The sequence below is a fragment of the Chryseobacterium sp. SG20098 genome (assembly GCF_031844745.1).
GTDB lineage: Bacteria > Bacteroidota > Bacteroidia > Flavobacteriales > Weeksellaceae > Chryseobacterium > Chryseobacterium cucumeris.
Genome location: NZ_CP134622.1, coordinates 4,476,716 through 4,534,386, shown reverse-complemented (window position 1 = coordinate 4,534,386; position 57,671 = coordinate 4,476,716). Strand labels below are relative to the sequence as shown.

The following is a 57,671-nucleotide window of genomic DNA, read 5'->3' as shown; positions in this document are numbered from 1 at the left end:
CGGGGAGGATATTATCATGGATCAGTCTGTTCCGGTTGAACGTTTAGGACAGGAGTTTGTTCTCATTAAAGGAATGGGAAATCTCCTTCCTGAAATTGAAGGAGCCATTATTGTTGCGACAGAGAACAATACAGAAATTAGGCTTAACAACAACCCTACACCTGTAATAACACTCAATGAAGGGCAATATTACAGAGTAAGTGCAATGAATTATGTACTCAATGGGCCTTCTCATCATAATATGTATATCAAAGCATCAAAGAATGTTTATGTCTATCAATTATTATCAGGTATTGCAGACAATGATGCTACGGAAGGTTTTAATTATATACCGCCTCTTAACTGTTTTCTGCCTACTGTTATTGATGAAATAGGAAAAATAGGAGAACTTCCTTATTATACCACATTCAATCCGCCTCTTTCTGTAAAGCTTAATATTCTTACCCAAACCGGGGCCGGAGTCGCAGTAAACGGCGTAACTCCCACCGCAGCAGAAGGGCCATTTCCTGTCACCGGAACTCCAAACTGGGTTTCATACTCAATTCCCAATATCACTGGAAATATAACAGTAACTTCTACCAAAGCCGTTACAGCCGGGATTATCGGAGGTAGTGGAAATCTTGGCTACGGAGGATATTTTGCAGGTTTCAATTCCATTCCGGTAATCAGCAAATCCGCCGGAGAATGTATTCCGGGAATTGTGTTAGAAGTGGAAAGCGGTTTTGACCATTATCAATGGAATCTTAACGGCACTCCTATTCAGGGTGCGAACAATAATACCTATACTCCTACCCAAGCAGGAAATTATACCGTATCAATTACTAAAAGCACCTGTAATCCTCTCACAACATATCCTTACAAAGTATACACCTGCCTTGTCAATACTGTAAAATCAATGAATGTCTGCAGCGCCGGGACTCCTACCGCCATCACTCCTGCATTCTCCAACTCTACACAGACTCCGGTCCCGGGAACAGTACAGATCATTGCTGCTCCGGTGAACGGGACTTTAACAGTAAATCCTGCAACAGGAATTCTTACTTATACAGCCAATACTGGAACAAGCACCGATACTTTCACTTATAAATTCTGTGGAAACGACCCGAATTTTACAGATTGTGAACAGGTAAAAGTCAATATAACAGTACAGCCTCTGATTTTAACGGATACGACTGTAAAAACCTGCGAGACCAACGGAACAGGTATTTTCAATCTTACTACAGCTGCTGTAGGAGGACCAACCAATGCCATCCGAAAATATTATCCTACCATGGCTGACTTAAATGCAGGAACCAATGAAATTATTCCTGCCAATGCATATCCATCAGTCGCTCCTGCGACAGTATTCGTAAAAGTAACTACAGTGGAAGGCTGTACGGCCAATGCTAAAATTACCCTTCAGTTTTATCCTGCTCCTAATGTGCAGAATGCAACCCTCAACGGATGCTTTGTTCCAGGCAATCCTAATACTGGAACTTTCGATTTAACCACAGCCCTTGTTACAAGCACTGCTCCTGTGACAAAAAAGTATTATCCTACTTTAACGGATGCCACAAACGGGACGAATGAAATAACTACTCCTACCGCTTATATTTCTTCAAATACAACAGTATATGTAAAGGTAATTACTGGCAATGGTTGTTTTGATTTTGCCCAAATTACTTTAACTGTGATTCCTCCCAAGCCTTCTGCTCTTCTGGTGGATCAGTACATATGTCCGGATGCACGCGTTACATTGGATGCCGGGCCGGGCTATACCTCTTATTTATGGAACACAGGAGCAACTACTCCATCTATCACCGCTTCCATAGGTAATTATTGGGTAATCCTGACTTCCAATGGATGTGAAACGAAACAGTTTGTAAAAGTACTATCTGTTCCTGTTCCAAAAATTAAAAAGATAGAAACTACAGGAAATACAGTTACCCTTACTGTGGAAGGCGGTACACCGCCTTATCAATATTCAAGGGATGGAATGATATGGCAGGATTCTAATATATTTACAGGTCTTCCGAGAGGTAAAAATATTTTCTACGTAAAAGATTACAATAATTGCCGTCCTGTGGAGACTCAGATCCTGGTTCCAAATCTCATCAATGCAATTACACCAAACAGTGACGGCATCAATGATAGTCTGGATTATTCAGAGCTTGGATTTTTGAAAGATCTGAAGTTTGGTATTTTCAACCGATACGGACAGCTTATTCATTCATCCGATAAAAATAATAACTTAAAATGGGATGGCACCATCGGTGGTACTCCAGTGAGCAGTGGTACTTATTGGTATGAAATAAATTGGACAGATCCGGATACCCAAAAGCTCATTTCCTATACCGGATGGATCATGGTCAAAAATAGGAATTAATTCAAATACAAAGCCTAATCAGGATTGTAATACTTTTTGTTTAAAGAAACTGTCTCATTTTTTTGAGACAGTTTCTGTTTTTCTTCTATCCTTAGGTATATACTGGCGTTTAATTATTAACGCCCTCTCCTATCTTCAAGCTTCCGTCAGAATATTATGCAACTCCTTTTATTTTTGTACCGTTCTTTGCCGCTTCGATTTTCTTATTATTTCTAAGCTCACGTTTCATTTTACGGTAGTCCCAGGGAGCAAGAGCATTACTATCCTGCCAAAGTCCCATTTTTTTAAGCTTTGCAGTTTCCTGAATTTTGCCCAGAGACGCATCTTTTGAGTAGGAAAAATACCACCATCCTAATCCTGCTTTGATAAGCTCTTTGGAAAGATATTTCCCGTCATCATAATATACTTTCGCAATGGATCTTCCATAACGATCTGTAGTTGTTTCAACAAAGTTTACCGTTTTCCCAAATACCTGAGCAGAAGTAAACTGTTTCGCATTTTTTCCAAATGCCTGCCCGCTTTCCGGACAATCAACTTCGGCAAGTCTAATTTTCTTTTGTTGATTTCCTTTTAAGAGTAATGTAATGGTATCTCCATCTGAAATTTTGATCACTTTTCCGGTAGTCTGTGAGAATAGAAATAAAGGGAAAAGTACGTACAGCAGCATTAGTCGTTTCATGGAGCAAATATAGGGATTAGAAAGTCTTTTTTAATTACAAAAACCTCGCGTTTTGCGAGGTTTTTTATATTGAATTAAGTTATTTCATTTTTTTTGCCTCAAAGTCGGGAGACTTTGCGGAGCGAACTATTCAACATCCAATACTTTATGAACATCGTTAAAATTATACCAGCGTTCTTTTTTACCGGGATAATAGTAGTACAATTCATCCAAGTATGTATCTTCTTTAAGAAAGGTAGTCCCTTTATTTAGCGGTAATATATAATTGTCTAAATTGTTAATGAAACTAATGTATTGACTGTAATTATATTTAGTTTGTGAAGAAATGGTTTCGCATAGTATATCTTTATTATCAATTCTATTACCATCATCGCTGATACGTCCACTACTTGAAACATATTCATCAATCAGTTTATTACTAAAAAAAGAGGCTATTTTTTGAGCATCAATTGCTACGAAGAATAAATATCCTCCATTTTTTAAAACTTGAAATAATTCATTTAAGTCTTTAGTAGAATGATTAGTTTTTTTTACAGCCCTACGCTCATTAAGAGTCAAAAAATTCTCTCTGCAAAAACATTTTTTAGCCATTAAAAACTGTTGAAATGCCAAACTATCTTTTTTTAAAAATGTCTTTAACTTTTCATATTTGGTATTTCCGACAGGAGTTTGTCCCCAAATGATCACATTAAATAGCAAAAAAACTATAACAATGAATATTTTTTTCATCACTTACTTTGTTTATTATTTTTATCTGCAACGTACAAGTAAACTGCTTGAGCATACTTTAGATACACATGGTTGTTTCCCTTATTGTTTTTCTCAAAGAGGGAAAACTACTATAATTGAAGCAATTAATCCTGAAAGACTAAATGATCTATGTAAATATTAAGACCTGTTCTTTTTAAGAGCTCCAAAGATGTTGCAAAATAATTAACTCCTAAGGCATCTTCTATGGCTTGTGCAGAATTGATATATAGATGAAAATCTTTCATATTATTATTCTTACTTACGTCTATAGTATGATCATGAAGTGAATCCAACCCACTTCCCATAAAACCTTTTTTTCCAAAGAACAATTCACCTAAATAACAGAAAAAATCTTTGTTGTCTTTAACAAGATCTCCCTCCATTTTCATGATGTTATTCTCTTTACTCATTGTATAAAGACCGTTATTCCAAATAAAACAAGCCTGGAGATAAGAGTTTTTAAGTTCACTGTTCTCAGTCTTCCGCCAGTTAAATTCTGAATGATTGAACCAATCGTAAAAAATTTTCATGAGATATTGATCATATCCACTTCCCGTAATACTCATTTTATTAATCATAGTTCCATAAAGAACAATTCCATCTGGCTCATTATAGTCTTCTTCAGTTAAAACATAGTCTATGATAAATCGGGTTTTATATAATATTCCTTTTTTACCTGCTTTATTGTAAATTTTTACAGTTAGTTTGATTTCAGGCTTTTCTAATTCATCTAAAATAATGGATTTAGCTTCAGGCTTAACTTTCAGTAATAATTTATCATTAACAATTTTCTCATCTCTAGTAAGATCTAGATAATCTATTTTAATATTATTTAAGAATATCTCCATTTTTATTAAATTATTCTATTCATAAACAGACTTTACTTCTATGATCTTATCCGGCAAAGTCTGTAAGTTTGTATAAGTTTTTTGATATTAGCTAAAACCAAATATATTAAGTTATTGCCCCTCTAAACCAAATTGATTTTCATAATCCAGTTTTTCAATTTTATCAGAATTTTTTATAATCACTTCTAAAGATCCTTTTGGTTTTATTATCGAGTCTCCAACCACAACTTTATCCCACCAATCTCTGTAAACTACAATACTATCTTGATGGCCATACACCAGAAATGGTATATTGTGATTATCATGATTCATATACTTTTTTCTAACTATTGATTTTATATCCTTTTCTCTAATTTCATCAATAAAACTGCCTTCATTTTTTGAAGAAAATATCCGTTTGTATAGGAATACTATAGCAATAATAACCAACAGGATTACAAAACTCTTATTTCTATTCATTTTTCCTAATTAAAAAAACAATTAAAATTCAAAAAAAACAATCATAAGGTTAAAAGCAATATCAAAAATACCATCATCAGCAGAATTGTAGTTTTACCAATTAAATGGCATCGCCACATAGGTGTTTTCAAAAATAGGTAAGGACAATACTTCCTTTGTTTTTAAGCCGGTTTCTCCCTTCTTCACAATGCAAACTTTAAGTAATTCTCCCCGATGATGGTAACCATTTAAGATGAGCGCCTGAATACCATCAGTATCCAGAATCCTGATCAACGCTCGAAATTTATCTGCTGTATCTGTTACTTCCAGAAAACTTAAATCAATATCAGTAAAGGAGATATTTTCATCGGCTACAATCTGAACAAAACGTTGTCCGATATCATATGCAGTCAGGTCTTTAAATTTTCCATCTGCCGTTACAAGACTGGTTTCCAGGCAATCCAGATATACTTTTCGCTCTTGTGACAAATAGTTTCGGATATGCAACTTAGCTTCTTGCACTATCTCAATAGCATTTCTTCTGAAAGCTCTTTTCCACTCATCAATTTTTATTAAAATATCTGTATCCGCATACTCCCACAAAAAAGAATAAACCTTCTGATCAGGAAAAAAAGTTTCCATTTGAATTCCGTCTTCATAGTTATAAAACAACCACAAGCTATCATAGTTCAATTCACTGTGTTTAAAAAAATTGGAAAGGTAATAATGATGGGTATCTCTATATTTCTTCATAAAACACTAATGCTTTTTTGGAGATATTTCAGTTTTCGCCGGAATAATTATAATTTCCAACAGCCAATATTGACAGGTAGAGAAGAATAATTTTCAATAAAAAAATCATGATCAAAACGATAAAAATAAAAATCTTCTATATCAATCTCAATTTTCTGGATCGTAATTTCCAGGTGTAAAAAAAATTCAACAAATTCTTTCACAAAATCATTGATATTAATTATTATATTCTCATCAGTATATAATCCTCCATTGATCTGATTATCAGAACAGCCACCACCCCAATATACTGAACAACCTTCAATAAAAGCAATGAAACGGTCTACCAGATTCTCCGGCATATCTTCATGAATTACAATTTTAAATTCAAATATATCTTTCATTAATTCTTGTTTTAGTCAGTAACTGCCTGCTTTCTACAAATCTCTATCCTGACAAGTATATAGTGTTGAAATATCAACAGGAAGCATAATCGTTCTGATATCTGAATTTCTCACTTTACTAAAAGTAATATCCAAACCCACGGATAATGATAATGTTCTCAATAAAAATACATTATCACTTTTGTTATTCTCTTCAAAAATACGATTTATGGTACTCCAATCCCTTTTAGTAAAAGTCTTTTTCCCTATGATATCCTGCATCTCTTTAGATGATTTTTCGTCTGTTTTTACACCATAATATATTTTCTCTCCATCTGTAAAATCCTTCTGAACACAAGTAAAAATATAGGAATCATTTTCCAATGAAACCCATGATGTTATAATGTCATCATACCAGTCAAGTATATGTAATTGAATAATGGTCACTTCTATTTTATTTATTTTTCGTCAAAATTAATGGTAAACCGGGCTGATCAATTTTCATGATTTTATCAAATCCAACCTTCATGTACTATCTCTGGTGGGTAATATAATTGGTAAAAAAATTCATCACGATAGTAAACTTTGCATATTGGGTATTTACGGATTGAATTTAATAGTTTTAAAAACTTTTAAAAATAATTCTTTATTCTCTTCACTTAAATCATTGATAATTATTGCCATTTTATTTTGATGAATATCTACACTGTCAAAATGAATCCCAATAAGTCCTTTATCCATTTTTTTCGGCATCATAATCTGAGCTCTGTGCTTATTGATTGTATCGTAGTAATAATAATTAACATTATAAATTCCGTTTCTGTAATCTCTATCAGAATTATCAGAAAAATAAGCTTGTAACTCTCTGTTTTTATATTTTCCATATAATTCTTTATCATCTGTAATGAAAAAAGAATTTTCCTCAAAAGGTTTATAATCACCATAGTAAATATAGCCAACATGCCTATTTCCAGCATTAATGCTGTATATCTGAGAATCTTCGGCCCTTTCTTTTTTAATCCTCATTGATTTGGGTAAACTCAGTGATGCATTAGCAATAGTGCAATTAACAAATCCCTGATCCTTACAGCAAGAATACATCATCATCAAAAAACAGAACAGAAGAAAACGAACTTCTGTTTTCAAGGTTATTTTTCTATATTTTGGGGTAAGAATGTTTAATGTGAACAAAAAAAAAGAAAATTCTTTCATCATTTTTAAGCGGGCTAAATCAATGGTTATTAATAGGGTAAAGGTAATAAAAAAGAGTTCATAAAAAATTAATTAAAAATTATACCTCATTTTCTTTTTTTATTCCAAAAAGAATTGCAACTTTGCAGCCCTAAAAACGATGTAAAATTCGTTATCGATGATCCTTCGGGGCGTAGCGTAGTCCGGTCATCGCGCCTGGTTTGGGACCAGGAGGTCGCAGGTTCGAATCCTGCCGCCCCGACTTATAAATTTAGGGTGCGTAGCTCAGCTGGATAGAGCATCTGCCTTCTAAGCAGACGGTCAAAGGTTCGAATCCTTTCGCGCTCACTTAAAGACTTACTGGAAACAGTGAGTCTTTTTTGTTTTTGCTCAGATCCTGATAAAAGTTCTCCATTTTAGTGAGGAATAATAAAAATAATATAAGAATATGATTATTAAACAGGTACAACGAATCAAAGAGCGTTCACGAAAAAATAATTAAAAATTATCTCTAATTTTATTTTTTTATTCCAAAAAGTATTGTACCTTTGCAACCGCAAAAACAAAGTAAAAATCGTTACTGATGACACCTCGGGGCGTAGCGTAGTCCGGTCATCGCGCCTGGTTTGGGACCAGGAGGTCGCAGGTTCGAATCCTGCCGCCCCGACTTATAAATTTAGGGTGCGTAGCTCAGCTGGATAGAGCATCTGCCTTCTAAGCAGACGGTCAAAGGTTCGAATCCTTTCGCGCTCACTTAAAGACTTACTGGAAACAGTGAGTCTTTTTTGTTATATTCAGAATCTTTGGAACTCATACTCGTAGTCACTCATTCTGGCATCCTGCTGAAGAAGTTATTATTCTTAGTATTAAATATCACTAGGAAAACCCGTATCTGCTACTTAGATATTTCTACATCATAATTAAGAAACTCCCATTTAACAGTATAAAATACGATAAGATACTGAAGCTTTTATTTTCATTCGTATGCCGATTTACATCTAATAGATTGGAAAAATATTGGTAAAGAAAAAGACATACCGAACATTAAAATTATTTTTTCTTTTCTTTTTTTAAACTTCATGCAAAGTAAGCATAAACACAACATCCATTACAAAACCACTATACAATGTATGCACGCAATGAACCTACACCATACATACAACCTAATAACAACCCTTACAGATAAAGTAAAACAACATGATGTACCTATGATGTATTCTATAATTTTCTTATTTCCTTTCTTTTCTTGAAATTGCAGCAAATTATCGATTCTAAAACACAAAATTGATCAAAAAACCTTTATGATGCCTAACGGGTGGGGTTAATAATCCCACCTGTTTTTTGTGGATATTAGTCATAATTACAAGAGTTAATAAACAGTAGTTTATATTAATAATGAATTCACTTTTATCTTGCATTATATTTAATTTTTGTATTATTCTCAATATAGTATTTATTCTATGATGATGAAATCTTTGAAAAATTTTAATAGAATAATCTATTGTCTTGTTTTTACATGCGGTTGTTCAAAACTATTTCCACAACACTATAGTATACAGCAAATAGATACTTTACTCATAAAAACAAATGAAGAACTCAGAACCCAAATATCTAACAAGGATCTGATCATTTGGAATCAAAAAATTATAAAAGAAGCGCAGCAAAATAATTACCCTAAAGGAGAAGCCTGGGGGTATGCCAATATTGCGAATCGTCTATGGCTTACAGGAGAATTTAAAAAGGCCATAGAATATCTGAATGATGCTGAGGAAAAATCAAAAGATATCAATGATGATTTTCTTGCCGGTAAAATCAATCAGGAATATTCACAGGTCTACAACAGGATGAATCTCCCTAAAATGGCTTTAGGTTATAATTCAAAGGCCATGAAATTTGCTTTAAGATTGAAAAAAGATAATCAGGACTGCCGATTTTTTTTACGGTATGTTTATTCAACCCGGGCATCGTATTTCGACGGAGTTGAACAGTCTGATTCATCACTCGTCTACCTTCATAAAGCAATGAAAATAGATCTGAATCCTTTAGATATAGCACTTATAGCATATCATTATACAAAGTATGATCGAAATTTAGATTCAGCCAATTATTATTTTAAAAAAAGCCTTGACCTGATAGAAACCAAAAGGTTTAAACATAATAAATACCAGAGAGCGGTTATTTTATATAATTATGGCTTTTTTCTGTATGTTCAGAAAAAAAATAATGAGGCTATTGATATCTATCAACAATCCCTTGAACTGGCAAAGGAAGTAAACAGACCTTATCTGGTCTTAGATAATTACAGATGGCTGGCCACAGTTTATAAAGACCTTAAAGAATCTGAGAAAGAATCTGAATATTTAAGCAAGGCCACTTCACTGAAAGACAGCTTAGACAATGACCAAAGCAAAGCTATCACATTAGCTTTTAATAAAATTTCAAAGAAAGAAGAAGAAAAACAAAAAAACAAATTCCTGTCATTTTTCTGGTATGGAGGGGTTCTGTTTGTACTTATTTTTTTACTATCTCTTTATTTTTATCTACAGTTTAAAAGAAAGAAAAAAAGGCTTATTGAAAGTAAAACAATTATTCTTCGGCAGGAAGAAGAAGCAAAAATTCTAAAAAGAAAGCTCAATGAAAATCATGAGCAGATCATTCAACTGGCCCAAAAAAACGATGTTGGCTTTTTAGCATTATTTCAGGAAACATATCCTGAGGTCTGCCAGCAACTTTTAAAAATCAACGCTAATCTTTCCCCCTCTGACTTATCTTTCTGTGCTATGATATGGCTGGGGTTCTCTTCAAAAGAAATGGCACAGTATTCTTCTATGGAGCACAGATCTGTACAAACGAAGAAATACCGATTACGCAAAAAACTACACCTTGAAGCACAGACTGATCTCTATCAATTTATAAGATCAATATCTGAGGTTAAATAATCTTCACGAACATAAAACATAATGAATATGATGGTTATTATCCTCAAAAGTAATAAGAGTTTACCCCTGACACTATATATAAAATCCCTCATTCTTAAGTGAGGGATTTTTAATTTTCGTCAATACTGATTTTATTTCAGTTTGTAAGTATTTCCATTCCAAAGGTAAGTTCTGAAAGAATGTTTTTTCTTCTCTCTATCTCTTTCATCTACTTCCATATCTTCCACTTTTAAGATAAATGCATTGGGAATTCCTCCTTTATCATTGGGAAAAATAAATTCTTCGCTATGATAAAAAACACCGGCATCCCCTACGTTTGTCAATTGCGGAAGGGCAATTAACTTTTTACCTTTAAAAAGAACATACTGATCATAACTTGCTATTCCACAAGCTTCTCCCGAAACCATTGCTTTTAAGGTGAATTCAACATTTTGCAGTTTATGATTGCTTTCTATATTGAATGCTGCTGAACTCAACTCCTCTGCTCTTCCGGTATCAAAATACACCTCATCAATAAGTGTATTTCCTTCCAGTACTTTTATTCCTGCAATATTCTGCTTTTCAATCTCATTGATTTCTTTATTCTTCCGGTCAATTGTTTTGGAAAGCCCAAAGAGGAAGTCATACCCATTCTTATTACGGTAGCCTACACAAATATTGCCACCCCAGATATATCCTTCCAATGTATTCTCTCCTTTCTGATAAGAGATTTTATACCAGTTAGCATTTCTTTCTCCCAGTTTCAGGACTGCATTTTCTTTTTTAAGAATCATTACCTGTTGGTTCACCTGCAATGAATCTACAATCTGAGCATTCACTCCGGGATCTAATCTCACACGCGTCCAATCTGTAAAGATTTTTTGAGTTTTATTTTCTTCAAAGCTAAAGATACCATCTGCATACACTTCATTTTCCTGTGCTGTAAAAAACTGCAGCATCAGTAAAAATAAAGCTGTCCATAAAGTTTTCATATTCGTATTTTGTTTTTGGTGTGTTATTTTTCAAGCAGAAGGCTTACCCACTCTTCACGCTGTAATTTCTTTTTAAGCTCCAGACCACTTTCTTTGCATACTTCCAGAATATCATCTACATCAAAGAAGCAAAGGCCTGAAAGTAATAATTTTCCACCGTCATTCAATACTGAAACATAGGTTGGGATATCTGAAATCAGGATATTTCTGTTGATATTGGCTAAAATGATATCGTAATTCTCTTTCCCTAAGTTTTCTGCAGTTCCCTGTTCAATATCCAGTTCTACATTATTTCTTACTGCATTTTCTTTTGAATTTTCTACTGACCATTCATCAATATCGATAGCTTTGGTATCTCCTGCGCCCTGCTGTTTTGCATAAATAGCTAATACAGAAGTTCCGCATCCCATATCCAATACTTTTTTACCACTGAAATCAATATCCATCATTTGCTGGATCATTAAATGGGTTGTAGGGTGATGACCTGTTCCAAAAGACATTTTAGGCTGAATGATAATTTCATGCATTCCCGGTACAGATTCATGGAATTCTGCCCTGATCAATACTTTATCATCGATATTGATAGGAGAAAAATTCTTTTCCCATTCTTCGTTCCAGTTGATGTTCGGCATTTCTTCGAAAGAATATTCGATTTTTACGTTTTCGTTTTCAAAGATCGGAAGTCCTTTCAACTGATCTTCGTGAAACAAATCTGTCTGAATATATCCTAAAATTCCGTCAATTTCTTCTGTAAAGCTGTCAAAACCTATTTCTATAAGCTCTGCCATTAATATCTCATTCCAGGGTTGTAATGGAGAAATCTTGAAATTGAATTCTAAATAATTTTGCATGTGAATAATTTCTGCAAAAATACTAATGTTATTACGGTAAAAAAAATGATGGAGTTAATTTTGGCTGAAACCGGGGAGTTTTATGTTTTTTTTAATTGTGGATGTGGTAAAAAAGTTTATTTGTGAATTTTTTCTCCCACAAATTATACGGATGACACAGATGGTTGCGTATCGTATTTTCAATAGAGGCGGGCTTTACCCCGTCTTCAAATTATGACAAATTTCCGTTGGCTTCAGCCAAAACTTATTTTTTCTATCCTAAAGGCTATGTAGATTTTTTAAAATGCGAAAGATTGTAAGTTTGGGCTAAAGCCTAAGAAACATACAAAATAAAGCGGGCTAAAGCCCGCTCCTATTGAATTTTATCATTCAAGTTAGATTAAAATGTCCTTTGCCGAAAGCTTTAAACATTAAACTCTCAACCTTGAACTTTAAATTTTAAAACCTTATTAAGGATTTGTAGAGAATATAGAACCGTTTGCAATCAGCGCTCTTCTGTTCATTTTCAGGATATCTCTTACCCATTCTGCAAAATCTTCCGGCTGTAATACTTTGTCAGGATTTCCGTCTGTAAGACCGCCCTGGATGCTCATATCAGAAGCAATAGTACTTGGAGTCAGCGTAATGACACGGATATTTTGTTTTCTCCATTCTGCCATCATGGATTGAGAAAGAGATACTACTGCTGCTTTTGAAGCGGCGTATGCAGACATATTCGGTCCCCCTTTCAGCCCTGCAGTAGAAGCTACGTTAACAATATCACCTTCTCCTTTAGCTTTCATAAATGGATAAGCTGCCTTAGCTGCATAATACACCCCGAAAAGATTGGTTTTTATAACCTGCTCCCAAGTTTCAGAAGGCATTTCTTCGATAGAACCAAAGTCTCCGATTCCTGCATTATTGATCAGAATATCAATTCCTCCCAATTGTTCTGCTAAAGATTCTATTCCAGCTTTTACCTGAATTTCATTGTCTACAGAAAATACTGCGTAGGCTGAGTGTACTCCTAATTTTTTGATTTCTTCAACCGTCATTTTAAGGTTCTCTTCGTTTCTTCCTGTAATGGCAACGTTTACTCCTTCATTGGCTAAAGCTAACGCTACAGCTTTTCCTAGTCCTCTTCCACCACCTGTTACAATGGCATTTTTTCCGTTTATATTCATAGTAATGATACTTTTCTTGATACAAAGTTACGAAAGAACATTTTTATGAGGCCGCGAAAACACAGATTTAACTTATATTTTATACAACCACAAAAATCACAAAAGATGATTACTACAGATAATATTTAAAAGTTACAATCATCCCGTATAAAAGTTAACATAAGATGAAAACTTAGATTTTTATAAAACTTAAGTGCGCTTCTTATATCCAAAGTATAGCTTAAAAACTTTTGTGACTTTTGTCGTTTATCTAAACCTCGATAACAATTAAAACCGGCTCATAAGAACCGGTTTCAAAATCTAAAAAAGGTATAGTAAAAAAATAAAAGCTTAAGGAATCTGGATGGCGTTCTGAACTTCAAATTCTTCTGAAGCGGAGAATTCATTTCCATACATGTCAACAGCTTTCACCTCAACTTTATGTTTTCCTAATGATAATTTCTTAGGAAAATCCGCTTCCCAGATATGCTTTGACATTTCAGGGTTGGAAGGTCTTCTGCCCGGAAGAATTTTCTCTGTAGAATCCCATTTGAAAACAGAAAGAGCAAAATTCGGGTCGATGGTTTCATCGTACTTCATTTCTTCCCATTTTCCACCGTCTATTCTGTATTCTACCTTGTCTTTTTTGCTTCCCATGAAGAAGTTAGCCAGTACTTTGGCAGAGGTTCTTGACGAAGAAATCACTTTCGGAACATATAATTTGATCTGATAGTCTTCCGGTTTTCCGGCTGTTCTGTACTTAACTTTATACTGATTGTCTGTAAAACTGATGAAAGAGTAACCTTTCGCAGTCCCGTCTCTCATGGTTGAGGTAGGAAGTCCGGCTTCATCCGGTGTTCCTGAATACCAGTCGCCACAAGTAGTTCCTACGTTATATTCGTGTAATTCTTTGATTCCGTTCCAGCCTGCTTTTTTGCCGTAGAAAATCTGCTGCTGGATATGAGTATGTGCTGACAAAAGCAATACATTCTGGAAAGGATTCAGAAAATCAAATAATTTCTGACGGTCCGCATTTCTGAAGTTGTCTTCATTATTATGTTCCAATGGAATATGGAAAGAAATGACGATCAGTTTATTTTTATCAACCAGTTTCAGATCATTTTCGATAAACTGAAGCTGGTCATCACGGAATCCGCCCCAATACCCTTTGCCGTCTCTCGGGTCCGGATAAAGAATATCATCTAAAATGATGAAGTGTACATTACCGTAGTTGAACGAGTAATTGGCAGGACCAAAATTAGATTCAAATGTTTCATCGGAAAGCCTGTCTTCCGTTGCATCATAGTTCATGTCATGATTTCCCATCACATTATACCAGGGTAGTCCGACTTCTTTCATCACATCAGCGTAAGGTTTCTGAAGACTTAGGTTGTCTCCTACCAGATCTCCCAGACTGATACCCAATACTGCATTTTTCTTTGTATTCTTTACTTCGTTTACGATTCCTCTTTTGAAGTAATCCAGTTCTTTTTCTGTGTAAGGCTGTGGATCACCGAAAACAAGGATGTCAAAATTTTTGTTTTCGTTTTGCTTATAAAGCGGGAAGTTCAGTTCTTTGGGAAGGTCTCCTGTGGGAGCTACTCCTTTGTATTTAAAATCTGCAGGAGATCCATTAGGTTTATGATTATAATAGAACTGTGGAAGATTGTTTGCATTTAAAGCAGTCTGATACCCTGAAGGCTTGATCACAAAAATAGTTTGATCTTCCTGAACCGGAAGACTGTATCTACCGTTTTTATCCGTAAGAACTACCTGCACTCCATTAGAGACAGCTACGCCTTCAATTCCTTTTTCACGGTTTTCTTTCTTTTGATTTTTGTTGAGGTCTTCGAATACATATCCTGAGACAGAATTCTGTGCGAGCGCCATCGCTGAAACCAGCATACAAGGCATGATATATTTTATATTGATAGTCATAATTTTTAAAATCTTTAAATTATTTTTTAATCTTTCAATAGACACTTTTATTTATTCCACCACATTTTCACATTGATATTGTCTCCTCCCATCGATTGTACGGCTGCGTTATAATTATCTGTATTCATCACTTTTGTAGCCGTAGGATACATGAATCTTACAGGCATTTGCCCTCCGTTCTGAAGCCCTCCGTTATTAGGGAGTACAGGAAGTTTTGTACGCCTGTATTCATACCATTGCTGATGGTCAATAAAAAACAGGGATATGTATTTCTGAAGCATAATTTTCTCCAGAGAGCCGTCATACGCCACTTTAGGATTACTGAAGTAATTGGCAGGAACTGTTGCTCCCCATTGTTCGATTATAGATTTCACCCCGGTTTCGTAATAGGTCTGCTGATTTCCTGCAATAATTCCTTTATTAACCAATTCTGCCAGGATAAACTGTACTTCAGAATAGGTCATGATTAAAATCTTTAAAGGTGCTTTCGCCAGATTCTGATTAAGGTTGGAAGGCTGATAGTTGAAAGATGTTCCCAAAGCGTATCCTGAAGGAGCTCCTTTATAACCAAGATCTTCTCCTGTTCCTGCTTTCGCTTTTGTGAAAAATAGGCTCAGTCTTGGGTCATTATTATCTTTCATGGCATTCACAAAGAATTCACCTGCAGCCCTGGAAGCGGTAAAATCCTGTGGGCGGGCTATTGGCGGCAGGTAGGGAGATATTCCGGAAAGCGGCAGCACTGCACTGTCTGTATTATTCTGAAAAATGGGATATTGAGCCGGATTATTGATAATTTCCTGAATTCTTTCATAGACATTTACTTCTCCGTTTCGGCTTAGAATTCTGGTTAATAATCTTAATGAAAGAGAATTACAGAATTTTTTCCATCCTAAAATTCCGGTCTGGCTGTTGGTATTGGCATTATAAAACAGATCGGTTTCCGTTAATACCTGATTGGTATTGAATAACGAGTTGGCTGTTTTCAGATCATTTAACAGCTGAATGTAGATATCTTTCTGCTTATCATATTTTGGTCTTAAAATATTTTCTTCAACTTTAAGCGCTTCAGATAAAGGTATATCTCCGAAAGCATCAGTAAGGTTGGAGGCAATCCATGCATTCAGGACCATTGAAATAGCAAGGTAATTATTATTCTGTTCTTTGTCTGCATATTTTCTGAGATCATTTACCTGCTTAAGCCATCTGTAAGAAGTATTCCAGTATCCGTTACCACTTTTTTCATCCATATAATATCTGCTGTAGGAATTTCCTTCATTGGGAAAGTCTAAAGCAATCTGCATCATATCAAAAGTGAAATCATCTGCTCTGTTATAGCCGTAACTCGCCATTTCATACTGAATGGGAGCAAGAAGGCTTCCAACGGAAGGGTCTTTAATCCTGCTGGTATCTGTATTGAACTCCTCGAAAGTTCTGTCACAGGATTGAAGCATGAAAACCGAAACTGCCAATGTCAGATTTATAATTATTTTTTTCATTTTTAAAATTTAGAATTTAAGATTTAACTGAAAACCAACTGTTCTTGCTGCCGGGAGTTGTCCCATTTCCACTCCGGGAGTAATGGTTGCATTATCCAACGTAGCCACTTCGGGGTCAAACATTGGAAATTTGGTCCACATCCACAGGTTCTTTCCGAAAATGGCAATGGTAAGATCATCCAGACCTATTGATTGTATGGTTTCTTTCGGGAATGAATAGGCAATTCTTGCGTCTCTCAGCTTAACAAAGTCTGTGCTGAAGCTGTTGGTTTCCACATTGGCCCTTCTATAATAATCTCCGTAATAAGAAGATACCAGTACTCCTTTTGTATTCGTACTGAACGATCCGTCAGGATTTTGGACAACACCGTCTCCTACAATCATTCCGCCAGGATTATCTCTTCCCGGAAGGGTAGATTTCAGCTTACCCTGTTCAGACATTTTATGATGTGACTGAGAATAAGCAATACCACCGTACTGACCGTCAAATGAGAAACTGATCGTAAAGTTCTTGATTCGGAAATCATTCTGAAGACCGGCTCTCCATTTCGGGAACGCATTTCCTACTTTTTCAATATCTGCTGGTCTTGCAGGAAGTCCGTTATCGCCATAAATTACTTTTCCATCCGGAGTCCTTAGTAGTTTAAAGCCATACATATCGCCCAATGAACCTCCTACTTCCATTTTATAGAACACTACATCTCCTACGTTGGAAACAATACCGTCAAAGCCTTCAGGTAAGGTCATCACTCTGTTTTCGTTGGTAGACCAGTTTCCACTAACTTTCCATGAGAAGTCTTTACCTTTTATGGCTAAGATATCCGCTGAAAGTTCAAGACCTCTGTTTCGGATTTTTCCGGCATTGATGATCCTTTTGGAATATCCGCTTTCTGTAGGCATCGATACAGGAATAATCTGGTTTTCACTGAAATTCTGGTAGGCAGTAAGATTAAGGTTCAATCTGTTTTTGAAAAGGCTGAAATCCATACCGGCTTCAATATTGGTATTTTTTTCAGGTTTAAGAGATGGATTATTAAAAGTGGTAGGCGCCACTACACTCCCTGTAATATTACTTGCTGTATAATAGTTATCCAAAAGATAAGGATCACTGTCTATCCCTACTTTTGCCCATGAAGCTCTCAGTTTCCATAGGTTCAGATTATTGCTTTTCAGATTAAAAATATCTGATAAAATGAAACTGGTACTCACCGAAGGATAAAAGAATGATCTGTTTTGCTTCGGAAGCGTAGAGCTCCAGTCGTTTCTTCCGGTAATATCCACAAATATTTTATTGTCATATCCCAGAGTAAGCAATCCGTACACACTGTCTACATGTTTATCTCTGGGTGCCGGATATTTAACCGGAATAGAAAGTGCGTTGGTAAGGCTGTATTCTCCTGCTGTTTTCAGTCCGATGGCCTGATAATCATTAAGCAGGTATTCATTATAACGAATGCTTCCCCCTGCTGACGCTGAAATGCTGAATTTATTCCAGTCTGCTTTATAAGAAAATAAAAGGTCGTTATTATATTCCTGGTTTTTGATAAACTGTTCTCTGTAGAAACCTTTCAGGTAATTGGCAGAGCTCCAGGGTCTTTTGGTCGTTCTTTTTTCATTCAGGATTTCAATTCCTGACCTCAGCATTACACTGAAATTCTTATTAAACTGATAATCCGCTGTGATATTTCCTGTAATAGTCTTCTTTCTAACTCCATTCAGCATTTCATAAGCAATCATATATGGATTGTCAATATAGGAGCTGAACGGATGGATTTGGTCAACCTGCTCCTGCCCCGGCTTCCAGATAGGCTTATACCACTCCAGATCTACATTGGGATTCTGGAAGATCATGAAATAGGAAATCGACTGGTTGTTGTATCCTGTTGCAGGAAGATTATCACTGGTAGTAGTGTTATAGGCAAATTTTGTTGATATTTTTAATTTTTGGGTAAGCTGATGGGCAAATGACAAAGCAAAATTGAACCTGTCGAAGCCTGTATTTGGCATCATCCACTCATTATTAAGGTAAGTAAGTGAAGATCTGAAGCTGGTTTTCTCGTTGGAGCTTTCTACGAAAATACTGTTCGAGTAAGTAGAACCTGTTCTCCAGAAACCTTTAATGTTATTTTCATAAGGTCTCCACAATTGTCTTTCCTTGCTCTGCCCCATTACGTTAGGATCGTATTGGAAATAATACTGTCCGGCGAATTTAGGACCAAAAGCACTACTGGTTCCTCCGGTATTTGGTCCATCCGGAGAAAGGCCATAAGAATAGTAGAAGTTTCCTGCTGTATTGGTTGCCAGTGTTCCCTGCCCGTATTCGTATTGCCAGTCCGGCCATTTCAATACAGAATCAAAGCTTGAGGAAGAGTTAAAAGTAACCCTCAGTTTTCCGTTTTTAGTTTTTCCGGATTTTGTGGTGATCATTAAAGCTCCGTTGGCAGCGCGTGATCCGTATAATGCGGCTGCAGAAGCTCCTTTCAATACTGTTACGGATTCAATATCATCCGGGTTGATGCTGTTCAATCCATTTCCAAGATCGATGGGAACGTCACCTCCGGAACCTGCTCCATATGCAGCCGTACCGGAACCTGTGGTAGAATTCCCCAATGGCACTCCATCCACTACAATAAGAGCGTAGTTGTGATCCATCATAATGGATTTTTCCCCTCTCAAAGTAATTCTGGAAGTTCCCAACGGCCCTGCTCCGGCCGTCTGGATTTTAAGACCAGCGACTTTTCCTTCCATCGACTGTGCCCAGTTATTATTCTGGGTTTCTTCAAATGTTTTGGCATCTACTTTCTCAGCAACATACCCTAAGGCTCTGTCATGCCTCTTGATTCCCAAAGCAGTCACTACTACTTCATCAAGTCCTTTAATGGTATCTTTTTTAGCTTTCTGCTGAGCTGCCAGATTAACGCTAACCAATCCTAACAGCGACAAAACCAACAGTTTTTGTGTCTCTTTACGCATTTCCTTTTTGTTTGCGCAAAATTAGAACGACATTACAAGGAACGTCTTAACACAATTTTAACGTTTCTTAAAAATTCATTAAACCAAATATTAATCAAGCCTTAATAACATTGAGTAAACACCTCAATAATAAACACTTAGGCAATTAAGTGTTTTTAATACGGTGGTAAGGCTGTATTTATGTATCTTTATTGTCTTTCTTTGAGATAATACCACACGAAACAATCAACACACTGAATAACAATATATTAAAACAAAATCTAAGCACTTGATTCTTTCATTAACTCTTAAAAAGAAGGGCTTAGCTTCTAAAAAAAGCAGCCTGCTTCCATATAAGAGGCAGACTGTATAAATTATTGGTTATTTGTAGAGATGGTTAAAAAATTTCGTTTGACCACCCCGTTAAAAATTCTTTGAATTTTCGCCACCCCTCCGGAGGAGGGAAATATTTTGTCCTTCAGTTGTTATATTTCTGAAGATGTTAAATCTATTTATTCTTCAACTGATCAGGAATATTGGTTGTTACGAATCCTATTCCTTGTTTTTTCAATTCTTCGTAAACAGCAATGTCATTTACGGTCCATGAATTGGTAATTAACCCTAATGCTTTTGCATCAGCAATCCATGTTGGGTTTTTCTGGAAGACGCTGTAGTGGTAATCCATACCATCCAATCCTTCTTTTTTGATCTGCTCAGGTGACAGTTCACCGTTCAGATATTGTACTTTAAAAGACGGAGCCAGTTTTTTGATCTCTTTACAGATATTAAGGCTGAAAGAAATAAACTCACTTTGAGATTCCAGCTTCATATCTTTAATCATTTTGATCGTTTTCTCCGTGATTTCATTTTCTATTTCAGGAGTTTTCGCTGGCTTGATCTCAACGATCAGCTTCAGAGATTTGTCTTTTTTCCCCTGTTTTAAATAATCTTTTAAGGTCGGGAATTTTTCTCCGTTGGATAATTTCAATGCTTCCAGTTCTTTGAAAAGAGTTTCTGAAATTTCCATTTTACCATGGTGTTCATCATGATTGATCACCAATACACCATCTTTTGTCATTCTTACATCAAATTCCGCCCCATATATTTTTAATTTCTGGGCATTTTCCAATGATTGAATTGAATTCTCTGTTGTTGGAGGCTGAGCCTGGAAATATCCTCTATGGGCAATAATCTGGGTTTGTGCTTTCATCATAACTGTACTTAAAACTGCTAACCCTAAGATAAAATTTTTCATAATATAATTTTAAATTATTAAAATAAAGTCGTGAAACTTCCTGATAAAGGTAGTTATTACAAAATAAAAACCAAAAGACATAAAAGATTTACTGATTAAAGCTAGGTGAGATTTACCATAGCCTGCTCAATTTCTTTTATGTCTTCAGTGGTTAAAAAAGGTAAAAGTTAGAAACTGTATTTCGCACCGATCTGGATCTGGTAAGGATTTCCTGTCAGAGGAACCAAACCGCCTCCACTTACGTTTTTGGTGTATTCGTACTGCATCGTATCTTTATTGAACTTGGTTACCTTATACAAAGAAGTATTTGAGTATGATTTGTTTACCCCCCATTCTTTGTTAAGAAGGTTGGCTACGTTGAAAATATCAACAGAAAGTTCAAAAGCTCCCACTTTATCGAATTTAATTTTCTTGGCAACACGTACGTCCCAAACACCGTAGAAACCGTTTTTACCTCCGTTACGCTCTGCGATTCTTCCGTTATATTCATTGATATAATCTTTCAGGGCCTGCCCTACCTGCGGATCATCCAGTATGGATTTGGTAAGATTCGGGAAGATAAAAGCAAGATCGTTGGAATCTACGAAGTCTCCGTTGATGTTTCCTCCTGTGGTTGCTGAGAAACGCGTTCCTCCGATTCCTGAATACCTGATCCCCAATGTAAATCCTGCAATGGTAGGAGAGTTTCCATAGATCACGACTTTGTTTCTGAACTGGTTGTCAGAATAGGTCATTCTCAAATCTCTAGGATCACTCTGAATCATGGTAGACAATGTTGCAGAGTTGGCTACGTTTCCGTTGTATGAAGTATTGTCTTTGATATCAGACCATGTATAACTTGCGGTGATTTCTCCATCTTTCCAGTAGCGGTAACTTGTATCGATTACGAATGAGAACTGGTTTACTTTACCATCGCTCACCAATTCCAGTACTCTTCCGAAATTATTATTGATTCTTCCCTGTTTCCAGTCGAAACTTACACTGTTATTGGCATTATTGGTAATAGCTCCTGTAGGAATAAATACTCCCCTTCCACCTTCGTTAGCCAGTGTAAAGAAAGGATTGGCCACCATGTTTCTGTCGTAATAATAGTAATTGTTTCTACCTAAAGCCATATATCCTGCAATTCCTGCTCTGAACCTTTCATTGAAGAAATGGGTATAAGAGATATTGGCTTTATAAACGATCGGGATCTTTGCATCCTTACCGGTATAGTTGATCGTCGGAATCTGCTTCTGGGAAAGTGACGGAACCGTATTATAATCATCTCTATAGCTGTTGAAATCCGGGAACGGAACATCTTTACCCGTTACATCCACAGTAGCCAGATGTTTTCCATCAAATACAAGGTTATTGATGATCATATAATTGTTGATATCGGAAGAGAAAATTCCGGCACCGAACTTCAGGAAGTCTTTATTTCCTTCATTGATGTTCCAATCAAACTGGAATCTTGGCTGGATGACAAATGATTTGATCTGGTTATCCGTTCTGATTCCCATTTCATCAAACAGTTTCTGGTTGAATTCTGCTTTCGGGTAACCACCGTAATCTAATCTCAAACCAGCCATTAAATCAAGTCCTTTAGCTACTTTGGTCTGGAATTGCCCATAGAGACCGATGTTCCAGATATTTGATCTGACAGACGGATCGGCCACCAAAGGAACTTCTCTATAGAATCTGTAAGGTGTCATGGTCTCAAAATTGCTCATTCCCTGGAAATGGAACCTTCCGTTCACCTCACTTCCGTATACCGATTTTGCTGTTGTATACATAAGGTCTGCCCCAAACGTATATTTTACCTTATCTGTATTGTAATATAAATTATCTACAATCTGGAACACATTATTTCTGAAGCTTTCCTGAGCAAAGCGGTGTCCTCCGATCTGAATATTCGTAGATCCCGTACTGGAAGATACTCCTTCAACAATAGCTCTCGGTACAGGTTTTCCTAATTGATTGTTCTGGTAACTGTCCTGGAAAGTATAGAGATACTGCGCCTTTAATTCGTTGGTTAAGTTAGGTCTCAGATTTGATCTTAAGGTCAATAATAAACTGTTATCAAGGTTTTTATCATTCCCGTAAGATTCAAAAAAGTTGATATTGGTATTGTCACCCAATCCGTTTTTGTTAAGATCGTAAGTAAAGTTATTTCTGAGGGTTAATAAGTTCTTTTCATTGATCTGCCAGTCTAGACGTAAGAAACCGGCATCAGAGTTTCTCACTTTATCAAAAGTTCCGAACTGGGGGCTGCTTCCTACTCCATATTTTGCTCTTGCAATATCCAGGAACTGATTAAGCGTCTGCGTAGTTGTGTTGAATCTCTTCTCATCATCCGGAGATTTGATATCAGCAATTACTAAAGGTCTTGAATCCAGCTGATGATCCCATGCTACGAAGAAGTGTAATTTATTTTTAATGATCGGACCTCCCAATGAAAATCCGAACTGCGAAGTAGAGAAGTCATTATTTCTTTTGTTTCCTCTGATGTCATATGGACTGGAAAGCCAGTTTGTTCTTAAATATTCCCAGGCACTTCCGGAAAATTTATTGGTTCCTGATTTGGTAACAGCACTTACTGTTCCTCCTCCGCTTCTTCCCAATGTAACATCATATTGGTTGGTAGTGATTTTGAATTCACGGACCGCTTCAATGGAGATGGAAAATGGTGCACCGCTTCGGCTCGTTGTTGATCCTGCAGAAGTAGGATTTTTTGCGGTCATCCCGTCAATCGTAAAGTTGGTAGAAGATCCAAGCTGGCCGGAAAGGTTTCCTCCTTTTCCGCTTAACGGAGATAGTTCCGTAAGATTGGTGAAGTTTCGTCCGTTCACCGGAAGCATGCTGATGTTTTTCGCAGAAATTGCGGTAGCTGCTCCCAAGTTTCCGATCTTGTTTTTAAGGTTTCCTGTAATTTTTACTTCCTCAATAGTCTTCTCGTTCCCCAGATCCATATTCACGGTCACCTGATCTCCGAAGTTGACATTATAACCTTCTTTTTTATCATCATTGACAATAACCGTGTAAGGCCCGCCAAGAGGAATTTCTTTAAAAATATATTCTCCTTTTGAGTTGGTTTCCGTTTCCGTTCTGAATCCTGTGGACTCGTTCACGATCGTCACTTTCACTTTTTCCTGAGCCGTACTTCCCGGTCCGGTAACTTTCCCTACAATAGAAGCCTGCGTGGTCTGTGCATAAGCCATTGTCCCAAGCCCTAAAAACAATAATCCCAGTACAATCTTTACTTTTTTCATTTCTTCCGAAGATCTTTATGATTAATTTTTTGATGTTCGCCAGGAAACCTCTTTGGTTTTCATTATGATAGATCATTATGAGGTTTCTTTCAATCAGATGTGCAAAGGTATTTTGACTTTAAGAGCGGGGTGTTTAAGAAAGTTTTAACATTTTTTTAATTAAATCAGAACGTTATGTTAAATTAGTTTAAACATATGTTTTATGTTATACAGAACCAATCTGTTAAAGCATATTAAGCATTTTTAATTTTCCTATCTATTTTATTCTGTTATTTTCTAAATGCAATTACTTTAGTTATTTTTGCTCAAAAGATAGAAAAGCAATGTCTGAAAACATTCAACAAAAGATAGAACAGCTCCGCAAAGAGCTTCACCAGCATAACGAAAATTACTACCAACTGGATACTCCCACCATTACAGATTATGAATTTGATATGCTTCTGGAGGAGCTACAGGATCTGGAAGCCAGGTACCCAGAGTTTTATGATGAAAATTCTCCTACCGTTCGTGTAGGTGGCGGTGTTACCAAAGTTTTCCCTACGATTCAGCATAAATTCAGAATGTATTCTCTGGACAATTCCTATGATTTTGACGATCTTGAAGACTGGGAAAAGAGAATCATCAAAACGATTGACGATCCGGTAGAATTCGTTGCTGAGCTGAAATACGACGGTGCTTCCATTTCTATCCTTTATGAAAACGGAAAACTGTCTCAGGCGGTTACGCGTGGTGATGGTTTCCAGGGGGATGAAATTACCCCAAACGTGAGAACCATTTCAGATATTCCTCTGACTTTAAAAGGTGATTTCCCTGCTCATTTTTTTATGCGTGGTGAAATTTATCTGACCCGAAAAAACTTTGACAAAATTAATAAACTTCGTGAGGAAGATGGTCTTGATCCCTTCATGAATCCAAGAAATACGGCCAGCGGAAGTCTGAAAATGCAGGACAGCGCTGAGGTAAGAAAGCGTGGACTTTCTTCTGTATTATACCAGTTTATTTCTGATGAAGTTCCTGCGGAAACCCATTGGGAACTGCTTCAGAAAGCTCAGAGCTGGGGCTTCAAAACCTCCCAGCAGGCCAAATTATGTAAAACAATGGCTGAGGTACAGGAATTTATTACTTTCTGGGACACAGAACGTCATAATCTGCCATTTGAAATTGATGGTATTGTTTTAAAAGTGAATTCACTACAGCAGCAGAGACAACTTGGCTATACGGCCAAATCTCCGCGTTGGGCTATGGCTTATAAATTTAAAGCGGAAAAAGTAGAAACAGAACTTCAAAGCGTTTCTTATCAGGTGGGAAGAACCGGAGCTATTACTCCTGTTGCTAATCTTAAACCTGTTTTACTGGCCGGAACCATTGTGAAAAGAGCTTCTCTGCACAATGAAGATATCATCAAAAAGCTGGATCTTCATGAACATGATTTCGTGTATGTAGAAAAAGGAGGTGAAATTATTCCGAAAATCGTAGGGGTAAACACAGATAAAAGAACTGAAGAAAGCAAAGAAATTGAATATATCAAACATTGTCCTGAATGTGGTACCGAGCTGGTAAAAATTGAGGATCAGGCCATCCATTTCTGTCCGAACGAGCTTCACTGCCCGCCACAGGTTGTAGGAAGAATGATCCACTATGTTTCCAGAAAAGCTTTGAATATTGATAATCTTGGAAGTGAAACGATTGAACAGCTGTACAGAGAAAGACTGATTGAAAATCCTGCCGACTTCTATGTTTTAACAAAAGAACAGCTTCTTCCACTCGAAAGAATGGCTGAGAAATCGGCTCAGAATATCATCACAGGAATTGAAAAATCCAAAGAAATTCCTTTTGAAAAAGTTTTATACGGAATCGGGATCAAGCATGTAGGGGAAACAGTTGCCAAGAAACTGGTTAAAAACTTCCCGACGATTGAAGAATTAAAGAATGCTACGGTAGAAGAGCTTTGCCAGGTAGAAGACATCGGAGCAAAGATTGCACTAAGCATTGTCGATTTCTTCCAGAATTCTGAAAATGTATTAATGATCGAGCGATTGAAATCTTACGGAGTACAGCTTGAGAAGGGAGAAAGCACCAATGAAGTATTATCGAATGTTCTGGAAAGAAAAACATTCCTTTTCACCGGAAAATTGTCATTATTCACCAGAGAAGCTGCTGAGGAAATGGTAGAAAAGCATGGCGGAAAAAATATTTCTGCGGTTTCAAAAAACCTCAATTATCTTGTAGTAGGTGAAAAAGCAGGAAGCAAGCTGAAAAAAGCACAGGATATCGGAACAATTGAAATCCTGGATGAGCAGCAGTTTCTGGATTTGATTGAGAAACAGTAAGAAAATCAAAATAATATTAAATAAACCATTAAGATATTGTCTTAATGGTTTATTTTTGCCTTTTTAATTAAATAAGCTACTAAACTAATCCATGAAAAAACTCTACTTAATTATCTTTATGATATTTTTTGCCATATTTCAGGCACAAACTGTCAATATTACTGATACCAATTTTATGACAAAATTATTGAGCGCTAACAGTAATACTAATCAGATAGCTAAAAATTTAGCCGGAACATGGACTAAGATTGATCTGAATAATGATGGGCAAATTCAAGTATCTGAAGCTATAAATCTTAGTTATCTTGATTTATCATCTTCTCCGAATACAAATTATATGTCAAATCTTTCAGGAATTGAAAGTTTTATTAATCTAGTTTCTTTAGATCTTAACAGAAACAATCTTACAAACATCAATTTAAGCCTTCCTAATCTAGAAAAATTAGTTGTAAACAACAATGGTGTTGCTTCTCTTGACATTCAAAATTGTCCTAAATTAAAAAATTTAGATATTTCTAACCATGGGTTTACTGCATTGGATATACAAAGTACATCTCTTAAAAATATTGTTGTGGGAGTAAGTTCAAATCCGTTTAGTATGACCTTTCAAAATCTTCCGAATTTGGAAACTGTAATGATGTTTAAAGCTCCTATCGTTTCCTTGGATTTAAGCAATAAACCTACTCTTAAAAACGTACGTCTTGAGGAAATGGATATTTTAACAAGCCTGAACTTACAGGGTTGTAATATGCTGAATGAAGTGCAGCTTACAAAACTTTACGCCTTACCTTCTTTAAATCTTCAGAACTTACCTGAATTAAAAAAAGTATATTGTACGTATGGATCTAATTTGCAAAGTATAAATTTAACTAATAGTTCAAGTATCAATACCTTACAAATCTTTAATAATAAATTATCTAGCATCGATATCAGTACACTTAATAATCTGGTGGATTTTAACATCAATAATAATATGTTAACCTCATTGAATGTAAGCAATCACAATCTATTAGAAAGTCTGGAATGTGGGTTCAATAATATTAACAATCTTAATCTCCAAAATACTCCTGCTCTCAAAGTTCTTAACTGCTCATCAAATATGCTGCAAAATCTCAATTTACAATCCTCTCCTCTATTAATGTCATTAAATTGTACTAATAATAGCCTCACAACCTTAGATCTTTCAATGTTATCAAACTTAAACAGCTTAGGTTGTGGAGGTAATAATTTACAGACTTTGGATATTACTCATAATCCACTTTTAACAAGCATAAACTGCAGCTCCAATAATTTAAAATTTCTTTTTGCAAAAAATGGAGCATTACAAGCCCACATGTGTAACTTTAGCTCTAATAATTTATTAAAGTATATTTGTTGTGATCCGAATCAAATTGATAATTTCGCGTATTACGTTAACTATAACGGAATTAATTCTGCTGTTGTAATTAATTCTTACTGTTCTTTTACTCCGGGTGGTAGTTCTTACACAATTCAAGGAAATACAAAATATGATAGTAATGGGAATGGATGTGACTCCAATGATTTAAATAAAGCATTGCAGCAATTTAATATTACTAATGGATCTGTGTCAGCAACTTTTATTGCCAACAATTCTGGAAATCATTCTATTGCTGTAGGAGCCGGAACCCATACACTAACTCCCGTTTTAGAAAATCCTGCCTATTGGACAATTTCACCAAGTTCTTTGACAGTAAATTTCCCATCCCAAACAAGTCCATTGACTCAAAATTTTTGCTTAACATCGAACGGAACCCATAATGATCTTGAAGTCTTAATTATTCCTACTACGGCTGCCGTTCCGGGATTTGATACAAAATACAAAATTATTTACAAAAATAAGGGAACAGTTGCCCAATCCGGAAATGTTGTTTTCAATTTCAATGATAACCTAATGAATTTCCTGAATGCAACCGTTTCTCCCGATACCCAATCCACAGGAACTTTGATCTGGAATTTCACCAATCTTCTTCCTTTACAGCAGAAAGAGATCACAGTAACATTGAAATTAAATACACCAACACAGGCTCCACCGCTAAATGGAGGTGATATTTTACATTACACAGCACAAATCAATGGAGCTACAGACGAAACACCTGCTGACAATACCTTCACATTGAACCAAACGGTTGTTAATTCTTTTGACCCGAATGATAAGACTTGTCTTGAAGGAACTACTATTGCACAAACCCAGGTGGGAGACTATGTACATTACCTGATCAGATTTGAAAATACAGGAACAGCCAATGCACAGAACATTGTGGTAAAAGATGAAATTGACATTACTAAATTTGATATTTCTTCCCTGGTAGCGTTAAACGGAAGCCACAATTTTGTGACAAGAATTACCAATCCGAATACCGTAGAATTCATCTTTGAAAACATCCAACTCCCTTTTGATGATGCCAATAATGACGGATATGTTTCATTTAAGATTAAAACAAAATCGACCTTAAATATCGGGAACAGCTTCAGTAATACAGCCAAAATCTATTTCGATTACAACCATCCGATTATTACCAATACTTATACGACAAGCGTTCAAAATGTATTGGCAACAGCAGAAATTGATAAAGAAAACCAGAGTATTTCTGTTTATCCTAATCCTGCAAAAGATGTTTTAAATATCAGATCCAAGCAGGAAATCATCAAAGCTGAAATCTATGATGCGACTGGAAGAATTATCAGCTCATTAAGTGTAACAGGAAACTCAATTTCTGTTTCTGAACTTTCTAAAGGAAACTATATTCTAAAAGCTTTCACAAAAGACAAAGTAATTGTACAGAAGTTTATTAAGGATTAAATTTATAAAATGAATAACAAAGAAGGCTGTGATAGATTTCACAGCCTTTTTATTTATTAAGAATCAATATTTTCAGGTATCTTCGGAATATATATAATCTTGTTTACTTAAAAACAATAATAGTATACGGAGCGTTTTCTCCTGATTTTGGCAGGATCAGCCTGATATGTTCCCTATTCTTGTAGTAATCTGTATAAAGCTCTTTGGTGATAATCTTTCCTTTCTCGGTTTCTTTATACCCGGCAGCCAATATCAGTTTAAGATACTGCTCATAGTCTTTTTTGTCATTAAACTCAAACTCAATCCGATCTTCATACTTTTCTTCTTTGTATTCAAACTTTCCGATTTTCGAGCCATAGTCTGGAGCTTCGTATTCGGTTAAAAGGAAGCTTAAGCCCTCAGTTCTGTCATAAAACTTGAACTGAAGCTGTTTCATTTCCTTTTTAAACTCCTCCATTGTCAGTTTGTTGAAGCCTTTAAGCTGTTCTAATGTGAATGTCTGAGCAGACGCCTGAATGCTTAGTAAAACTGAAAATAATAGGAGTCCTAACGTTTTTCTCATTTCTATTTTTATCGCAAATATAAAATAATCCTTATGAAACCGGTAGTCTGAAATAAAATGTACTTCCGTTATTCAGAGAACTCTTCACTCCTATTTCTCCATGTTGCTTTTCAATGAAATTTTTTGAAATAGCCAAGCCCAAACCTGTTCCATTTTGGTGTTCGCCGGGAACCTGAAAATAACGGTCAAAGATCTGGCGGTGGTATTTTTCATCAATTCCGCTTCCGGTATCAATAATACTGAACTGAATAAATGCATTGAGTTTTTCTACCACGATCTTAATATTTTCATCCTGAAAAGAGTGCTTCACCGCATTGGTCAGGAAATTATTCATTACCCAAACGGTTTTATCAAAATCTGCGGTCACCGCATCATTGTCTTCCAGAAGATATTCTGTGCTGATGGAGATATTTTTCTGCTCCGCCAGTTTTTCAACATTCTTTACAGCAGTCTGTACAATTTCTTTTGGGGAACATTTTTCTACGGTCAGTCTGATATTTCCGGATTCTACCTGAGAAAGATTCAGCAATTCTCCAGTGATATCCAATAAACGCTGCCCGTCTTCATTGATACTTTTCAACAATTCCTGCTGCTGCGCATTCAGTTCTCCGAACTTTTGGTTTCCAAGAAGCTGAACACCCATTTTGATCGCTGAAATCGGAGTTTTCAATTCATGGGAAATGGTTGCAATGAAGTTGGTTTTGGCAAAATCAAGCTCTTTAAAAGGCGTAATATTTCTCAACAAGATTACCTTTCCGATATTTTTTTTCTCCTTTTCCCCTGTTTTTACAATATTGATCGGTATAATATCCTGTTCGAAATAATTTTCCTTGTTATCACGGACAATCTTAATCGGATCTTTTACAGGATGGTCGATATTTTTCAGCAGTTCACGCATCAGATCATTATTGATGGCTACTTCATGAGCCGTTTTTCCAATAATATCTTCCTTATGGAGATTCGTGATCTTTAAAGCTTCATCATTGATCATGTAGATAAAATGATTCTCATCCAGACCAATTACCGCATCATGCATATTATTGACCAACGTTTCGATCCGTTTTTTATCCATCAGCTGCTTGGAAAGCGTGCTGCTTTCGTACTCCTGAAGTTTCTCCGCCATGGTATTGAAGGAATCTGCCAGACTGTTGAATTCTTCACTTCCTTTAAAATGAACCCTCTCGCTATAGTTTTTATCGGCAATCTGTTTGATACTGAAGGTCAATTGATTGATAGGCTCTGCAATGGTTTGCGGCAAATTGAAAAGCAGGATAAAAGCAATCAGAAAGCATACAGTACCTAAACTTACGATCCAAAAAGTAGCATTTTCTGCTGTTATAATCGCAATGTCACTTTTCCGTTCTATCCCCTTCATATTCAAGGACATGATCTTCGAAAGATCTTCACGGATAAGCTTTTCTTTATTGATATCGGGAGCTTTAAGGTAGCTGTTGAAATGCAGATTCAGATTCTGAGTGGCTTCTTTTTCTCCAAATTCTGTAAGGTTCTTTTCCTGAAGCTTATTATTTTTTCGAAAATCTGCTATGGCAACGGTACTGTCTGTACTGATATTATCCAACGCCAAAAGCATATTTTTGGAAAATTCCAGGCTGTTGTAATTGGCCGTAAGGATCTTTTCAGTATCGGATTTTAATTTATTGATGTATACAGAACCTATCACTGAAAGCAGAACGATCAGTAAAAATAAAAGGCCCACGCCTAAGGTAAGTTTCGTTTTAAGTTTCATTACTTTTAAGATAAAATAATAATATCTATCTGTCTTTCATTCAGCCTGTTCATAAGGGTATAGATCCAGCTGTATCCCAACATTCGCCGCCAGAAACTGGCGTGAGGTTTTCCAATACAGACCGTTGTGATGTTATGAGCAATCACATATTCCAGAATCCCGTTGTGAACACTGCTTTCTTTGATGCGGACTACTTTGGCACCTAATTCCTGTGCTAAATTAAAATTATTAATTAAATACCGTTGTTTGTCCAATGCAATTTTTTCCGGATTTTCAGAAGGCTTCTGAACGTACAAAACAGTCCATGGACTGTTATAGTAGCTGGCTAATCTGGCAGTTTTACGGATAATTGTTTTGGCAATCTTCTCATTACTGCTGATGCAGGCCAGGAATTTTATGGGCTTAAAATTTTCGGTTTTGATCTCTGTCTCTACCTTTCTCTCCACGTGGGTGGCTACTTCTTTTAAAGCCAGCTCACGAAGCTGAAGAATATGTCCGCTTTGAAAGAAATTGCTCAGAGCGGTCTGAATTTTTTCCTTTTTATAGATTTTTCCTTCTTTTAATCGGGTCAGCAATTCATCTGCGGTAAGGTCAATATTGACTACTTCATCTGCTAGCGCCAGTATTTTATCCGGAACCCGCTCTGTTACTTCGACTCCGGTAATTTTCTTAACCTCTTCATTCAGGCTTTCGATATGCTGGATATTCATGGCACTGATGACATTGATCCCGTTATCAAGAATTTCCAGCACATCCTGCCATCTTTTTTTATTTTTAGAACCTTCTACGTTGGTATGGGCAAGTTCATCTACCAGAACCACTTCAGGATGTTCGTTGATGATAGCCTGAAGATCCATTTCTTCAAGATTTTTTCCTTTATAAAAGACTGATTTCCTTTCAATTTGAGGAATTCCTTCTACAAGATCTTCAGTTTCTTCACGGCCATGCGTTTCAATATAGCCAATCTTTACATCAATGCCATTTCGCAAAAGGGAATGCGCTTCCTGGAGCATACGGAAGGTCTTTCCTACACCTGCACTCATCCCTATATAAATTTTGAATTTTCCTTTACGGGATTTTTGAATCAGTTCTAAAAAATCTTTTGCTGATGACATTGATTTTATTGTTTTTAATTTTACTTTAAGCACTATTCTCTGTGACTAAACCGATATTAAAACCAGACCGCTAAACTTGACGTTATAAAGAAATTTCCTTTTTTAAATTCATCATTTTTAGCAAAAATGGCATCTTTTGAAGTAAAACCTCTCGCTTCTGTACGGAAAACTACATTTTTGAATATGGCATAGTCTACATTGAGAGAATATCCGAAGGTCTGAAATCCATTGGGAGTTTCTGTACTGATAATCACGCCGTTTTTATCATTATAATATTCCAGTCTTCCCGCTAATGCCCATTTGTTGTCCAATTGATATTTCATCTGAACATTCGGACTGTACCAGATATTATACTGCTCGCTTCCTTTTGATTTCTGCTCAGCGCCAATATCAAATCCCAATACAGCCGAAAACTGATCTGTTATCTGAAAGCTTCCGTACAAATCATGGAAGTAACGCATTCTTTTGTCCTCTTTTGCTTTATCATTCCCTATGAATGAACTGCTGTTCAGGGTAATTTTATCAGTTGGTTTATAGGTTACCTGGTGACCAAAAGAAATACTCTGGTTTCCCTCAGGTTTGGCAATACGTTGCCATCCGTTCAATACCAATCCGCTTACAAACCATTTTCCATTATCTGAGGTATAAGAAATTTTGGCTCCTGTTTCGAAATAAGGTGAGTTTTCAGCGGCCAGACTTCTTGTCAGATTAACATTGTCTTTTCCTATGGCACTTTCCCATCCAATATGGGAAGGCATGATCCCTGCATCAATCCATAAGTTTTTATTTTTTGATAATCTGATTCCAACATTGGCTTCGTTTACATAACGTAGTGCATTTTGTTCGGCAGCCATATTATCCTGAGCATAAGTTCCTGCCATTAAAGCAACGTTGGCACGGATATTTTCACTCTGGTAATTGGCTTTAACCAATCCCAGACTAAGATTCATTTCATTATGCCTGTTATAGGAATACAAAAAGTTTTGACGAATATGATTACCTGGTTCATTAAAATCATACGTATAAAAAAGTTCTGCATAAGCGGAAAAGGTCACTTTATTACTTGTTTTTAATGAATCTGATGATTGGGCTTTTGAGAAAAATATTCCCAATACGGCTCCTATAACTAAATATTTTTTCACTTTATTTTTATATTATTTAAGAGGATAAGAAGAATTTAGCTATTAAGAAAAGATAAGGATTTACCAGCGAATTATAAATGAGAAATATTTTAAAATCGTAGATTTTTTTGTGTAGCTCCTTCAATCATCTTAATGACTTCAATTCTTCTTTTTATCATTGTATGATTTGAATTATTTTAATTGATCTAAAGCAATATTAAGCTTCAGAACATTTACTTTTGATGGTCCGAAAAGTCCTAAGAAAGGCTTTTCAGTCTGATTATTAATTAAGCTTTTGATCTCTTCCTCTGAAATACTTCTCACTTTTGCAATTCTTTTTGCCTGGTATAAAGCCCCTTCTTGAGAAATATCCGGATCCAGTCCGCTTCCGCTGGCGGTTACCAATTCTACAGGAACTTTAGCATTACCCATTTCAGGATTGTCCATTTTTAAAGTATCAATTCTTTTCTGTACAATTTCCAGATATTCTTTATTGCTTGGACCTTTGTTGCTTCCTCCACTTCCTGCTGCGTTATAATCGACAGAGGATGGACGACCGTGGAAATATTTTTCAGACTTAAATTCCTGCCCGATATTGGCATAAAACTTCTGCCCTTTATTGTAAACAATTTCTCCGTTTCCTTTGTTAGGAAGTATTTTAGAACCTCCATAAACCACTGCCAGATAAATACCTGTAACTAGCAACATTACAAGAGTTAATCTGAATGCTGAAACAATATGATTTTTCATTTTTTTAATTTTAATAGAATAAACTGATTACCAGATCAATGATTTTGATTCCGATGAACGGAACGATTACTCCGCCTAACCCATAGATCAAAAGGTTTCTTCTTAATAATGCACTGGCACCGATGGGCTTGTAAGCAACTCCTTTCAACGCCAGCGGAATCAAGAACGGAATAATCACCGCATTGAAAATAACCGCTGATAATATGGCTGTTTCAGGACTGTGAAGATTCATAATGTTCAGCTTCTGAAGAGAAGGAATAAAAGTGATAAAGAGCGCCGGAATAATGGCAAAATACTTTGCTACGTCGTTTGCAATACTGAAAGTGGTCAACGTTCCTCTGGTCATCAATAGCTGTTTACCGATTTCTACAATTTCGATCAGCTTTGTAGGGTCATTATCCAGGTCTACCATGTTGCCGGCTTCTTTAGCAGCCTGCGTTCCGCTGTTCATCGCAACACCTACATCTGCCTGGGCTAGTGCCGGAGCATCATTGGTTCCGTCTCCCATCATCGCTACCAGCTTACCTTCCTGCTGTTCCTTTTTGATATAATTCATTTTGTCTTCAGGTTTAGCTTCGGCAATAAAGTCGTCTACCCCTGCTTTTTCAGCAATGAATTTTGCAGTCAGAGGATTATCTCCTGTTACCATTACCGTTTTCACTCCCATTTTTCTCAGTCTCTGGAAACGTTCCTGAATTCCGGTTTTGATGATATCCTGAAGTTCGATCACGCCCCAAACTTTTTCATTAACAGCTACTACTAAAGGAGTTCCTCCGTTTTCAGAAATTTTGGTTACCGCATCCTGGGTTTCCTGCGGGAAGATATTCCCGGCTTTTTCAGTCAGTTTTTTTATTGTATCGTAAGCTCCTTTACGGATTCTTGTTTCATCAAAATCAATTCCTGAAGTTCTTGTTTCTGCAGTAAAATCGATATAAGTAGGGTTAGCAACTAATAAATCTTCAGGTTTTAAAGCACTTAGTTCAATAATAGATTTCCCTTCCGGTGTTTCATCCGCTACAGAACTTAATGCAGAAGCTTTAATAAATTCTTCAAGCTGAATTCCATTCGCAGGGTGAAATTGAGTTGCTTTTCTGTTTCCGATGGTAATTGTTCCGGTTTTATCCAAAAGCAATACATCAATATCTCCTGCAGTTTCCACTGCTTTTCCACTTTTAGTAATCACATTCGCTCTCAGCGCTCTGTCCATCCCCGCTATCCCGATTGCAGAAAGCAGGCCTCCGATGGTTGTCGGAATAAGACAAACGAAAAGAGATATAAATGCCGCTATGGTAATCGGAGTCTGCGCATAGTCTGCAAAAGGTTTTAAAGTGAGGGTAACAATAATAAATGTAAGCGTGAATCCTGCTAAAAGTATGGTTAATGCGATTTCGTTGGGTGTTTTCTGTCTTGACGCTCCTTCTACAAGAGCAATCATTTTATCTAAGAAGGATTCTCCGGGTTTTGTGGTTACTCTTACTTTAATTCTGTCTGACAATACTTTCGTTCCTCCTGTTACAGAACTTTTGTCTCCACCCGCTTCACGGATAACAGGTGCACTTTCTCCGGTAATAGCAGACTCATCAATGGTAGCAAGACCTTCAATAATCTCACCATCCATCGGAATCTGATCTCCGGCTTCACAAAGGAAAATATCACCTAAGGTCATTTCAGCAGACATCTTCAGCCTTGTTTCTACCTGAAATCCCGGCTTGTTATCAAGTACCAGTTTGGCCGGAGTTTCTTCCCTTGTTTTTCTAAGGGTATCAGCCTGCGCTTTTCCCCTTGCCTCTGCAATAGCTTCTGCAAAATTGGCAAACAAAACGGTGAAAAATAAAATTATAAATACTAAAAAGTTGTAGGAAAAGCTTCCCTGGGTTTTATCACCGGTAAGGCTGAACATGCTTACGATAAACATGACGATGGTTCCGATTTCTACCAGGAACATTACCGGATTTTTAAACATAATTTTCGGATTCAGCTTTACGAAGGACTGTTTTATCGCTTCGTTGACCAAATCTCTTTGAAACAATGTTTGTGACTGATTTTTCATTTTTTTGAAAGAATTTATATCATTGTAAATCAATAGTAACCATCAAGGTCTGCCGGATAATAAGGATAGATATGGATAATATTAAGTGAACGTTTCGTAAGTGTCAGACTAGTTTCCTTACACTTTTTCAGCTTCCTTAATGGTTGAATATTGATTTTAATTTTTAATGTTCAAATTTATTTTGAGAAATATTGAATCTGCTCTGCAATAGGGCCTAAAGTTAATGCAGGGAAGAAAGACAATGCCGCAATCAGTAAAATCACTGCCAGAGTCATGAATCCGAAAGTAGCCGTATCTGTTTTCAGTGTTCCTGAACTTTCAGGGATATATTTCTTCTGTGCCAACAGACCTGCAATGGCTACCGGTCCTATGATCGGGATAAATCTTGAGAGTAACAGTACAATTCCCGTTGAGATATTCCACCAGGGTGTATTGTCTCCCAACCCTTCAAATCCGGATCCGTTATTCGCTGCGGAAGAAGTAAACTCATACAGCATTTCACTGAAACCATGGAAGCCGGGATTATTCAATGTCTTTGCTCCAAATTCTGGTAGATAAGCCGTTAAAGCGGTTCCTGCAAGAATCAGGAAAGGATGGAATAAAGCCACAATCATTGCGATTTTCATTTCTTTGGCTTCAATCTTTTTACCCATAAATTCTGGGGTTCGTCCTACCATCAGCCCACTGATAAATACAGCAAGAATGATAAAGATAAAATAGTTCAGAATTCCGACTCCACAGCCTCCGTAGAAGCAGTTGATCATCATCGCAAGCAATTCATTCATTCCCGAAAGCGGCATTGTACTGTCATGCATTGAGTTCACAGATCCTGTTGAAATAACTGTGGTTGCAATACTCCAGTAGCCGGACGCTGCACTTCCGAAACGGATTTCTTTACCTTCCATAGCTCCCAGGCTGTTATCTGTTCCCATTTTTGTGATCAAAGGATTTCCTCCTGTTTCATTCACGATATTCGGAATGGTAAGTGCCAGAAAACCGACCGTCATTACCGTAAAAATCACCCATGAAAGTTTTCTTTTATTCAGATAAAAACCTAGTGCAAATACCAATGCAAACGGAATGATCATCTGAGCGATCATCTCTGTCATATTGGTCATATAATTAGGATTTTCAAGCGGGTGCGCAGAGTTGGCTCCGAAAAACCCACCTCCGTTAGTTCCCAAATGTTTGATCGCAACAAATGCAGATACAGGCCCTCTGGAAACATCAGCTTTCTGGCCTTCCAGTGTTATAATGTGATCTTTTCCTTCGAAAGTCATCGGACTTCCGTTAATAGAAAGTACTAAAGCAACAATTACACTTACCGGAACTAGGATTCTGACCATTGATTTGGTAAAAAAATCGTAGAAGTTCCCAAGTTCGGTACTTGTTTTTTCTTTAAAAGCCTTGAAAAGGACAGCCATTGCCGCCATTCCCGTTGCAGCCGTAACAAACTGTAAAAACATCAGATAAAGCTGGCTCAGATAACTTACTCCTGTTTCTCCTGAATAATGCTGTAAATTACAGTTCACTAAGAATGAAATGGTAGTATTAAAAGCCAGATCGGGTGACATATTTGGATTCCCATCAGGGTTCAAAGGAAGCCATGCCTGATTCAGCAAAAGAAGGAAACCTATGATGAACCAAACCAGATTGATCGCCAGCATGGCATACATATTCTGTTTCCAGTTCATCTGGCGGGCAGGATTAATTCCCGAAACTTTATAAATTAACTTTTCAATGGGTTCAAAAACCGGATCCAGAAAAGTCTTTTTGTATCCGTAGACATTAGCTATATATTTCCCTAAAAATATTCCGATAACTAATGTGATAGCAAACATTGCTATAATGCCTAAAATCTCTGTATTCATGACTAATTAAAATTTTTCAGGTTTCATTAAAACATAACAGATATACACAAAGGCAAGTATTGAGAGGAAAAATAAACTCCACATAATTTATATTCTATCAAAAAATTCAACTGATTTATACAAAAGCCAAAACAATACTGCAAAAAGCAGAATTAAACTTATGAGCATCATATTTTAATCATTAGGGTTAAAAGGGTCAACAATACGTACGATACAATCAGCAGACTAAAAGTCGAGTGCTCCCGTTTTTTAAACGTTTTTCTTGAAATTGTCATTTTTAAATATTTTATTCGAAGACTATATGCCAAAAGAAAGTCCATTTTGAAAAACAAACAGTCAATTAATTGACTAACAACATATTAACACAAAACACAAAACCATATAAAAACAGAAAAGCCTATCAAAATGATAGGCTCTTTATTAAAATGATAAAAGGTTTATTTTAATCCGTATTCTTCAAGTTTACGGTACAATGTGGCAATACCGATTTCCAGTAAACGGGCAGCTTCTGCCTTGTTACCTTTTGTATACTGTAGAACCTTCTGTATGTGTATTTTTTCCAGTGATCTGATACTTAAAGAATCACTTTCAGGAACAGCTTTTTCCGAATAATGGGGAAGACTTTCTGCGTCAAGGATATTGTTATCCATCAAAATCAAGCTGCGTTCCACGGCATTTCTCAGTTCACGGATATTTCCTTTCCAGTCGTTTCGTTCCAGTACTTTATAGTAATCAGGATTTACCTGAACCCCTGTCAGATGAAGTTTATGAGAAAAAATATCTATAAAATGCTTGGCAATAGCTTTCAGGTCTTCTTTTCGTTCTCTTAATGGCGGAAGCGTGATCTCAAAGACATTAAGCCTGAAATAAAGGTCTTCTCTGAAATTTCCCTGCTTTATTTCATCTATCAGGTCTCTGTTGGTAGCAGCAATTAACCTGAAGTCAGATTTAGAAACTTTGGTTTCACCCATTTTGATAAATTCCCTGGTTTCTAAAACTCTGAGCAATTTTGCCTGAAGTTCTATTGGCATCTCACCGATTTCATCCAAAAACAGAGTTCCTCCGTTAGCTTCTTCAATCAATCCTTTCTTATCTTTCAAAGCTCCAGTAAAAGCACCTTGTTTATGACCAAAAAGCTCGCTTTCCAGAATTTCTTTACTGAATGCTGAACAATTGATCGCTACAAAACTGTTTTTCTTCCTGTCACTTCCTTCGTGAATGGCACTCGCAAAAACTTCCTTACCCGTTCCGGTTTCCCCTGTAAGAAGAACAGCAGCATCCGTTAAAGCTACTTTTTCAGCCAGTTTCTTAGCCTGCAAAATAAGTGGTGATTTACCTATTATCTGATTAAACCCTTTCGTCACAGCCTGCTGAACAACCCTCGATTTATTGTCTTTTACCTTATCAAGAGCCTTATACACCAATGGGATTATTTTCTCATTATCATCTCCTTTCACCAGATAATCATAAGCACCATTCTTCATAGCCTGTACAGCATCCGTAATATTACCGAATGCCGTCATCAGGATAATTTCAAGCTGTGGATATTTAGTTTTGATAGCCTTTACCAGCTCTACCCCAAAAGCATCAGGCAGACGAACATCGCTCAGAACAACATCAAATTTATATTGCTCCAGCATGGTCATTGCCGAACGCGCCGTAGAAGCTTCTTTTACATTAAAATTTTCTTGGGAAAGGATCATTCCTAGTAATTTAAGGAGTTTGATCTCATCATCGATGATCAGAATATTTCCTGACATTGTAATTATTTTTGGAAAACTAGTACAAACTTATTGAATTTATTCGAGGAAAACGGGGTAATAGAAGGAAATAGTTTACTTAACACCATTTGAGATATCAGGAGCTGTTTCCCGCTATCCATTCATACTCCTCGAGCCTGCGCTCCCGCCCTGAGTAAAGCCGTAGGTCTTCATGCCTGCTGCGGGGTAACCATTCCTATCGGGGCTAGGATGATGAATGAATTATCAATGATAAATTATAAAATGATGTAACGAAGTTCGGGATAAGGATTCCGTGGTTATCTTTTCCAATGGAGTTATTGGTTGCAATGGCGTCTTTCTTTTTATTTGGCCTGCTTCTTTCCTACTGTGTCATTCCGCAGGAATCCAGCCTGCTTTATTATAGTCTTTAAAGGATTAAAAAGGTAAAAGTAATATTTGAGTTATGTGCTAATACTTTGTTGAGACTCCTACGGAGTGACAATTAGAGTGTATGCTGTCCAGCATACGTAATAAATGATAAGTGATAGTTGATTGATGTATCGTTTATCAATTATTCATTGCTCATTACATATAAGCTTAACTTGGGTATATAACAAAAAAACCTTTATCGTAAAGATAAAGGTTTTTTAAAAATAAAATAAAAACTGGCGGCGGCCTACTCTCCCGCGTTAGCAGTACCATCGGCGCTGGTGGGCTTAACTTCTGTGTTCGGAATGGGAACAGGTGAGCCCCACCGCTAAAACCACCCTAAAGAAGGTATATAAGATATCAGAGGATAGATTTCAGATTTCAGACTTCAAGGTCTGGTATCTGATGTCTTATATCTGACATCTGTTTTAAGCGATAAAAACTTTCACAAAGACAAAACCTTCACTGCGCATAAAGCACCTGGTTTATATTAGTAACCATAGACTATAAATCTACGGGTAATTAGTACTACTTGGCTATGACATTACTGTCTTTACACCTATAGCCTATCAACGTCGTCATCTACAACGACCCTTAAAAGATGTCTCATCTTGAGGCGAGTTTCGCACTTATATGCTTTCAGTGCTTATCTCTTCCAAACGTAGCTACTCAGCGGTGCACCTGGCGGTACAACTGATACACCAGAGGTTTGTTCAATTCGGTCCTCTCGTACTAGAATCAAGCCCTCTCAAACATCTAACGCCCGCAATAGATAGAGACCGAACTGTCTCACGACGTTCTGAACCCAGCTCGCGTGCCACTTTAATGGGCGAACAGCCCAACCCTTGGGACCTTCTCCAGCCCCAGGATGTGACGAGCCGACATCGAGGTGCCGAACCTCCCCGTCGATGTGAGCTCTTGGGGGAGACTAGCCTGTTATCCCCGGAGTACCTTTTATCCTATGAGCGATGGCCCTTCCATACGGAACCACCGGATCACTATGTCCTGCTTTCGCACCTGATCGACTTGTAGGTCTCACAGTCAAGCACCCTTATGCCATTACACTCTACGCACGGTTACCAAGCGTGCTGAGGGTACCTTTGAAAGCCTCCGTTACTCTTTTGGAGGCGACCACCCCAGTCAAACTACCCACCACGCAATGTCCTTCTGAAAGAAGTTAGGCTCCAAGTAAGTAAAGGGTGGTATTTCAACGTCGGCTCCACAAACACTAGCGTGCCTGCTTCAAAGCCTCCCACCTATCCTACACATTACTTACTCAAAGTCAATACGAAGTTATAGTAAAGGTTCACAGGGTCTTTTCGTCCCATTGCGGGTAATCGGCATCTTCACCGATACTACAATTTCACCGAGCTCGTGGCTGAGACAGTGCCCAGATCGTTACACCATTCGTGCAGGTCGGAACTTACCCGACAAGGAATTTCGCTACCTTAGGACCGTTATAGTTACGGCCGCCGTTTACTGGGGCTTCAGTTAATGCCTTCGCTTACGCTAAGCACCTTCCTTAACCTTCCAGCACCGGGCAGGTGTCAGACCCTATACAGCATCTTTCGATTTAGCAGAGTCCTGTGTTTTTGATAAACAGTCGCCTGGGCCTCTTCACTGCGGCCAACATTGCTGTTGGCGTCTCTTCTTCCGAAGTTACGAGACTATTTTGCCTAGTTCCTTAGCCACGACTCACTCGAGCACCTTAGGATTCTCTCCTCGACCACCTGTGTCGGTTTTGGTACGGGTTGCTTCACTTCGGCTTTTCTTGGATCAGATTACACTACAGCAGCTTCGCCCGAAGGCTAGGCCTTGACTATTCCGTCAGTCTCCAGCAGCTACATCCAACCGTCCCCTTTTATTGTGAGCAAGTATGGGAATATTAACCCATTGTCCATCCACTACCCCTTTCGGGTTCGCGTTAGGTCCCGACTAACCCTCAGCTGATTAGCATGGCTGAGGAAGCCTTGGTCTTTCGGTGAGCAGGTTTCTCGCCTGCTTTATCGTTACTTATGCCTACATTTTCTTTTCTATCCGCTCCACAATACCTCACAGTACTGCTTCGGCGCAAATAGAATGCTCTCCTACCAGATATATCTAAAATATAAATCCATAGCTTCGGTAATATGTTTATGCCCGATTATTATCCATGCCGGACCGCTCGACTAGTGAGCTGTTACGCACTCTTTAAATGAATGGCTGCTTCCAAGCCAACATCCTAGCTGTCAATGCAGTCCAACCGCGTTGCTTCAACTTAACATATATTTGGGGACCTTAGCTGTTGGTCTGGGTTCTTTCCCTCTCGGACATGGACCTTAGCACCCATGCCCTCACTGCCGTAGAACATTTATTAGCATTCGGAGTTTGTCAGGAATTGGTAGGCGATGAAACCCCCGCATCCAATCAGTAGCTCTACCTCTAATAAACTTATATACGACGCTGCACCTAAATGCATTTCGGAGAGTACGAGCTATCTCCCAGTTTGATTGGCCTTTCACCCCTACCCACAGGTCATCCGAAGACTTTTCAACGTCAACCGGTTCGGTCCTCCACTCTGTGTTACCAGAGCTTCAACCTGCCCATGGGTAGATCACAAGGTTTCGCGTCTAATCCTACTAACTATGCGCCCTATTCAGACTCGCTTTCGCTCCGGCTCCGGTACTTAATACCTTAACCTCGCTAGTAAAATTAACTCGTAGGCTCATTATGCAAAAGGCACGCCGTCACAGCATTACGCTGCTCCGACCGCTTGTAGGCGTACGGTTTCAGGTTCTATTTCACCCTTCTATTCGAAGTGCTTTTCACCTTTCCTTCACAGTACTTGTTCACTATCGGTCTTTCAGGAGTATTTAGCCTTGGAGGATGGTCCCCCCATATTCAGACAGGATTTCACGTGTCCCGCCCTACTCATTTATCATCTCTATATGCCTTTCGAGTACAGGATTATCACCTTCTATGATTGTTCTTTCCAGAACATTCCTCTAAACATAAAAAGACTTTTGGGCTAATCCGCTTTCGCTCGCCACTACTTACGGAATCTCTTCGATTTCTTTTCCTCCGGGTACTTAGATGTTTCAGTTCTCCGGGTTTGCTCCTCTTGCGAGGTGACATATCTTCAATATGCCGGGTTGCCCCATTCGGATATCTGCGGATCAATTCGTGTGTGCCAATCCCCGCAGCTTTTCGCAGCTTACCACGTCCTTCGTCGCCTCTGAAAGCCTAGGCATCCGCCATACGCCCTTAACGATTTCTTTCCTATTGGTTACTCAAGCGCTTTATGCGCTCGGTTTTCTCTTTGTGATGTCTTTACCGTTAATGTCAATGATCTTAATTTCTTTCTTTCAAACTGATGAACAAATGTTGTTTTTGGCTCCATTCGTAACTTTTAAATCAGTCTTCCAAAACTGTGGAGAATAAGGGAGTCGAACCCTTGACCTCCTGCGTGCAAGGCAGGCGCTCTAGCCAGCTGAGCTAATTCCCCTCTAGTAGACTTTAGATATCAGATTCCAGATCTCAAACCTAAATGTCTGATGTCTAATAGCTGATCTCTTCCTGTCTTTCAATTAGTAGTCTCGGGCAGGCTCGAACTGCCGACCTCTACATTATCAGTGTAGCGCTCTAACCAGCTGAGCTACGAGACTGTCTTTTAGACGTAAAAGATGATAGACTGATAGATAATAGACTAATTTCTTCGTCTTTCTCTCTCTGCTTTTATCTTCTTTGCCTCTCTCAATCCCTTTACTAATTTCTAGTGGGTTTTGTATTTTTATATATCAACCAAACAAAAAACTAAAGCTATGCTTTAAGTAAGTATTTTGTATCTTACGATACTGATTTTGTTTAACGTCCTAAGACGCTCTAAAATGAGATGTTCCAGCCGCACCTTCCGGTACGGCTACCTTGTTACGACTTAGCCCTAGTTACCTGTTTTACCCTAGGCAGCTCCTGTTACGGTCACCGACTTCAGGTACCCCAGACTTCCATGGCTTGACGGGCGGTGTGTACAAGGCCCGGGAACGTATTCACCGCGCCATGGCTGATGCGCGATTACTAGCGATTCCAGCTTCATAGAGTCGAGTTGCAGACTCCAATCCGAACTGAGACCGGCTTTCGAGATTTGCATCACTTCGCAGTGTAGCTGCCCTCTGTACCGGCCATTGTATTACGTGTGTGGCCCAAGGCGTAAGGGCCGTGATGATTTGACGTCATCCCCACCTTCCTCTCTACTTGCGTAGGCAGTCTCACTAGAGTCCCCAACTTAATGATGGCAACTAGTGACAGGGGTTGCGCTCGTTGCAGGACTTAACCTAACACCTCACGGCACGAGCTGACGACAACCATGCAGCACCTTGAAAAATGTCCGAAGAAAAGTCTATTTCTAAACCTGTCATTTCCCATTTAAGCCTTGGTAAGGTTCCTCGCGTATCATCGAATTAAACCACATAATCCACCGCTTGTGCGGGCCCCCGTCAATTCCTTTGAGTTTCAAACTTGCGTTCGTACTCCCCAGGTGGCTAACTTATCACTTTCGCTTAGTCTCTGAAACTTACATTCCAAAAACGAGTTAGCATCGTTTACGGCGTGGACTACCAGGGTATCTAATCCTGTTCGCTCCCCACGCTTTCGTCCATCAGCGTCAGTTGTTGCTTAGTAACCTGCCTTCGCAATTGGTGTTCTAAGTAATATCTATGCATTTCACCGCTACACTACTTATTCCAGCTACTTCAACAACACTCAAGACCTGCAGTATCAATGGCAGTTTCACAGTTAAGCTGTGAGATTTCACCACTGACTTACAGATCCGCCTACGGACCCTTTAAACCCAATAAATCCGGATAACGCTTGCACCCTCCGTATTACCGCGGCTGCTGGCACGGAGTTAGCCGGTGCTTATTCGTATAGTACCTTCAGCTACCCTCACGAGGGTAGGTTTATCCCTATACAAAAGAAGTTTACAACCCATAGGGCCGTCGTCCTTCACGCGGGATGGCTGGATCAGGCTCTCACCCATTGTCCAATATTCCTCACTGCTGCCTCCCGTAGGAGTCTGGTCCGTGTCTCAGTACCAGTGTGGGGGATCACCCTCTCAGGCCCCCTAAAGATCGTAGACTTGGTGAGCCGTTACCTCACCAACTATCTAATCTTGCGCGTGCCCATCTCTATCCACCGGAGTTTTCAATACCGAATGATGCCATCCAGTATATTATGGGGTATTAATCTTCCTTTCGAAAGGCTATCCCCCAGATAAAGGCAGGTTGCACACGTGTTCCGCACCCGTACGCCGCTCTCAAGATCCCGAAGGATCTCTACCGCTCGGCTTGCATGTGTTAGGCCTCCCGCTAGCGTTCATCCTGAGCCAGGATCAAACTCTCCATTGTATGTTTGTCTGACTCACTCAAAGTTTTTAACGCTTTAGTTTTTCCTTACTTGGTTGTTATATTGTATGTCAATGATCTTTATATCTTTCGCTTTTCAACGAAGCAATCTCTCTGTCAGTGTCGCTCCGTATTTGCGAGTGCAAAAGTAAAACTTTATTTTTTAATGACCAAATGTTTTTGAAGAAAATTTTAAAGTTTTTTAAGTAACTTTAACCCTTCTCAAAACCTCAATCTCTCTACTCCTGCGCTCCCTCTAATTGGGACTGCAAAGATACAAACTCTTTTTAAACTGGCAACTTTTTTTTCAAAAAGTTTTAAAGTTTTTTTCGTCCGTCTCTTTTTGGAAGTAATATCGTTTCTGCCCATCTAAAGGCTCTTCTGCGCTACTGAATATCTTTCGTTTTTCAGTGGGGCAAAGATAGTAACTTCATACAACGCAAAACAAGTTTATTTAACATAAATTTTACTGTTTTGTAATATTTGCCGCTAAAGGACTGGGTAGCAGGGTGAAAAATTTTAAACATTTGTTTGGAGGTGTGGTTGGAGAGTAAGTAGGTTGGAGGGTTTGGGGTGACTATGGTCAAATAGGGTATATATTATATAATATAGAGACCAGACTATACAAGAGAGCTTACTTTCTTCGACGAAGACTGAAGAGTATATTTATATATTATATAGAGCAATAAGATTTAACTCCTACACGCGTAATTAATTACAATGCTTCGACTCAGCTCAGCATGACATGGCTAATACTAACTGCTAAAAGACCTCAGATATTATCCTGCCAACTTACAAGCGCTCTTGTAAAGAATTTGGATTCCTGCAGAATGATACAATGGAAATAGGGATTTACACTCAATAATATGTTTACATAGAATTCTGCAATATGAAAATTCAAACCAATATTCCTTTTCTACCTGGAAACCCGAACCTCGAAACTCAATAACCAGAACCTCATCATTCATCATTCATCATTCATCATTCATCATTCATCATTAACCACTTATCATTAACGACTCCTACCCTAGCCCTGATAGAAATGGTTACCCCGCAGCTTGCGTCGGAGGGTGGGAGGGTTGGAGCGTGGGAGAGCGCTGGTGCGAGGAGTAGGAATGGATAGCAGGAAATAGCTCCTTATAAAGTTCGAGAGTTGGAGGGTTGGGAATATGAAATTATAGTGATTGTATATAATGGTATACGGGATTGACAAACAGTTTCTGTAGAATGATTCACCTTCTCAACCGTAATAATAGATGTAATAATGATAAAAAGAGGCTAACATTTTTTTTGATTCCTTACATTTGTAGTGCATTCCGGTTTCTAAGGGATGAAATGAGTTTTATATATGACAGACAGAAAATATAAGGAAACGGTACATACAGATAACAACCAATACGACTATATTACGGTAACCCATGACGAAAATAACGTCAGAATCTATACTTTGAAAAATGGATTAAAGGTTTTTCTTGCTCAGAATTTTGATGCCCCAAGAATACAAACCTTCATTCCGGTAAGAACAGGAAGTAATAATGATCCGGCTGATAATACAGGGCTGGCACATTATCTTGAGCATATGATGTTTAAAGGAACTTCAAAAATCGGAACCCAGAACTGGGAAAAGGAAAAAGAACTTCTTGATCAGATCTCGGCTTTATATGAAGAACATAAAGCAGAACAGAATCCTGAAAAGAAAAGGAAAATCTACAAAAAGATTGATGAAGTTTCCCAGGAAGCCAGCCAATATGCCATTGCCAATGAATATGATAAAGCGATTTCTTCTCTGGGAGCCAGTGGTACCAATGCGCATACCTGGTTTGATGAAACGGTTTACAAAAACAATATTCCGAATAACGAACTTGAAAAATGGCTGAAAATAGAGAAGGAAAGGTTCTCTGAAATTGTACTTCGTCTTTTCCATACTGAGCTGGAATCGGTATACGAGGAGTTCAACAGGGCGCAGGACAATGACACAAGACTTGTGAACTACGAACTGATGGATGCTCTTTTTCCCACTCATCCCAACGGGCAGCAAACGACCCTGGGAAAACCGGAACACCTGAAAAATCCATCGATGAAGGCTATTCACAAGTATTTTGATGAATATTATGTTCCCAATAATTATGCTATGGTATTGGTTGGGGATCTTGATTTCGATGAAACAATCCAGTTAATTGATCAATATTTCGGGACTTTACCTTATAAGGAACTTCCTGCAAAAACACCCATTACTGAACAGCCTATTACAGAAGTTGTAGCCAGAACAGTAAAAAGCCCTACTACTCCACGTACTCAGCTTGCATGGAGAACAGATAGCTATGGAACAAGAGAAGCAATGCTGGCTGATATAGTTGCCAATATTCTCAGCAACAGAGGAGAAGCCGGATTATTGGATTTACACATTAACCAGACTCAGAAGATGCTTTGGGCTCAAGCCTTTTCTGTAGGACTAAGACAGTATGGATATTTCTCCATTGTTGCGGTTCCTAAGGAAACACAGACCCTGGAGGAAGCAAAGAATATGGTATTGGATGAAATTGAGCTGATCAAGAAAGGAGATTTTCCGGACTGGATGCTGCCAGCCATCATCAATGATTTCAAACTTCAGAGAATGAAAGGTCTTGAAACTGCCGAAGGTCTCGCCACCAATCTTTACGATTCTTATATAAAAGGAAGAAGCTGGGAAGAGGAACTGAATGAAATGGATGAGTATGCCTCTTTCACCAAAGATGACGTAGTGAATTTTGCCAATGAGTTTTTCAAAGAAAACTATGTGGTTGTTAATAAAGAAAAAGGGGTAAACGACAAACTGATCAGAGTTGAGAATCCAGGTATCACTCCTGTTAAGATCAACCGTGATAGTCAGTCTGAATTTTTGAAAGAGATTCTGGCGGATAAAACGGAGGATATTAAACCTGAATTTATTGATTATCAAAAAGAAATCATTACGGATCAGCGTAACGGAAAGAAATTAAGTTTCGTAAAGAATAAATACAACGATATTGCTCAGCTGCACTTTATTTTTCCTTTAGGAAGTGATCATGACAGAGATTTAGGGATTTCAACTCAGCTTCTGCAGTATTTGGGAACAGATACTTTTTCACCGGAGGATTTAAAAAAGGAATTTTTCAAAATCGGAATCAGCAATGATTTTAAAACAACGAACAATCAGCTGACCATCTCGCTGAGCGGACTGGAAGAAAATATAGAAAAAGGAATTACCCTTCTGCAGCATTGGATGCGCAATGTGCAGCCTGATCAGGAAATCTATAATCAGTTTGTGGGAACAGTACTGGAAAACCGTCAGGCCATGAAGAAAGATAAAAACCGGATTATAACAGCCCTGAACAATTATACAAAGCTGGGCAGCAACTCACGTTTTACGGATGTTATTTCTAAGGAAGAACTTGAAAACAGCAGTGCTGAAGTTTTTACAGACAGAATGAAAAAGCTTTTCCAATATCCTTATCAGGTATTTTTCTATGGTAAAAATTTTGAAACCTTTAAAGAATACATTGGTGAATACATAGAACCTGAAAGCCTTCAGATACCAGCTGCTAAACTGTATCCGGAACCGGCAACCGGAGGAAACGTGTATTTCATCAACTATGATATGGTTCAGATGGAAATGAGCAAGATTGGTAAAGGAAGCGAGGTGAACCCGCTTCATTTCGGAAAGATCAATGTGTTTAATGAATATTTTGGAAGAGGGTTATCTTCCATTGTTTTCCAGGAAATGCGGGAAAGTAAAAGTCTTGCTTACTCTGCTTATGTTTCTTATGCAGCGAACTCTGAGCTGAACCATCCTGATTATGTAACGACTTATATCGGAACCCAGCCTGACAAGCTGATGATCGCTGTAGATACCCTGAATGAACTGATGAACGAGCTGCCAGAAGTCCCTATTCAGTTTGAGAATGCCAGAAATGCAGCTCTGAAACAGATTGCTTCTACAAGGGTTACCCGAAACAATATATTTTTCAATACCTTAAGATTGCAGAAATTAAATATCTATCATGATTTCAGAAAAGATATTTATGAACAGATCCAGCACTTGGCATTTGAGGATATCAATCATTTTTATCAGACAGAAGTCAAATCAATACATTTTAACACCGCTATTATCGGCAAAAAAGAGAATCTTGATATGAAAGCTGTCAACAAAATGGGAATATTTAAAGAAGTAAGTCTGAAAGATATTTTCGGACATTAAAAAACAAACCGCCAGATAGAATTATCAGGCGGTTTGTTTTTTTTATAAATGATAATTGATAATTGATAATTGATCACGTGTAGCTCATCCTTCATCATTCATCATTTATAATCTATTACGTCATCATACAATCTCCGTCACCATCCTGATATTTTGGATTAAAATGATCGGGAAGTAATTCCAAAAGATTTTTATGAAACAGGTACTCTCTTTTAAAATCACGTTCATAGATAGGGGAAAATACTTTTGACTGTTGTATTTCCCTGTTTAATGCGGTTTGATAAGAAGTAAAGCCTTTTACTTTATGACTCACGATGAAATAATGTAAAACCCGGATAACCTCATCGAAATTACCGTCCGTAAAAAGGTAAGGTATTTTAAGATAGCCATCACGGAGCTGCAGCAGAAAACAGGATGTAATCTTGTTATTTTTATTTAAAATTTTGATCCAGAAATATTTAAAGCTGTCAGCAAAACTTGAAAACAGGTATTTTTCATCTTTTTTGCCTTCTAAAACCCAGGGATAATTGATAAAAGTATTGATTTCATCTGCATTACGCATCCCGGGAAACCTGTTCATAAAACCTGCACTTTCTTTGTCGATGTGATCCAGAACTTCATATTTAAAATCCGGTTTTGATGCTGTAAGATTCTTTATTGAGATCACTCCATTGGCGACAGCATCCAGAATTTGAAAAAGAGGTTTCAACGGTTGTGTGCCAGGTTTCTTTTCAGGAATCATTTTAGCGGCATCGGTTCTGAAGTAGTAGCGTTTCCCTTCTTTGGGAAAAACATAATCAAAAACACCCATAATATTATAGAGGGCTTCTGCTTCTTTAGTAAATTCTGTAATGGCAATCCGGCCTTCGTATTCTTCAAAAACTTTTTTCAGCAATGCTTTCGCCGGTCTTTTTTTTCTATATTCCGGGTTAACATACAGGGTACTGAGCCAGGCATAGCGGATTTCTTTTCCATCTATAGTAAAACAATCCGGAAAACATCCCACATAACCGATCAGTTTTTCTTCATAAAAAGCAAGAATGAGAAGTGTATCATGATCTGATGCTTTTGGGTTCTGAATATGAGACAGCGAGCGATGTCTTGTAATGGGAAGAAAATCATATTGCTGAAAATTTCCTGAGGATATAAAATCTTCCAGTTCTTTTCTATTGAATGTTTTCAGCGCTATCATTTTCTCACAATCGTATTTTTATTCATCAGGCTTTTCAATCTGAAGTAAGCTATTTCTTTTTTCAATATCTGTGCTCCGCTCTCTCCCATTTCCATTGGAATTCTTTGAAAATTTCTCTTCACACTGTCCAGTTTTATACCGGCACACCCAAAGCTGCAGTAGATCTCTTCATTTTTATAAAGTTCATCAAAAAAATCTTTCTTTACTTCAAAATCGGTAAACGGGAATGCAAAACTTTCGTACAAAAAACCATTTTCTTTTAAATAAGCAAAGGTTCTGTCGGTTGTTGTCATCTGTTCTTTCAAAGACAAATCGCCATATTTGGGATGATCCCAGCTGTGCGAAGAAATTCCAAAACCTTTGTTGGTAAGTTCTTTTAATTCTTCTGTTGTTAAATAAGGTTTAAATTCCTTTGAATAAGCCTTAAAATCTATTTCAAGTTTTTCAGCAAGCTGATCCAGAATATTTCTTTTCTGATAATTTATGGATAAAATTTTCTTTTGTAGAGCGCGTCTATCTGTTTTTTTTAGCGATAGAATAAAATAAATTTCAGGATCTATTGTTTTCATTTTTTCAGCAGCATCGCCAAGAAGACTTGCCTTGCACCTGAACATCATCTCTTTATTATCTATGAAAGCCGGATTGATAAAATTACAGGCATATATTCCTTTTCGTTCCAGAATGGGAACTACAATATCGTAAAACTCTCTGAAACCATCATCAAAAGTTAAAAGGGCAATTTTTTTCGAAGGTTTAAAACTTCCGGCCATATAATCTTTGAACTCCTGCCAGTTTACAAACTGAAAATGCTTTGCGATATAATCCAGATCATTCTCAAACTGTTGAGTCGTCTTATAACGGATCACATGTTTTAAATGAGGAAGTTCTTTGTCTGAAACACTGTGATAAAGTGGCAGACAATAGTCCAGCGGAAATGATTTTCCGATATTCCCAGTTTCAAAAGCTGCCAAAACATTGATGATGCTGTCTTTCATCCTATTGTAAATAAAAAGAATCTATTCAAAATTAAATTCAAATAGATTCTTAAAGGTATAACTTTTAAAATTATTTTATGATCTTCATTTCATCAACAAGCCATCTTGAGTCTGCGAACTTATCAATGATGAAAAGGATATATTTTGTATCTACCATGATGTTTCTGCTGAAACGCGGATCATAGTTGATATCACTCATTGTTCCTTCCCACTGTCTGTCGAAATTCAATCCTACAAGGTTTCCGTTGGCATCCAAAGCCGGGCTTCCCGAGTTTCCTCCGGTTGTATGATTGGTAGCAGTGAATCCTACAGGAACATCACCTGTTTTATCTTTATAGATTCCGAAATCTTTTTTGTTGTAAAGGTCAATCAGTTTCTTGGGAACATCAAATTCGTAATCTCCGGGAACATACTTTTCCATTACTCCTGCAAGGTGAGTCTGGTATCCGTAAGAAACGGCATCTCTAGGAGTAGAACCTTTCACTTTACCGTAAGTCACACGAAGCGTTGAGTTGGCATCCGGGAAGAATTTTCTGTCTTTATCCGTCTTCATCTGCTGCGCCATGAATTTTTTCTGCAAAGCATCAATTTTTGCCTGCATTGAAGTGTATTGCGGATCTGCAGTTTTCATATAGGTTTCTTTCATCGAAACATATAATTGATAAATAGGATCTTTCTTTAAAGTCCTGATCAGTTTATCCTGATTAGAAAATGCTTTATCAATATCGGCAGTTAATGTTCCTCCGTTTACAGTTGTTCTTCCTGTGATAACAGAGTTTTTAGACATATCTTCTATAACAGGAATATTAGCATTCTCATCTTTATATTTGCTGAATCCTGCCGGTAAAAACTGAGGTGCCGTTTTATTCACATATAAAGCCAATAGTTTCGCAGTTACTTTTGCATCAAGCTCAGCACTGTAATCTTTATAGAAAGAAGTTAATTTTGTTTTTAACTTTGAAAGTTCCTTTTCATCCATTCTTCCTGCTTCTACAGAAGCTACGAAGTCATAATAATCTCCGGCAAGCTTCAAAGTCTCTGCATTTCTTATCACTTCTGTGTAGTAAGCATTGTTTAATGCATAAGGAGCCTGATCATTGTACAGTTTATTCAGCTGATCCAAAGTAGTCTTGATCTCAGGATTTTTAGCAACCAAAGAACCTTCATACATTACTTTCTTTTCTACAGCATTGGATTTTTTCAATCCTTCTACTTCACCGATCCATTTTTTCCAATAGTTGGCTACTGAAGCATATTTTGAAGCATATTTGATACGCGTTTCATTGTCAACACGCATTTTTTCGTCCAAAGTTTTTAAAGCAACATCACGTACCGCAATTCTCGCAGGGTCAATATCTTTCATGATCTTCTCTACAGCAATTGCAGGAAGGTATTCTGTAGTTCTTCCCGGGAATCCGAAAACAAAAGTAAAATCGTTCTCGTTTTTATCTTTGATAGAAACCGGTAAATAGTGCTTTGGAACGTAAGGTACATTGTCTTTAGAATATTCTGCAGGTTTGTTATTCTTGTCTGCATAAATTCTGAACATAGAGAAATCTCCGGTGTGTCTCGGCCAAACCCAGTTGTCCGTATCGCTTCCGAATTTCCCGATGCTTTGAGGCGGAGCTCCTACAAGACGGATATCTTTATACGTTTCGATGGTATAAGCATAGTATTTGTTTCCATAATACATTGGTTTTACCATGATTGACTGGTAAGATTCAATTTTCTGAGAGTTTTTATACACCTCAATATTGTTGTTGATCTTTTTAGTAAGTTCTGGTTCTGTAAGATTGTCTGTACCTTCTAATATCGGATCAGTAACTTCTTTTATATCTACAATAAAATCTACTTTTACTCCCGGATTAGGAAGCTCACCTTCTGTATTTTTTGCCCAGAATCCGTTTGAAAGAAGATCATTCTGAACGGTAGAATGTGCCTGAATCTGCCCAAAACCACAGTGATGGTTCGTTAAAAGCAATCCTTTAGGCGAAATAATTTCTGCAGTACATCCGCCGTTAAACTGTACAACCGCATCTTTAATGCTTGGTTTCTGAGGATTGAAAATATCTTTTGCAGAAATCTTCATTCCTAAATCCTTCATTTCCTTTTCATTCAGCTCTGTAGGAATCCACATCCCTCCATATTGTTGCGCAAATGCCATTGCAGCTGGCAAAAGAAATACAGATAAAAGTATCTTTTTTGTCATAATCAAAATTTTGCCCCAATTTACAAAGAAAAATAGGAACAGGCTTTATAAAACGGGTGGAAAAGTTACTAAGAGTTCGTTTTTGGAAAATAGTGATGGTCAATGGTGAATTTGCTGCGCAAGTGAATGGTGAATTTTTATAATCAAACAGTAAGTAAATTCATTAAAAATTGACAAGCGAAGCGAATTGGCTATTCACTATTCACAATGCGTTCAAAAATTGGATTGTCAATGGTGAAGCTTGCTTCGCAAGTGAATGGTGAATTTTTATAATCAAACAATAAGTAAATTCATTAAAAATTGACAAGCGAAGCGAATTGACTATTCACTATTCACAATGCATTCAAAAGTTGAATCGTCAATGGTGAATTTGCTTCGCAAGTGAATGGTGAATTTTTATAATCAAACAATAAGTAAATTCATTAAAAATTGACAAGCGAAGCGAATTGACTATTCACTATTCATTCAAACATTCTATCCCTTCCCTCTGGCTCAGTTTTTGTTGATTGGAAGTATATCATTATAAAAAACATCCTTAAATTAATTATTATGATGAAAAGTAAAATGCTCATGTTGGGAATGGCATCTGTTCTATTCCTTGCTTCATGTTCTAAAAAAGAAACCACTGAAACAACAGCTACTACAGATTCTACAACGGCTGTACAACCTACTGCTACGGACAGTATCACTAAAGCAACTCCTACAGCAGCTGGTGACACTTCTGAAAATGCTCTGGACTGGGCAGGTACTTATGAAGCAACAGTTCCTTGTGCAGACTGCCCGGGAATAAAGACTTCTTTGACATTGAATGATGATAAAACATTCAGTATTACAGAGGAATATCTTGAGAGAAATTCAAAGAACCAGGACAAAGGATCTTTCACCTGGGATGCTACTGGAAGCATGATTACTTTAAAAGGGAAATCTGCCAACTATAAATACAAAGTGGGTGAGAATATGCTGATCCAGCTGGATATGGAAGGAAAGGAGATCGATGGTCCCAACAAAGATCTTTATGTATTTAAGAAGAAATAAAAGTAAAGGCTTCGGCCTTTATTTTTTTGCTCTTTCACTGTCTAAAACTGATACGCTTTAATTTTCGGATCATTCACCAGACGTCCGATGACTTCCTCATGATGGCTATTTTTTCCGGTAAGTCTCCATATAATGGTAAAGCTTTCCTGAGAATACTGCTGTTTAAGCATCTGATATCTTAAGTGATTTTCTTTGAATATATTTTCACAATATTTAATATCCTGGGAGTCTGTTACAGCAATTCTGTATTCCCTTACTTTATTATAATTATCAATAAAATTCTGGAGATAAGTCAGGGCACTTAAAATAAGTAATACCAACGTAGTTCCCAACAATGCAATATAAACATAGCCGGAACCTACAGCCATTCCAATAGAAGCAGTTGCCCAGATAGTGGTGGCTGTGGTAATTCCTTCAATTTTATTATCTCCTTTGAAAATAACCCCTGCTCCCAGAAATCCGATTCCTGTAATGATATTAGCTGCCAGACGATCCGGATTGGCCACGCCTATTTTTATAGAAAGTATGGTAAACAGACAGGCACCAAAACACACGAGAATAAAGGTCCTGAGGCCGGCCGACTTATTACGGTATTCACGTTCAGCACCAATAAACAATCCTAGAATAACTGAAATAAGGATCAGCAGCAATTCATTTTTAATAATATAGTGGTCCTGAAGAAAATCCATCTTTTATAATTTAAACAGAGAATAAATTTACAATAAATACTATTAAGGAACTATCTTTGCTGAGGAGATTTTGCGTTGCTGCCTCAAAAAATTTATTGCATGAAAAACTTTTGCAATGTTACATTTTAATTGCGGAAATTTTCTTGTATAAAAGGGATATTCATCAATGCGGAAAAATGTCACTTATTAAAAAATCAAAAAAAATAATACTTATATACAATTATGGATAAAGAAATTTCACACTTCTGGTTAGGATATTTCAAGAATGAAGAAGATTTTTATAGCTTTATAGAAGAGGATGAAAACTACTATATAGAGGAAGAAACTGATGATCAGTATGTTTCCAAGTTTGCAGAATCACAAAACATCAAATGGTTTGATGATGATTTTATAGAATATGGTTTTGAGGATGAAAGCCTTAGCCTTAACGATAAGTTTGCAGAGTATTCTTATGCGGACCAATGGCTTCCGATCCTGGAAAATAAATTAAACGAACTTAGTCTGGATACGCCTGTAAATGCCATTATTTTCGCCACAAGATTTGTGATTCCTAATCCGGTTTCTGTAGAAAATGATGATTTTTCACTGCATTATGTGGGAGAAATAGAATACGATATTTAATACTATCATTAATAACAAGTAACTTCATTAAGAATGGAGTTACTTGTTATTAATAAGATTCTGAAATGGCATAAAAAGTGATGATTTAATCTGTAAACTATCATCATGAACAGAAATCTTATTATCATTAATCTTACGATCATACTGCTGCTGGCAGTGGCCTATATTTCCGGATATTATTTTCTTAATTATCTTTTGGAATTCAATTTCCGGTATTCTCTAAAAGAATCCGGATTTGAATATTTCCCGGCTATATTAGCTGTTACAGCTCTTATAACGTATCTGGTGAGTAATTTATCAATTAAAAATTTAAGCTTCAAGGCTAAGTTTTTAAGGATTTACCCTATTCTCAATTCTATTATTCTTCTTTTCTTCATCATCTCATTTGGAACTGAACTGATAAAAAAACAAAAAGAACTTTCAGAAAAAGAAACTGAATATGGTCTGCAAGCCCAAAAAGACATACAGAATGATCAGGTTACGCTATCTTATGCCGGAGGTTTTTCAATTCCTTCTTATAATAAATCAACGCTAAGCAAAATCCGTGACATCCGAAAGAAATATGGTGTCATTTATACGAATACGGGCTGCATTATTGATCCTATAGATCTAAAAGCGCAAAAGAAATACACAGAAAT

General features: G+C 37.3%; 36 protein-coding genes, 6 tRNA genes and 3 rRNA genes (2 of these 45 running past the window's edge). 12 read left to right on the top strand and 33 right to left on the bottom strand.

What is annotated here, in order from left to right; translation table 11 throughout:
* A protein-coding gene (locus RHP76_RS20860) for an FIDD domain-containing protein (protein WP_311228947.1) crosses the window boundary here: on the top strand, positions 1–2,365 show its 3' portion. 722 nt of this gene lie to the left of the window's left edge; the window shows 2,365 of its 3,087 coding nt (coding positions 723–3,087); its start codon lies beyond the left edge, outside the window; it ends in the stop codon at positions 2,363–2,365.
* A 154-nt stretch (positions 2,366–2,519) separates the two neighbouring features.
* On the opposite strand, the gene RHP76_RS20855 is transcribed toward RHP76_RS20860, so the two are convergent.
* From RHP76_RS20855 to RHP76_RS20820, 8 genes are all read right to left on the bottom strand, one after another.
* Positions 2,520–3,044, bottom strand: a complete 525-nt coding sequence (locus tag RHP76_RS20855) for a thermonuclease family protein (RefSeq protein WP_311228946.1) — start codon at positions 3,042–3,044, stop codon at positions 2,520–2,522.
* A gap of 126 nt (positions 3,045–3,170) precedes the next feature.
* The gene (locus RHP76_RS20850; protein WP_216445161.1) at positions 3,171–3,773 is read right to left on the bottom strand and encodes a hypothetical protein; all 603 of its coding nucleotides are present in this window, start codon (positions 3,771–3,773) and stop codon (positions 3,171–3,173) included.
* A gap of 125 nt (positions 3,774–3,898) precedes the next feature.
* A complete protein-coding gene (locus tag RHP76_RS20845) occupies positions 3,899–4,642 on the bottom strand; it encodes a hypothetical protein (RefSeq protein WP_311228945.1) in 744 nt (247 codons plus the stop codon).
* 111 nt (positions 4,643–4,753) lie between these two features.
* Positions 4,754–5,101, bottom strand: coding sequence for a hypothetical protein (locus tag RHP76_RS20840; protein ID WP_280212726.1), 348 nt, complete (start codon positions 5,099–5,101; stop codon positions 4,754–4,756).
* A 93-nt stretch (positions 5,102–5,194) separates the two neighbouring features.
* On the bottom strand, positions 5,195–5,833 hold the full coding sequence (locus tag RHP76_RS20835; protein WP_062676447.1) for a hypothetical protein: 639 nt from the start codon (positions 5,831–5,833) through the stop codon (positions 5,195–5,197).
* Positions 5,834–5,880: 47 nt separating this feature from the next.
* Positions 5,881–6,216, bottom strand: coding sequence for a hypothetical protein (locus RHP76_RS20830; protein WP_120232954.1), 336 nt, complete (start codon positions 6,214–6,216; stop codon positions 5,881–5,883).
* 33 nt (positions 6,217–6,249) lie between these two features.
* The gene (locus RHP76_RS20825; RefSeq protein ID WP_280212730.1) at positions 6,250–6,642 is read right to left on the bottom strand and encodes a hypothetical protein; all 393 of its coding nucleotides are present in this window, start codon (positions 6,640–6,642) and stop codon (positions 6,250–6,252) included.
* Between the two features lie 153 nt (positions 6,643–6,795).
* The gene (locus RHP76_RS20820; protein WP_311228944.1) at positions 6,796–7,410 is read right to left on the bottom strand and encodes a hypothetical protein; all 615 of its coding nucleotides are present in this window, start codon (positions 7,408–7,410) and stop codon (positions 6,796–6,798) included.
* Between the two features lie 163 nt (positions 7,411–7,573).
* On the opposite strand from RHP76_RS20820, the gene RHP76_RS20815 reads away from it, so the two are divergent.
* The 5 genes from RHP76_RS20815 (at position 7,574) to RHP76_RS20795 (ending at position 10,325) form a co-directional block, all read left to right on the top strand.
* Positions 7,574–7,648 (top strand) — tRNA-Pro (locus RHP76_RS20815).
* 12 nt (positions 7,649–7,660) lie between these two features.
* A tRNA-Arg gene (locus RHP76_RS20810) sits at positions 7,661–7,734 on the top strand.
* 244 nt (positions 7,735–7,978) lie between these two features.
* Positions 7,979–8,053: transfer RNA gene (locus RHP76_RS20805), tRNA-Pro, on the top strand.
* Positions 8,054–8,065: 12 nt separating this feature from the next.
* Positions 8,066–8,139 (top strand) — tRNA-Arg (locus RHP76_RS20800).
* 722 nt (positions 8,140–8,861) lie between these two features.
* The gene (locus tag RHP76_RS20795; RefSeq protein WP_311228943.1) at positions 8,862–10,325 is read left to right on the top strand and encodes a tetratricopeptide repeat protein; all 1,464 of its coding nucleotides are present in this window, start codon (positions 8,862–8,864) and stop codon (positions 10,323–10,325) included.
* Positions 10,326–10,456: 131 nt separating this feature from the next.
* Here the strand turns inward: RHP76_RS20795 and RHP76_RS20790 are convergent, their stop codons facing one another.
* From RHP76_RS20790 to RHP76_RS20755, 8 genes are all read right to left on the bottom strand, one after another.
* Positions 10,457–11,296 carry an SH3 domain-containing protein gene (locus RHP76_RS20790; RefSeq protein ID WP_311228942.1) on the bottom strand — a complete coding sequence of 280 codons (840 nt, stop codon included), beginning with the start codon at positions 11,294–11,296 and terminating at the stop codon, positions 10,457–10,459.
* Positions 11,297–11,319: 23 nt separating this feature from the next.
* Complete coding sequence (gene prmA, locus RHP76_RS20785) at positions 11,320–12,147, bottom strand: 50S ribosomal protein L11 methyltransferase (RefSeq protein WP_216445169.1); 828 nt, start codon at positions 12,145–12,147, stop codon at positions 11,320–11,322.
* A 449-nt stretch (positions 12,148–12,596) separates the two neighbouring features.
* On the bottom strand, positions 12,597–13,310 hold the full coding sequence (locus RHP76_RS20780; protein ID WP_062676455.1) for a 3-ketoacyl-ACP reductase: 714 nt from the start codon (positions 13,308–13,310) through the stop codon (positions 12,597–12,599).
* Between the two features lie 330 nt (positions 13,311–13,640).
* Positions 13,641–15,203, bottom strand: a complete 1,563-nt coding sequence (locus tag RHP76_RS20775; RefSeq protein WP_311230272.1) for a calcineurin-like phosphoesterase C-terminal domain-containing protein — start codon at positions 15,201–15,203, stop codon at positions 13,641–13,643.
* Positions 15,204–15,274: 71 nt separating this feature from the next.
* Positions 15,275–16,723, bottom strand: a complete 1,449-nt coding sequence (locus tag RHP76_RS20770; RefSeq protein WP_123278194.1) for a SusD/RagB family nutrient-binding outer membrane lipoprotein — start codon at positions 16,721–16,723, stop codon at positions 15,275–15,277.
* A 9-nt stretch (positions 16,724–16,732) separates the two neighbouring features.
* Positions 16,733–19,696: a SusC/RagA family TonB-linked outer membrane protein gene (locus RHP76_RS20765; RefSeq protein ID WP_311228941.1), complete on the bottom strand. Its 2,964-nt coding sequence runs from the start codon at positions 19,694–19,696 to the stop codon at positions 16,733–16,735.
* 487 nt (positions 19,697–20,183) lie between these two features.
* Complete coding sequence (locus tag RHP76_RS20760; RefSeq protein ID WP_311228940.1) at positions 20,184–20,930, bottom strand: glycerophosphodiester phosphodiesterase family protein; 747 nt, start codon at positions 20,928–20,930, stop codon at positions 20,184–20,186.
* 167 nt (positions 20,931–21,097) lie between these two features.
* Positions 21,098–24,181, bottom strand: coding sequence for a TonB-dependent receptor (locus tag RHP76_RS20755; protein WP_311228939.1), 3,084 nt, complete (start codon positions 24,179–24,181; stop codon positions 21,098–21,100).
* A gap of 323 nt (positions 24,182–24,504) precedes the next feature.
* Between RHP76_RS20755 and ligA the strand changes: the two genes are divergently transcribed.
* Entirely contained in the window at positions 24,505–26,511 is a 2,007-nt protein-coding gene (gene ligA / locus RHP76_RS20750; RefSeq protein WP_311228938.1) for an NAD-dependent DNA ligase LigA, read from the top strand.
* A 91-nt stretch (positions 26,512–26,602) separates the two neighbouring features.
* The gene (locus tag RHP76_RS20745; protein ID WP_311228937.1) at positions 26,603–29,332 is read left to right on the top strand and encodes a DUF7619 domain-containing protein; all 2,730 of its coding nucleotides are present in this window, start codon (positions 26,603–26,605) and stop codon (positions 29,330–29,332) included.
* 103 nt (positions 29,333–29,435) lie between these two features.
* On the opposite strand, the gene RHP76_RS20740 is transcribed toward RHP76_RS20745, so the two are convergent.
* The 13 genes from RHP76_RS20740 to RHP76_RS20680 form a co-directional block, all read right to left on the bottom strand.
* A complete protein-coding gene (locus RHP76_RS20740) occupies positions 29,436–29,894 on the bottom strand; it encodes a hypothetical protein (RefSeq protein WP_311228936.1) in 459 nt (152 codons plus the stop codon).
* 31 nt (positions 29,895–29,925) lie between these two features.
* Complete coding sequence (locus RHP76_RS20735; RefSeq protein ID WP_123278203.1) at positions 29,926–31,641, bottom strand: ATP-binding protein; 1,716 nt, start codon at positions 31,639–31,641, stop codon at positions 29,926–29,928.
* 5 nt (positions 31,642–31,646) lie between these two features.
* The gene (locus RHP76_RS20730; protein WP_288442594.1) at positions 31,647–32,756 is read right to left on the bottom strand and encodes a sensor protein KdpD; all 1,110 of its coding nucleotides are present in this window, start codon (positions 32,754–32,756) and stop codon (positions 31,647–31,649) included.
* Between the two features lie 56 nt (positions 32,757–32,812).
* Positions 32,813–33,898, bottom strand: a complete 1,086-nt coding sequence (locus RHP76_RS20725) for a porin (RefSeq protein ID WP_311228935.1) — start codon at positions 33,896–33,898, stop codon at positions 32,813–32,815.
* 171 nt (positions 33,899–34,069) lie between these two features.
* Positions 34,070–34,627 (bottom strand): potassium-transporting ATPase subunit KdpC, encoded by a 558-nt coding sequence (gene kdpC / locus RHP76_RS20720; protein WP_120232939.1) that lies wholly within the window; start codon positions 34,625–34,627, stop codon positions 34,070–34,072.
* Between the two features lie 10 nt (positions 34,628–34,637).
* Positions 34,638–36,677, bottom strand: coding sequence for a potassium-transporting ATPase subunit KdpB (gene kdpB, locus RHP76_RS20715; protein ID WP_120232938.1), 2,040 nt, complete (start codon positions 36,675–36,677; stop codon positions 34,638–34,640).
* Positions 36,678–36,853: 176 nt separating this feature from the next.
* On the bottom strand, positions 36,854–38,548 hold the full coding sequence (gene kdpA / locus RHP76_RS20710; protein WP_120232937.1) for a potassium-transporting ATPase subunit KdpA: 1,695 nt from the start codon (positions 38,546–38,548) through the stop codon (positions 36,854–36,856).
* 437 nt (positions 38,549–38,985) lie between these two features.
* On the bottom strand, positions 38,986–40,308 hold the full coding sequence (locus RHP76_RS20705) for a sigma-54-dependent transcriptional regulator (RefSeq protein WP_311228934.1): 1,323 nt from the start codon (positions 40,306–40,308) through the stop codon (positions 38,986–38,988).
* 624 nt (positions 40,309–40,932) lie between these two features.
* Positions 40,933–41,040 (bottom strand): 5S ribosomal RNA (gene rrf / locus RHP76_RS20700).
* Positions 41,041–41,200: 160 nt separating this feature from the next.
* Positions 41,201–43,955: ribosomal RNA gene (locus RHP76_RS20695) — 23S ribosomal RNA — on the bottom strand.
* Positions 43,956–44,108: 153 nt separating this feature from the next.
* Positions 44,109–44,182: transfer RNA gene (locus RHP76_RS20690), tRNA-Ala, on the bottom strand.
* Positions 44,183–44,268: 86 nt separating this feature from the next.
* Positions 44,269–44,342: transfer RNA gene (locus RHP76_RS20685), tRNA-Ile, on the bottom strand.
* A 220-nt stretch (positions 44,343–44,562) separates the two neighbouring features.
* Positions 44,563–46,079: ribosomal RNA gene (locus tag RHP76_RS20680) — 16S ribosomal RNA — on the bottom strand.
* The 16S, 23S and 5S rRNA genes sit together here with 2 tRNA genes alongside, the layout of an rRNA operon.
* Before the next feature lie 1,345 nt (positions 46,080–47,424).
* On the opposite strand from RHP76_RS20680, the gene RHP76_RS20675 reads away from it, so the two are divergent.
* Entirely contained in the window at positions 47,425–50,292 is a 2,868-nt protein-coding gene (locus RHP76_RS20675; protein WP_311228933.1) for a M16 family metallopeptidase, read from the top strand.
* A gap of 115 nt (positions 50,293–50,407) precedes the next feature.
* On the opposite strand, the gene RHP76_RS20670 is transcribed toward RHP76_RS20675, so the two are convergent.
* The 3 genes from RHP76_RS20670 to RHP76_RS20660 form a co-directional block, all read right to left on the bottom strand.
* A complete protein-coding gene (locus tag RHP76_RS20670; protein WP_311228932.1) occupies positions 50,408–51,484 on the bottom strand; it encodes a GNAT family N-acetyltransferase in 1,077 nt (358 codons plus the stop codon).
* Positions 51,481–52,479, bottom strand: coding sequence for a polysaccharide deacetylase family protein (locus RHP76_RS20665; protein ID WP_311228931.1), 999 nt, complete (start codon positions 52,477–52,479; stop codon positions 51,481–51,483). Before RHP76_RS20665 ends, RHP76_RS20670 begins: the two co-directional genes overlap by 4 nt.
* 70 nt (positions 52,480–52,549) lie before the next feature.
* On the bottom strand, positions 52,550–54,688 hold the full coding sequence (locus tag RHP76_RS20660; RefSeq protein WP_311228930.1) for a S46 family peptidase: 2,139 nt from the start codon (positions 54,686–54,688) through the stop codon (positions 52,550–52,552).
* 549 nt (positions 54,689–55,237) lie between these two features.
* On the opposite strand from RHP76_RS20660, the gene RHP76_RS20655 reads away from it, so the two are divergent.
* Positions 55,238–55,723: a copper resistance protein NlpE gene (locus RHP76_RS20655; protein WP_277694191.1), complete on the top strand. Its 486-nt coding sequence runs from the start codon at positions 55,238–55,240 to the stop codon at positions 55,721–55,723.
* A 41-nt stretch (positions 55,724–55,764) separates the two neighbouring features.
* Here the strand turns inward: RHP76_RS20655 and RHP76_RS20650 are convergent, their stop codons facing one another.
* A complete protein-coding gene (locus tag RHP76_RS20650) occupies positions 55,765–56,412 on the bottom strand; it encodes an MgtC/SapB family protein (RefSeq protein WP_062675322.1) in 648 nt (215 codons plus the stop codon).
* Between the two features lie 222 nt (positions 56,413–56,634).
* On the opposite strand from RHP76_RS20650, the gene RHP76_RS20645 reads away from it, so the two are divergent.
* A complete protein-coding gene (locus RHP76_RS20645) occupies positions 56,635–57,033 on the top strand; it encodes an immunity 22 family protein (RefSeq protein WP_123278816.1) in 399 nt (132 codons plus the stop codon).
* A gap of 105 nt (positions 57,034–57,138) precedes the next feature.
* Positions 57,139–57,671, top strand: partial view of an FEKKY domain-containing protein gene (locus tag RHP76_RS20640; protein ID WP_288442628.1) — the 5' portion only. Its footprint extends 79 nt past the window's final position; 533 of the gene's 612 nt are visible here — the first part of the coding sequence; it begins with the start codon at positions 57,139–57,141; its stop codon lies beyond the right edge, outside the window.

What these genes read in the sequence shown, in the direction of transcription:
- RHP76_RS20855 (WP_311228946.1), bottom strand. Translation starts at nt 3,044, where the DNA reads ATGAAACGACTAATGCTGCTGTACGTACTTTTCCCTTTATTTCTATTC.
- RHP76_RS20850 (WP_216445161.1), bottom strand. Translation starts at nt 3,773, where the DNA reads ATGAAAAAAATATTCATTGTTATAGTTTTTTTGCTATTTAATGTGATC.
- RHP76_RS20845 (WP_311228945.1), bottom strand. Translation starts at nt 4,642, where the DNA reads ATGGAGATATTCTTAAATAATATTAAAATAGATTATCTAGATCTTACT.
- RHP76_RS20840 (WP_280212726.1), bottom strand. Translation starts at nt 5,101, where the DNA reads ATGAATAGAAATAAGAGTTTTGTAATCCTGTTGGTTATTATTGCTATA.
- RHP76_RS20835 (WP_062676447.1), bottom strand. Translation starts at nt 5,833, where the DNA reads ATGAAGAAATATAGAGATACCCATCATTATTACCTTTCCAATTTTTTT.
- RHP76_RS20830 (WP_120232954.1), bottom strand. Translation starts at nt 6,216, where the DNA reads ATGAAAGATATATTTGAATTTAAAATTGTAATTCATGAAGATATGCCG.
- RHP76_RS20820 (WP_311228944.1), bottom strand. Translation starts at nt 7,410, where the DNA reads ATGATGAAAGAATTTTCTTTTTTTTTGTTCACATTAAACATTCTTACC.
- RHP76_RS20790 (WP_311228942.1), bottom strand. Translation starts at nt 11,296, where the DNA reads ATGAAAACTTTATGGACAGCTTTATTTTTACTGATGCTGCAGTTTTTT.
- prmA (WP_216445169.1), bottom strand. Translation starts at nt 12,147, where the DNA reads ATGCAAAATTATTTAGAATTCAATTTCAAGATTTCTCCATTACAACCC.
- RHP76_RS20780 (WP_062676455.1), bottom strand. Translation starts at nt 13,310, where the DNA reads ATGAATATAAACGGAAAAAATGCCATTGTAACAGGTGGTGGAAGAGGA.
- RHP76_RS20775 (WP_311230272.1), bottom strand. Translation starts at nt 15,203, where the DNA reads ATGCCTTGTATGCTGGTTTCAGCGATGGCGCTCGCACAGAATTCTGTC.
- RHP76_RS20770 (WP_123278194.1), bottom strand. Translation starts at nt 16,723, where the DNA reads ATGAAAAAAATAATTATAAATCTGACATTGGCAGTTTCGGTTTTCATG.
- RHP76_RS20765 (WP_311228941.1), bottom strand. Translation starts at nt 19,696, where the DNA reads ATGCGTAAAGAGACACAAAAACTGTTGGTTTTGTCGCTGTTAGGATTG.
- RHP76_RS20760 (WP_311228940.1), bottom strand. Translation starts at nt 20,930, where the DNA reads ATGAAAAATTTTATCTTAGGGTTAGCAGTTTTAAGTACAGTTATGATG.
- RHP76_RS20755 (WP_311228939.1), bottom strand. Translation starts at nt 24,181, where the DNA reads ATGAAAAAAGTAAAGATTGTACTGGGATTATTGTTTTTAGGGCTTGGG.
- ligA (WP_311228938.1), top strand. Translation starts at nt 24,505, where the DNA reads ATGTCTGAAAACATTCAACAAAAGATAGAACAGCTCCGCAAAGAGCTT.
- RHP76_RS20745 (WP_311228937.1), top strand. Translation starts at nt 26,603, where the DNA reads ATGAAAAAACTCTACTTAATTATCTTTATGATATTTTTTGCCATATTT.
- RHP76_RS20740 (WP_311228936.1), bottom strand. Translation starts at nt 29,894, where the DNA reads ATGAGAAAAACGTTAGGACTCCTATTATTTTCAGTTTTACTAAGCATT.
- RHP76_RS20735 (WP_123278203.1), bottom strand. Translation starts at nt 31,641, where the DNA reads ATGAAACTTAAAACGAAACTTACCTTAGGCGTGGGCCTTTTATTTTTA.
- RHP76_RS20730 (WP_288442594.1), bottom strand. Translation starts at nt 32,756, where the DNA reads ATGTCATCAGCAAAAGATTTTTTAGAACTGATTCAAAAATCCCGTAAA.
- kdpC (WP_120232939.1), bottom strand. Translation starts at nt 34,627, where the DNA reads ATGAAAAATCATATTGTTTCAGCATTCAGATTAACTCTTGTAATGTTG.
- kdpB (WP_120232938.1), bottom strand. Translation starts at nt 36,677, where the DNA reads ATGAAAAATCAGTCACAAACATTGTTTCAAAGAGATTTGGTCAACGAA.
- kdpA (WP_120232937.1), bottom strand. Translation starts at nt 38,548, where the DNA reads ATGAATACAGAGATTTTAGGCATTATAGCAATGTTTGCTATCACATTA.
- RHP76_RS20705 (WP_311228934.1), bottom strand. Translation starts at nt 40,308, where the DNA reads ATGTCAGGAAATATTCTGATCATCGATGATGAGATCAAACTCCTTAAA.
- RHP76_RS20675 (WP_311228933.1), top strand. Translation starts at nt 47,425, where the DNA reads ATGACAGACAGAAAATATAAGGAAACGGTACATACAGATAACAACCAA.
- RHP76_RS20670 (WP_311228932.1), bottom strand. Translation starts at nt 51,484, where the DNA reads ATGATAGCGCTGAAAACATTCAATAGAAAAGAACTGGAAGATTTTATA.
- RHP76_RS20665 (WP_311228931.1), bottom strand. Translation starts at nt 52,479, where the DNA reads ATGAAAGACAGCATCATCAATGTTTTGGCAGCTTTTGAAACTGGGAAT.
- RHP76_RS20660 (WP_311228930.1), bottom strand. Translation starts at nt 54,688, where the DNA reads ATGACAAAAAAGATACTTTTATCTGTATTTCTTTTGCCAGCTGCAATG.
- RHP76_RS20655 (WP_277694191.1), top strand. Translation starts at nt 55,238, where the DNA reads ATGATGAAAAGTAAAATGCTCATGTTGGGAATGGCATCTGTTCTATTC.
- RHP76_RS20650 (WP_062675322.1), bottom strand. Translation starts at nt 56,412, where the DNA reads ATGGATTTTCTTCAGGACCACTATATTATTAAAAATGAATTGCTGCTG.
- RHP76_RS20645 (WP_123278816.1), top strand. Translation starts at nt 56,635, where the DNA reads ATGGATAAAGAAATTTCACACTTCTGGTTAGGATATTTCAAGAATGAA.